General features: G+C 45.1%; 52 protein-coding genes, 1 tRNA gene and 1 pseudogene (1 of these 54 running past the window's edge). 19 read left to right on the top strand and 35 right to left on the bottom strand.

What is annotated here, in order from left to right; translation table 11 throughout:
* On the top strand, positions 1–1867 hold the 3' portion of the coding sequence (gene ovoA / locus ABV001_RS01160; protein ID WP_352421106.1) for a 5-histidylcysteine sulfoxide synthase. The gene continues 239 nt to the left of window position 1, outside the view; 1867 of the gene's 2106 nt are visible here — the last part of the coding sequence; the start codon falls outside the window, past its left edge; its stop codon occupies positions 1865–1867.
* Positions 1868–2144: 277 nt separating this feature from the next.
* On the opposite strand, the gene ABV001_RS01155 is transcribed toward ovoA, so the two are convergent.
* The gene (locus tag ABV001_RS01155) at positions 2145–3095 is read right to left on the bottom strand and encodes a diacylglycerol/lipid kinase family protein (protein ID WP_352421105.1); all 951 of its coding nucleotides are present in this window, start codon (positions 3093–3095) and stop codon (positions 2145–2147) included.
* 261 nt (positions 3096–3356) lie between these two features.
* Here ABV001_RS01155 and ABV001_RS01150 point away from each other — a divergent pair, with 261 nt between their 5' ends.
* Both ABV001_RS01150 and yihA read left to right on the top strand, forming a co-directional pair.
* Positions 3357–4814 carry a sodium:solute symporter gene (locus tag ABV001_RS01150; RefSeq protein ID WP_352421104.1) on the top strand — a complete coding sequence of 486 codons (1458 nt, stop codon included), beginning with the start codon at positions 3357–3359 and terminating at the stop codon, positions 4812–4814.
* A 245-nt stretch (positions 4815–5059) separates the two neighbouring features.
* Positions 5060–5656: a ribosome biogenesis GTP-binding protein YihA/YsxC gene (gene yihA, locus ABV001_RS01145; protein WP_352421103.1), complete on the top strand. Its 597-nt coding sequence runs from the start codon at positions 5060–5062 to the stop codon at positions 5654–5656.
* 19 nt (positions 5657–5675) lie between these two features.
* Here the strand turns inward: yihA and ABV001_RS01140 are convergent, their stop codons facing one another.
* The 5 genes from ABV001_RS01140 to ABV001_RS01120 all read right to left on the bottom strand — a co-directional run bounded on the left by ABV001_RS01140 (position 5676) and on the right by ABV001_RS01120 (position 10022).
* Entirely contained in the window at positions 5676–6188 is a 513-nt protein-coding gene (locus ABV001_RS01140) for a sensor histidine kinase (protein ID WP_352421102.1), read from the bottom strand.
* Positions 6166–6426, bottom strand: a complete 261-nt coding sequence (locus tag ABV001_RS01135) for a hypothetical protein (RefSeq protein WP_352421101.1) — start codon at positions 6424–6426, stop codon at positions 6166–6168. Before ABV001_RS01135 ends, ABV001_RS01140 begins: the two co-directional genes overlap by 23 nt.
* A 107-nt stretch (positions 6427–6533) precedes the next feature.
* Positions 6534–7193 carry a response regulator gene (locus ABV001_RS01130; RefSeq protein WP_352421100.1) on the bottom strand — a complete coding sequence of 220 codons (660 nt, stop codon included), beginning with the start codon at positions 7191–7193 and terminating at the stop codon, positions 6534–6536.
* A 7-nt stretch (positions 7194–7200) separates the two neighbouring features.
* Complete coding sequence (locus ABV001_RS01125; protein ID WP_352421099.1) at positions 7201–7968, bottom strand: LytR/AlgR family response regulator transcription factor; 768 nt, start codon at positions 7966–7968, stop codon at positions 7201–7203.
* Between the two features lie 14 nt (positions 7969–7982).
* Entirely contained in the window at positions 7983–10022 is a 2040-nt protein-coding gene (locus ABV001_RS01120; RefSeq protein WP_352421098.1) for a tetratricopeptide repeat-containing sensor histidine kinase, read from the bottom strand.
* A 344-nt stretch (positions 10023–10366) separates the two neighbouring features.
* Between ABV001_RS01120 and ABV001_RS01115 the strand changes: the two genes are divergently transcribed.
* On the top strand, positions 10367–12031 hold the full coding sequence (locus ABV001_RS01115) for a hybrid sensor histidine kinase/response regulator transcription factor (protein WP_352421097.1): 1665 nt from the start codon (positions 10367–10369) through the stop codon (positions 12029–12031).
* A 27-nt stretch (positions 12032–12058) separates the two neighbouring features.
* On the opposite strand, the gene atpG is transcribed toward ABV001_RS01115, so the two are convergent.
* The 24 genes and pseudogenes from atpG to ABV001_RS00995 form a co-directional block, all read right to left on the bottom strand.
* Positions 12059–12979 (bottom strand): ATP synthase F1 subunit gamma, encoded by a 921-nt coding sequence (atpG, locus tag ABV001_RS01110; RefSeq protein WP_352421096.1) that lies wholly within the window; start codon positions 12977–12979, stop codon positions 12059–12061.
* 4 nt (positions 12980–12983) lie between these two features.
* On the bottom strand, positions 12984–14573 hold the full coding sequence (gene atpA / locus ABV001_RS01105; RefSeq protein WP_323423343.1) for a F0F1 ATP synthase subunit alpha: 1590 nt from the start codon (positions 14571–14573) through the stop codon (positions 12984–12986).
* Positions 14574–14775: 202 nt separating this feature from the next.
* The gene (locus tag ABV001_RS01100; RefSeq protein ID WP_352421095.1) at positions 14776–15321 is read right to left on the bottom strand and encodes a F0F1 ATP synthase subunit delta; all 546 of its coding nucleotides are present in this window, start codon (positions 15319–15321) and stop codon (positions 14776–14778) included.
* Positions 15322–15328: 7 nt separating this feature from the next.
* Entirely contained in the window at positions 15329–15829 is a 501-nt protein-coding gene (atpF, locus tag ABV001_RS01095) for a F0F1 ATP synthase subunit B (protein ID WP_323423341.1), read from the bottom strand.
* Positions 15830–15844: 15 nt separating this feature from the next.
* A complete protein-coding gene (gene atpE / locus ABV001_RS01090) occupies positions 15845–16114 on the bottom strand; it encodes an ATP synthase F0 subunit C (RefSeq protein ID WP_323423340.1) in 270 nt (89 codons plus the stop codon).
* A gap of 278 nt (positions 16115–16392) precedes the next feature.
* On the bottom strand, positions 16393–17820 hold the full coding sequence (locus ABV001_RS01085; RefSeq protein WP_352421094.1) for an NADH-quinone oxidoreductase subunit N: 1428 nt from the start codon (positions 17818–17820) through the stop codon (positions 16393–16395).
* Positions 17821–17879: 59 nt separating this feature from the next.
* Complete coding sequence (locus tag ABV001_RS01080; protein ID WP_352421093.1) at positions 17880–19343, bottom strand: complex I subunit 4 family protein; 1464 nt, start codon at positions 19341–19343, stop codon at positions 17880–17882.
* A 51-nt stretch (positions 19344–19394) separates the two neighbouring features.
* Positions 19395–21323, bottom strand: coding sequence for an NADH-quinone oxidoreductase subunit L (gene nuoL, locus ABV001_RS01075; protein WP_352421092.1), 1929 nt, complete (start codon positions 21321–21323; stop codon positions 19395–19397).
* Positions 21324–21328: 5 nt separating this feature from the next.
* The gene (nuoK, locus tag ABV001_RS01070) at positions 21329–21673 is read right to left on the bottom strand and encodes an NADH-quinone oxidoreductase subunit NuoK (RefSeq protein ID WP_294079000.1); all 345 of its coding nucleotides are present in this window, start codon (positions 21671–21673) and stop codon (positions 21329–21331) included.
* A 3-nt stretch (positions 21674–21676) separates the two neighbouring features.
* Entirely contained in the window at positions 21677–22222 is a 546-nt protein-coding gene (locus ABV001_RS01065) for an NADH-quinone oxidoreductase subunit J family protein (RefSeq protein WP_352421091.1), read from the bottom strand.
* Between the two features lie 151 nt (positions 22223–22373).
* Complete coding sequence (locus ABV001_RS01060; protein WP_323423335.1) at positions 22374–22856, bottom strand: 4Fe-4S binding protein; 483 nt, start codon at positions 22854–22856, stop codon at positions 22374–22376.
* 128 nt (positions 22857–22984) lie between these two features.
* Positions 22985–24109 (bottom strand): NADH-quinone oxidoreductase subunit NuoH, encoded by a 1125-nt coding sequence (gene nuoH, locus ABV001_RS01055; protein WP_352421090.1) that lies wholly within the window; start codon positions 24107–24109, stop codon positions 22985–22987.
* Positions 24110–24137: 28 nt separating this feature from the next.
* Positions 24138–25769: an NADH-quinone oxidoreductase subunit D gene (locus tag ABV001_RS01050; protein ID WP_323423333.1), complete on the bottom strand. Its 1632-nt coding sequence runs from the start codon at positions 25767–25769 to the stop codon at positions 24138–24140.
* 236 nt (positions 25770–26005) lie between these two features.
* Positions 26006–26551, bottom strand: a pseudogene (locus ABV001_RS01045) (NADH-quinone oxidoreductase subunit B); the annotation flags it as partial.
* A complete protein-coding gene (locus ABV001_RS01040; protein WP_323423332.1) occupies positions 26542–26895 on the bottom strand; it encodes an NADH-quinone oxidoreductase subunit A in 354 nt (117 codons plus the stop codon). The gene ABV001_RS01040 and the pseudogene ABV001_RS01045, both read right to left, overlap by 10 nt.
* 195 nt (positions 26896–27090) lie before the next feature.
* Complete coding sequence (locus tag ABV001_RS01035; protein WP_323423331.1) at positions 27091–27558, bottom strand: hypothetical protein; 468 nt, start codon at positions 27556–27558, stop codon at positions 27091–27093.
* Positions 27559–27637: 79 nt separating this feature from the next.
* On the bottom strand, positions 27638–28735 hold the full coding sequence (atpB, locus tag ABV001_RS01030) for a F0F1 ATP synthase subunit A (protein WP_323423705.1): 1098 nt from the start codon (positions 28733–28735) through the stop codon (positions 27638–27640).
* Positions 28735–29166 carry a hypothetical protein gene (locus ABV001_RS01025; RefSeq protein ID WP_323423330.1) on the bottom strand — a complete coding sequence of 144 codons (432 nt, stop codon included), beginning with the start codon at positions 29164–29166 and terminating at the stop codon, positions 28735–28737. The genes atpB and ABV001_RS01025 overlap by 1 nt, the downstream gene beginning before the upstream one ends.
* A complete protein-coding gene (locus ABV001_RS01020) occupies positions 29163–29411 on the bottom strand; it encodes a FoF1 ATP synthase subunit delta/epsilon (protein ID WP_352421089.1) in 249 nt (82 codons plus the stop codon). Before ABV001_RS01020 ends, ABV001_RS01025 begins: the two co-directional genes overlap by 4 nt.
* An 81-nt stretch (positions 29412–29492) precedes the next feature.
* Positions 29493–31004: a F0F1 ATP synthase subunit beta gene (gene atpD / locus ABV001_RS01015; RefSeq protein ID WP_352421088.1), complete on the bottom strand. Its 1512-nt coding sequence runs from the start codon at positions 31002–31004 to the stop codon at positions 29493–29495.
* Between the two features lie 106 nt (positions 31005–31110).
* Positions 31111–31183: transfer RNA gene (locus tag ABV001_RS01010), tRNA-Thr, on the bottom strand.
* A 34-nt stretch (positions 31184–31217) separates the two neighbouring features.
* Positions 31218–34148, bottom strand: a complete 2931-nt coding sequence (secDF, locus tag ABV001_RS01005; protein WP_352421087.1) for a protein translocase subunit SecDF — start codon at positions 34146–34148, stop codon at positions 31218–31220.
* 216 nt (positions 34149–34364) lie between these two features.
* Positions 34365–36452: a M3 family metallopeptidase gene (locus ABV001_RS01000; RefSeq protein ID WP_352421086.1), complete on the bottom strand. Its 2088-nt coding sequence runs from the start codon at positions 36450–36452 to the stop codon at positions 34365–34367.
* Positions 36453–36650: 198 nt separating this feature from the next.
* Positions 36651–38525, bottom strand: a complete 1875-nt coding sequence (locus ABV001_RS00995; protein WP_352421085.1) for an SLC13 family permease — start codon at positions 38523–38525, stop codon at positions 36651–36653.
* 178 nt (positions 38526–38703) lie between these two features.
* Between ABV001_RS00995 and ABV001_RS00990 the strand changes: the two genes are divergently transcribed.
* The 5 genes from ABV001_RS00990 (at position 38704) to ABV001_RS00970 (ending at position 43083) form a co-directional block, all read left to right on the top strand.
* Positions 38704–39648, top strand: a complete 945-nt coding sequence (locus ABV001_RS00990) for an SPFH domain-containing protein (RefSeq protein ID WP_352421084.1) — start codon at positions 38704–38706, stop codon at positions 39646–39648.
* Between the two features lie 81 nt (positions 39649–39729).
* Positions 39730–39891 carry a type II toxin-antitoxin system antitoxin gene (locus ABV001_RS00985; RefSeq protein ID WP_323423323.1) on the top strand — a complete coding sequence of 54 codons (162 nt, stop codon included), beginning with the start codon at positions 39730–39732 and terminating at the stop codon, positions 39889–39891.
* Between the two features lie 230 nt (positions 39892–40121).
* Positions 40122–40352, top strand: a complete 231-nt coding sequence (locus ABV001_RS00980) for a hypothetical protein (protein WP_352421083.1) — start codon at positions 40122–40124, stop codon at positions 40350–40352.
* A gap of 314 nt (positions 40353–40666) precedes the next feature.
* Positions 40667–41035 carry a BlaI/MecI/CopY family transcriptional regulator gene (locus ABV001_RS00975; protein WP_323423321.1) on the top strand — a complete coding sequence of 123 codons (369 nt, stop codon included), beginning with the start codon at positions 40667–40669 and terminating at the stop codon, positions 41033–41035.
* Positions 41036–41040: 5 nt separating this feature from the next.
* A complete protein-coding gene (locus ABV001_RS00970; protein ID WP_352421082.1) occupies positions 41041–43083 on the top strand; it encodes a carboxypeptidase-like regulatory domain-containing protein in 2043 nt (680 codons plus the stop codon).
* Positions 43084–43315: 232 nt separating this feature from the next.
* Here ABV001_RS00970 and ABV001_RS00965 read toward each other — a convergent pair whose 3' ends face one another.
* The 3 genes from ABV001_RS00965 to ABV001_RS00955 form a co-directional block, all read right to left on the bottom strand.
* Positions 43316–44098, bottom strand: a complete 783-nt coding sequence (locus ABV001_RS00965; protein WP_352421081.1) for an MBL fold metallo-hydrolase — start codon at positions 44096–44098, stop codon at positions 43316–43318.
* A 169-nt stretch (positions 44099–44267) separates the two neighbouring features.
* Positions 44268–44858: a hypothetical protein gene (locus ABV001_RS00960; protein WP_352421080.1), complete on the bottom strand. Its 591-nt coding sequence runs from the start codon at positions 44856–44858 to the stop codon at positions 44268–44270.
* Positions 44828–45313, bottom strand: a complete 486-nt coding sequence (locus ABV001_RS00955) for a GFO_1088 family ECF-type sigma factor (protein WP_352421079.1) — start codon at positions 45311–45313, stop codon at positions 44828–44830. Before ABV001_RS00955 ends, ABV001_RS00960 begins: the two co-directional genes overlap by 31 nt.
* Before the next feature lie 190 nt (positions 45314–45503).
* Between ABV001_RS00955 and ABV001_RS00950 the strand changes: the two genes are divergently transcribed.
* The 3 genes from ABV001_RS00950 (at position 45504) to ABV001_RS00940 (ending at position 48795) form a co-directional block, all read left to right on the top strand.
* On the top strand, positions 45504–46064 hold the full coding sequence (locus ABV001_RS00950) for a DUF4924 family protein (RefSeq protein ID WP_352421141.1): 561 nt from the start codon (positions 45504–45506) through the stop codon (positions 46062–46064).
* Positions 46065–46164: 100 nt separating this feature from the next.
* Positions 46165–47121: a dTDP-4-dehydrorhamnose reductase gene (gene rfbD / locus ABV001_RS00945; RefSeq protein WP_352421078.1), complete on the top strand. Its 957-nt coding sequence runs from the start codon at positions 46165–46167 to the stop codon at positions 47119–47121.
* 99 nt (positions 47122–47220) lie between these two features.
* On the top strand, positions 47221–48795 hold the full coding sequence (locus ABV001_RS00940; protein ID WP_352421077.1) for a peptide chain release factor 3: 1575 nt from the start codon (positions 47221–47223) through the stop codon (positions 48793–48795).
* Here the strand turns inward: ABV001_RS00940 and ABV001_RS00935 are convergent.
* Positions 48792–49712 (bottom strand): mechanosensitive ion channel family protein, encoded by a 921-nt coding sequence (locus tag ABV001_RS00935; protein ID WP_352421076.1) that lies wholly within the window; start codon positions 49710–49712, stop codon positions 48792–48794. The two genes, ABV001_RS00940 and ABV001_RS00935, sit on opposite strands and share 4 nt — an antisense overlap.
* Before the next feature lie 88 nt (positions 49713–49800).
* On the opposite strand from ABV001_RS00935, the gene ABV001_RS00930 reads away from it, so the two are divergent.
* The 7 genes from ABV001_RS00930 (at position 49801) to ABV001_RS00900 (ending at position 57219) form a co-directional block, all read left to right on the top strand.
* Entirely contained in the window at positions 49801–50628 is an 828-nt protein-coding gene (locus ABV001_RS00930) for a tetratricopeptide repeat protein (RefSeq protein WP_352421075.1), read from the top strand.
* Positions 50629–50700: 72 nt separating this feature from the next.
* A complete protein-coding gene (ypfJ, locus tag ABV001_RS00925; RefSeq protein ID WP_352421074.1) occupies positions 50701–51567 on the top strand; it encodes a KPN_02809 family neutral zinc metallopeptidase in 867 nt (288 codons plus the stop codon).
* A gap of 42 nt (positions 51568–51609) precedes the next feature.
* On the top strand, positions 51610–53214 hold the full coding sequence (locus tag ABV001_RS00920) for a CotH kinase family protein (RefSeq protein ID WP_352421073.1): 1605 nt from the start codon (positions 51610–51612) through the stop codon (positions 53212–53214).
* A gap of 181 nt (positions 53215–53395) precedes the next feature.
* Positions 53396–55021, top strand: a complete 1626-nt coding sequence (locus tag ABV001_RS00915) for a PAS domain-containing protein (RefSeq protein ID WP_352421072.1) — start codon at positions 53396–53398, stop codon at positions 55019–55021.
* 15 nt (positions 55022–55036) lie between these two features.
* On the top strand, positions 55037–55393 hold the full coding sequence (locus ABV001_RS00910) for an FAD-dependent oxidoreductase (RefSeq protein WP_352421071.1): 357 nt from the start codon (positions 55037–55039) through the stop codon (positions 55391–55393).
* Positions 55281–55628 (top strand): FAD-dependent oxidoreductase, encoded by a 348-nt coding sequence (locus tag ABV001_RS00905; RefSeq protein ID WP_352421070.1) that lies wholly within the window; start codon positions 55281–55283, stop codon positions 55626–55628. Before ABV001_RS00910 ends, ABV001_RS00905 begins: the two co-directional genes overlap by 113 nt.
* Positions 55629–56037: 409 nt before the next feature.
* Positions 56038–57219, top strand: a complete 1182-nt coding sequence (locus tag ABV001_RS00900; protein ID WP_352421069.1) for a DUF418 domain-containing protein — start codon at positions 56038–56040, stop codon at positions 57217–57219.
* A gap of 94 nt (positions 57220–57313) precedes the next feature.
* On the opposite strand, the gene ABV001_RS00895 is transcribed toward ABV001_RS00900, so the two are convergent.
* Positions 57314–57671 (bottom strand): transposase (locus ABV001_RS00895; protein WP_352421068.1); only part of this gene is annotated, 358 nt, incomplete at its 5' end.

Here is a 57671-nt window from a genome sequence, read left to right as displayed (position 1 = left end):
CCGCCGTATCAATCCCCGGTTTGAATCGACCTTTGCCATTGGGGTGGATGAAATGAGTTGGGACGATCTGGATAACAATCATTACGACTGGCCACCGGTATCGGAGGTGCGTTCTTATCGTGACAAAGCGAAAGAATTGATCCTGAAAGTGATTGACAATACGCCGGTTGAAATGCCGATCGGTTGGGACAGCCCTTTCTGGATTGTGATGATGGGCATTGAACATGAACGGATCCATCTGGAGACTTCTTCGGTATTGATTCGCCAGTTGCCATTGGACCAGGTAGTGGAAGGCCTGTTCGGTGAAAGGTGCAGTGTAGTGGGGGAGGCGCCGGTAAATGAATTGCTGCCGGTGACCGGTGCTGCGGTGAAATTAGGAAAGCCCGCAGATTATCCTCTTTACGGCTGGGATAATGAATATGGCTCCTATGAAGAGGACGTAGCCGATTTCTCTGCTTCGAAATATCTGGTTTCCAACAAGGAATTTCTGGAGTTTATAGAAGAAAAAGGATATGAAACGGAAAGTTACTGGACAGAGGAGGGATGGAACTGGCGTAATTTCAAGCAGGCACAGATGCCGCTATTCTGGAGGAAAGATAAGGATGGCTACCGCCTGAGACTGGTGGCCGAAGAGATACCTATGCCCTGGAACTGGCCGGTGGAGGTGAACTATCTGGAAGCAAAAGCTTTTTGTAATTGGAAGAGCGCGAAGACGGGCCGTAACTTCAGGCTGCCCACCGAAGCGGAATGGTACCGGCTGCACGAGGTAGCCGGATTGAAGGAGGTGACGGAGTGGGAGCAAGCGCCGGGCAATATCAACCTGGAATATTTTACATCGCCATCTCCTGTGGATATGTTCAGGCAAGGTGATTTCTTTGATATCATCGGGAATGTGTGGCAATGGACGGAGACCCCTATCACGGGTTTTCCCGGCTTTAAAGTACATCCGATGTATGACGATTTCTCCACGCCGACCTTCGACGGGAAACATAATTTGATAAAGGGTGGTTCATGGATCTCGACCGGCAACGAGGCGACTATCCACTCGCGATATGCTTTCCGGCGCCATTTCTATCAACATGCCGGTTTCAGGTATGTGGAGTCGGATAATCCGCTGGTGATCCGGCAAGCGGATTATGAAACGGATGAGGAGGTGACGCTCTCCTGCGAGAATAGCTGGGGTGACCCCTGGGACAATAAGCCTGTTTTTACTATCCGGCTGGCAGAACTGGTGGATGACTTGTTGAAAGACAATACTGATGCACGTATCCTGGATCTGAATGCCGACACTGGACGACTTGCCTTTGAACTGGCCCGGAAATATAATGATGTGACGGCACTCGATTTTACTGCGCGTATGATAAGGATTCCCATTCAGTTGCAGGAGCAGGGGTATGTGCGCTATACGGCGAAAGACGAGGGTGAACTGGTGTTTTACCGTGATATTGTACTGGCTGATTTCGGATTGACGGAAGCGAAAGACAATATTTTGTTTATGCAGGCAGATGCAATGAATCTCAAGCCCAATTATTCGGGATACGACCTGATCATTATACCTGCACTATTGGAAGAATTAAGCGATCCGCTGTTGTTTCTGTCACATATTCATGAACGCCTGAACGATGGTGGTTGGCTGATCATTGCATCGGATTACCAGTGGAATATGGCAAAGACCCCGAGAGATAAATGGCCGGGTGGTTTTAAAAGGGATGGCGAACCGGTGACATCGCTCGATGGCATACAAGTAGTGTTGGCGCCACACTTCGAGCTTTTATCCGATCCACAGGAAATCCATAGGATAATCAAAAAATCGTCCCGCGTGACCGAAAACCATTGCTTGCAGGTTTCCATCTGGAAAAAGAAATAGGCTTTCGTGAGGTCGTATGTGCCACTGTCGTATGTGCCACTAAAGCTGAGACCTTTAGATATTTAGTGGGGACCCATAGCTCGTAATGAACGTTTTAGTTCATAAGAGCTACCATGGGGCACAAAATATCGCCAGTCGAAAGATTTCGTTGCTTATACCCCCCGGAAAGTGTGTTTTCTGAAAGTGTATTTATCGGTTCCCTTTCGGATCTTTCGTTGCTTATACCCCCCCCCCGAAAGTGTGTTTTCTAAAAGAGAGACTTAGCAAAAACAAGGATTTAATTGAACCAGCGGGTGAGAGAGTTGAAGATATTTTCGCTCTCTTTCCGTCTTTTTTCACGGAGGTCATTGTCCGGCACAAGGACTTTTAACCCTTTGTGAATGGTCTCCACCTTGATCTCATTGCCGGTATTCACCGGTTCGCCGTCCACATGCATCACACCGGCGCGGGATCGTTTGATCAGCAGGTTACGGGTAACCAGCGAAGTCATCTTACTGTTTTTATCGATGTTATTGGTAAAGAGTTGAAGGGTCGTCTGTGGTATCTCGATAGCATTCAGCGGTTTCAGGATGGAGACATTTATCATGCCGTCGTCCATGCAGGCGCCGGGAGCTATATGCGCGTCGTTGCCGTACTGCGAAGCGTTGGCACATGTGAGGATGAAAGCCCGTTCGGTAATAGTTTCGTTGTCGGAAGTAATCTCATACTCTTCTGAACGGAAATCCACCACACTCTCAAGGATATTACGTACATAACCCAGTGGCCCTCGTTTCTTGCCTTCGGCGAACCGGTCGCTGATAAAAGCGTCGAACCCGAAACCACAGGTGCAGAAAAAGATATGCCCATTGGCTATGCCATAGTCGATGGTGCGTGTATGTGCCCGAAGGATGATATCGATAGCTTTCTCCGGATCCATTGGTATGCCCAGTTCCCTGGCCAGTCCGTTACCCGATCCGAAAGGAATAATTCCCAGTGCGGTATCGGAGTGGATCAGCGCTTTGGCCACTTCATTCACCGTACCGTCACCACCGGCCACAAGCACATTTTTATACTTCTTTTCCGCTGCTTCCCGTGCTATCTCCGTAGCATGATCGGGGTAACCGGTGATGCGGATAAAAATATCATATTTCCGCTGATCGAATGCAGCGGCTACTTCTTCAGGAATGTTTTTCTTGGATTCCGTACCCGAAATAGGGTTGATAATAAGACATATTTTCTCTTTTGGCATTTTGTTGCTTGGAATTAGATGTTTGAACTCTTCATTCTTAATTCTTCACTCTTCACTCTTCACTCTTCATTCTTCATTCTTCATTCTTCACTCTTAATTCTTCACTCTTAATTCTTCACTCTTCATTCTTAATTCTTCATTCTTAATTCTTAATTCTTCACTTCTATGATTAACAATTAATACTTCATTTTGTTTTAACCCTTTTTATTTGCCCCTTACCGCTTAGTTTTTTACTTTTGTCCAAATTTCATAAACACATTTATGCAATCCACTTTTATCCTGATTGTAATTGTTGTCTATTTCGGCGTGTTGATGCTGATTTCTTATCTTACCAGCCGGAAAAGTTCGGGTAATGATACTTTCTTCCGTGCCAATAAATCCTCCAAATGGTATGTCGTAGCTGTAGCGATGGTCGGTACATCCATCTCGGGAGTGACTTTCGTCTCCGTACCGGGAATGGTGCGAAACCTCGATATGACCTATATGCAGATGGTATTCGGTTTTTTCTTTGGTTATCTGGTGATTGCCTATGTACTCTTGCCTCTTTATTATCGGCTGAACCTGACTACCATTTATGGTTACCTGGAGCAACGATATGGACCGAAATCCTATAAGACCGGTGCCTGGTTTTTCCTGATCTCTAAAATTGTGGGTGCGGCAGCACGTCTTTATCTGGTGGCTTTTATCCTGCAGACATTGGTATTCGACGCCTGGGGGGTACCTTTTGTAGTGACGGTGATAGGGATTATCCTGGTGATCTGGCTCTATAGTCATAAGAGCGGCATTAAAACGATCATCTGGACGGATTGGCTGCAGACTATCCTGTTTATCACTGCGCTTATACTGATTGTGTGGCAGGTAGCCATGCGCCTGAATCTGAATTTTGGAGGAGTTGTGACGACCATCGCCAATAGTTCCCACTCCCGCATTTTTGTATTTGACGATTGGGGGAGTACCCAGAATTTCTTCAAACAATTCTTTAGCGGGATGTTTATTACGATCGTAATGACGGGACTGGACCAGGATCAGATGCAGAAGAACCTGACGATCCGCACACTCAGGGACGCGCAAAAGAATGTGGTATCCTATGGCCTGGCGTTTGCTCCCATCAATTTTCTTTTCCTCTGCCTGGGGGTATTGCTCATTGTATTTGCGGAACAGAATGGTATTATGTTACCGGACGTATCCGACAATATCCTGCCCGTAATTGCCTGTGAATATCTGGGACAGACGGTACTGGCTATTTTTATTATGGGAATCGTTGCGGCAGCCTTTTCGAGCGCAGACTCCGCATTGACAGCACTTACCACTTCCTTCTGTGTGGATATACTGAATATGGAACCTGTCTCTCAGACAAAAGCACAGGAGCAGAGAGATATCCGTACCAGAAGAATGGTACATCTGGGGGTTAGCGCGGTATTTGTGCTGATTATCCTGCTGATTGAAGCAATCGGGTCGGACAGTATCATCACCGCGATCTATAAATTGGCCTCTTATACATACGGACCGTTATTGGGGCTGTATGTCTTTGGGTTATACAGTAAAGTGAAGCCTATGGATAAATGGGTTCCCTATGTGGCCATCGCCTCACCTGTACTTTGTTTTATCATAGAGATAGCGATGCAACAGCTATTCGGTTACCAGGTAGGATATGAATTGCTGCTGATGAATGGACTGTTTACCGGAATAGGGCTTTGGATCGTTCGCGTTATTCGATAGTTATTCGGCTTCGCCGTTATTCGCTTCGCTGTTATTCGCTTCGCCGTTATTCGCTTCGCTGTTATTCGGCTTCGCCGTTATTTGTGCTTCGCACGTAATACAACCGAATAACAACTGAATAACAACTGAATAACAACTGAATAACAACTGAATAACAACCGAATAACAACTGAATAACAACCGAATAACAACCGAATAACAATCGAATAACAACTGAATAACAACCGAATAACAACCGAATAACAATGAATATAAAAAAAGCAGAATTTGTGATAAGCAACAGCGACTACCGGAAATGTCCGCAGGACGGAAGGCCGGAGTATGCGTTCATCGGCCGGTCGAATGTAGGCAAGTCGTCGCTGATCAATATGCTGACCAACCGGAAGGGGTTGGCCATGACATCCTCCACTCCGGGGAAGACGATGCTTATCAACCATTTCCTGATTAATGACGAATGGTACCTGGTGGATTTGCCGGGCTACGGTTATGCGCGCCGGGGTAAGGAGGGGCGCGAGAAACTCCGCAAGATCATCGAGGATTATGTGCTGGAACGGGACTCGATGACGAACTTGTTTGTATTGGTGGATTCACGCCATGAGCCGCAGAAGATCGATCTGGAGTTTATGGAGTGGCTGGGTGAGAATGGCGTGCCATTCGCCATCGTCTTTACCAAAGCTGATAAACTGGGTTCCGGGCGACTGCAGTTGAATATCGACGCCTATAAAGAAAAGCTATTGGAAACCTGGGAGGAACTGCCGCCCGTCTTTGTCACTTCATCCGAGAAAAGACAGGGTAGGGAGGAGTTACTCAATTATATTGACAACATCAATACAATGTTATAAAACTTCGCTCTGCCGAATGCTAAGGATGAGGAAGGTCTGCAAGATGAAAAATGACAGATATCTTTGTCCCTTTTCCTGTTTCGGACGTAAGGGTCATTTCTCCGGGCAGGTTTTCAACACGTTCACGCATGGTCCTTAGTCCTATACCTCTTGTGGTAGCGGTTGTGTCGAATCCTTTCCCGTCATCTTCGATAGAAAAACGGAATGTATCACCGTTACTGTCAAATTGAAGAGAGATATCACCGGCACAAGCATGTTTTACGGCATTCGAGAGCCCCTCCTGTACGATACGGTATATATCCAGCGTCAGGGCGGCGGGCAAACTATCCCATATCTCCTGGTGCCGGATGTTGAGTGCTATATTTCCCGTAAAATATTCCTTTTGCCGTGAGACATAATCTTCCAGGATATCGCAAAAGGCGGCGTATTTGAATACGGGCGGCATCAACGCATGGGAAATATTTCTTACTTTGTTGTGAAGCGAGTGCAATGTTTCCCTGAAAGAGTCTTTATCGAAACCATCCTTTTCCATATATCGTAATCAATTTTGCTTTGTCATCTTCTTTTTTCGCCCATTCCAACAGGGCTTTTTTCATGGTTATTTGCTCTGTTGTAGACAGATGATAAGTGACCTGGATTAATTCGTATTTTTCCTCCATTGTCAATTTGTTGTCCGCAATTTGCTCCAGGAAACTATCTAAAGAAGGCTTCTCCTGCGGAAATACGGACATGGTAAGGAATAGAAACAGCAAAGCTGACAAGATTTTCATATGACTAAAATTATTTATTTTCAATGGTGTCATATGGAACTCGCATTTAGTCATGAACTTGGGTGTAATGATGTTCATGCTCGTTTCATATGATGATTTTATTTGTTTCAAATTGAAAATTTATCATTCACACTTCCGGTTTGTAAAGCCACCGATACCAGTTGCGCCACGTTGCGGACATCGAGTTTCACGAACAGGTTTTTTCGATGTGTTTCTATTGTGTTCTCGCTCAACGAAAGTGTTTCGGCCATCTCTCGTGAAGAGTATCCGTCCACGATATATTTGAGGATAAGTTTCTCCTGTACGGTAAGCGGTGTCATTTTCTTTGCCCGGCACAAATATTTCGAGACATATTGATTTTTTAAATGGCAAAAACGGGGACAAAGATAGCGGTCGCCCGACAAGACTGTGTTTACGGCTTGTACGATATGTTCGGATGCCGAACTTTTCAGGACGATGCCGTCCACCTCCATCTCCACCAGCCGGTTGACAGTCCACACCTCTTCATGCATGGTGGCCACGATAATGCGTGCATTAGGTTCAACCGCACGGATGGAAGTGATCAGTTCGAAGCCCGACATTCCCTTTAATTGTAAATCGATAATGTACAGGTCGTAATTCTTCCTTTTTATCTCATCACACACCTGTTGAGCATCCGAAAATCCAACAATTTCTCCGTAGGCAAACGCCGTTTCCAATACCCGGGTAAGGCCATCAAGGACCAACTCATGGTCATCGACCAATAAGATACTGCATTCTTTATTCATGCTCGTTTCATATCTGATAGAATTTTTCCTGTAAAGTCTTCATATAGTTTCGCGATACGCAGAGGTTTTCTTCCCCGTCGAACGGAGGGATCAGATGGCAAGTCATCCCCCTGATCGTGCAAAGATAATTCAGGTTGATGATTTGGCGCTGGCTGATCTGAACGAACGAAGAAGAAGCCTCCAGTATATCGTCCGCCTTTGTGTTTCTTTTTAACGATACCTGCTTCCCATCGCTCAAGGCGGCATTCCATTGCCGTCGCGCATTGATATAGGTAAAATAGCCGATCTGGTTGATGTGGAGTAACCGGTATCCCGTCACATCAGGCACCATAAAGATCTGGTTTGCCGGTAGTAATTCGGAGAATTTCCGGTCGAGAAACTTCATATCCTTTTCCCGGGCTGCATGTTCAAAAAAACGATGGATGATCAATGAGAATTCTTCATGTCCATAGGGCTTAAGCAGATAGTCGAAAGCAGATTCCCGTAAAGCGTCGAGCCAATATTTCTGATAGGACGTATAGAATACCACCTGCATGGGCCATGTGACGCGGTATTGTAAACTGTGCAGCAGTTCCACTCCGCTCATTTCGGGCAGTTCCACGTCGAGGAAAAGCAGGTCGGGGGTCTTTTCCAGTATCAGTCTGATCCCTTCTTCAGCCTTTTGGGCCTCTCCCACGAGCGTTAATTCGGGAAAGGCTGCCACCGATTGGCGCAGGTTCCCGATACAGACCGGTTCATCATCGACTACCGCTACGGTATACCTTTTGTGTATCATCTCATCTGACTGTTTTATTCAAACGTATAATTATCCGGTATGTAAACCGAGACCTTTGTTCCACCTAATCCCTCTTCGTCAGAACGAAGGATATGGAAGAGGATCTTTTCCTTGTTTTTGTGATTGAACAGGTCGATACTCTGGTATAATACTTTTAATCCGGTACCGGTACCCGCCGATGGGGCCTCTTTTCCCGGCACATAACCGGGACCGTTATCCTGGATGAGGATGAGGGTGCCATTCTCTTCGTTCTTCACCCGGACGGATAGTCTTTTTTCTCCCTCTTTTTGACGTAAAGCATGTTTTATGGCGTTTTCCACCGGTATCTGGATAATCATCGGAGGTATGAAAACGGCTGTGGTGTCGATACGTGGATCGATGTCCCATTCAAGCCGGAAGTCATCGCCAAGACTTTCCTGTTCCAGCCCGATATATGCCCGGGCGAATTCCAGTTCCTGTACAAGCGTCACATAAGTTTGCGCAGTCAGTTCAAGGCTCCTTCGCAACAACATCACCAGACCCTTCAGGTTGGAGTGGACGGTGTCGCCCGAGGAACTTATTTCCCTGTTGAGCACATTGAAAACGAAATGGGGAGAGATACGGTTGCGGATATTGGATAATTTGAGTTTGGTCATCTGGTCGTGAAAGATCATCGATTGCAGGTCTTTCTGCTTTTTCATCACCAGAGACACAATTACCGCCATAGCCACGACCAGCAGGCTGACCGATACCCATACAAAACTCCTCATCCGGAGCGACCTGATATTGGATGCCTGGGTCTGGATAAGTATTTCTTTTTTCATAAGGGTGGTATCCTGGTCATAGCGCATGTCTATCTCGGCGATGCGCATCATGGTTCGTTCCGAACGGATCGAATCATCCATATCCCTGTTTTTCAGCAGATAGGAATAGGCTTGTTTGAAGTCGCCCGTGCGGGCAAAATAATCCTGGATGTACTTGTTGCGGATACCCGTAAGGTTTGGCTCTATCCCTGTGGCGTCGCCGCTGTTTTGCAGGTAATGCCCCGCCAGTTGCGGATCATTGTCTTTCAAAGCCATACCGGCCCTGATCGTCCCGATATGGTAAAGGAAGGTTTGTTCGTTGATGTCGCAGAAATAGGCGTACGCCTTATCCAGATAATAGCGTGCCGAATCGGGCTTATCCAGATGAAAATAAATTTCACCCAGGTTCACATTGATCAGATTTTCGGAAAACCGGTATCCGCCGGGGGTGACCAATGCTTTCCCCTTTTTGAACCAGGGCAGGGCATGCCCGTATTCTTCCTTAAAAAAGTAATAGTTTCCACGGGTATTGCAGTAAAAAAACTGCTCGTTCAGCGTTCGCCTTTCGTATTGATTTTCCGCCAGCCGGAAATAATGGTCGGAGAGGTCAAAGTCCCGTAATTCCATATAGAGTTGTCCCAACCCCGTGTAGATAGGGAACCCGGTTTGATCCGTCATTCCCAAAGAATCGCTGATGGATAGTGCTTTTCGATAATAGAATGCACTATTGGCGAAATCTCCTTTTCTCATGTACATATCGGCAATATTGATACAAACGTCGGGTGCTTTTTTCCGCTCGTGCGTCAATTCATAGCATTGTAAGGCCTGCATGAAATAATAAAGCGCTGAATCTTGATTTCTGGCAAGGCCGTAACAGTTGCCTATGGCGTTATAGGATAGTGCCATAAGGAGATGGGTTTGTTCCGAGGGTTCTTGTTGTGCCGCATAAGCCAGTACCCGCTCCGCTGTCATTTGTGCCGAGTCGGGTTGATCCGCTACGGTGTAGGTCAACCCATAAGTACTGAGCGCCTTATAATAATCCATGCTGTCGGTTGCTTCTTTCATGGCTTTTCGCAGCAACCGGCGCGAATGGGGTAGGTTACTGTAAAGTGAGTCCACAGCTTCTGATATGATCGCCCCCATCTTTTCATCCCCGTTCCCTATAACCGGCGCAACTTTTTCCTTGCACGAAAGAACGGCAAAGACGATAAAAATATAAACAATTCTCTCCATAAACGGGGTATTCATTTTATTCCAACGCGCTCGTTCCATTGAGAAATATTTGTTTTTTTTAATGAAGTTGTGTGAAAATCTTCTATTTGCAAATTTACGTCATTTTATTTGAAAAACAACACAGGGGGATAAAAAATATACCGGTTAATCATCTATTTTGCAGGATAGGCTTGTTGAATTGCAAGATAGTCATTTCCAGTATTTTATTCTATTGCTTGGTAGTTTGATTCTCTCTACTTTTGTAGCGTTAAGAATAAAGAAGATCAAAAATCACGGGAACCCGTGAGAAAAAATAACCAGCAAGCGCCGACCTTTGCCGCGTAACAGACGACCATTTATTGGCAATGAACATATAGAGACACATAATTTCACTAATTGGACAAATGGAAAATCCCGGAATAAATACAGGCACTTATCTCGGAGCAGTTCTGTTTTTGCTTGCTTTATTGACATTGTTTTTTTCCATCTATGAACGGATAAAGAATAACCGTATGCTGCAACAGGAAGAACAATACCGTTGCGATATTTTTGCCAAAGTCACCCATGAGATACGCACACCCCTCACAGTAATCCTTGGCCTGAGCAGACAACTCAGTGAACAGAAGCACCTGTCTAACGGGAATCTCTCTACTTACCTTGCTGTAATTGAACGGCAAGGGAAAGGCCTCTCCGAACTGGTCAACCAACTCTTCGATATTGCCAGCCTGCAGGCATCGGACAAAACCGAGGAATGGAAAACCGGTAATGTAGTCCCTTTTGTGGAGATGATGGTCGAAACATTCCGGATACGTGCGGGACAAAGAGGGATAGAGCTTTTCTTTTTCAGCAGGGAAGCGGATATCCAGACCGACTTCGTTCCCGGCTGGCTCAACAAGATACTCCACAATCTCCTGACCAATGCCATACAATACAGTGAAGAGGGTACCCGTATCAACCTTATCATGGAAAGGGATAGGAGGGATGGCAAAAAGGTGGTCATCAAAGTGGCTGACCAGGGGAAAGGAATTGACCGGGAAATGCTAAACGATATTTTTGGCCTGTTTTATAAGGGGAAACAAGATAGTGGGGAAATTCCTTCCGGAAGCGGGATAGGCCTGACACTTGTCAAACAGCTGACGGAAGCCATGGGAGGGACAGTCCATGTGGAAAGCGAGCCCGGGAAAGGATCTACCTTCATCATTGAACTGCCTGTCAGGAGAAATGAAAAGCAGCTCCATGCCCACTGGATGCCCGAAAAGCAAATGCCACATCCGGCCGTAACAGGTCTTTCGTACGATCCGCGCACCACTATTTTACTGGCAGAAGACAATAAGGATATCGCCTTATATATCCGCACACTTTTCCATCCTGACCAATATAATATCATACATGCCTGCAACGGAGAGAAAGCGTGGGAAATGGCCGGTAAGCAAATGCCCGACCTTGTGATTACCGACCTGGTTATGCCGAAAAAGAGTGGGATTGAACTATGCAGGGAGATAAAGAACTCCCCGCTTCTTGACCATATTCCAGTGGTCATTATTTCTGCGAAGAACAGCGATTCCGATCTGCTTGAAGGGTTAAAAAGCGGCGCCGACAGTTATATCCGTAAACCATTTTATCCGGAGGAACTGCAATTGCGGGTGGAAAATTTATTGGAAAACAGACGATTGCTGAAGAAGAAATATGGCAGGGCGCTGGTGAAAGAAGAAAAGGTGGAACGGGGAGAAGACGGCAATATGAATGTTGATTTCCTGCAGCATGTAACCGACATCATCCACCGTGAAATGAAAAATCCTGATTTCACTCCAGGGCAATTGGCCCGGGAACTGGCCGTAAGCATATCGCAACTGAACAAGAAACTGAATGCCATTGCCGGACATCCTTCTTCTGCCTATATCTTACAGGTAAAACTCAGCCATGCCAAGAAGATTTTTAATACTCAAAACAAGACCATCGGTGAGGTAGCTTCCGAATGTGGTATTTACGATGTCAATTATTTCTCGCGGGTATTTAAAAAGTATACCGGCATTACCCCTACCCAATTCAAACGGCTGCCGCAAGTCTGACCTCCAATTCCAATTCTATCCGGTTTATTATCCTCCTGCACTGTCAAATGATCCACCGATCAGGTCGAGGAGTTCGTTGGTGATGGATTGTTGGCGCAGTTTATTATATTCCAGCGTAAGGGCTTCGGTGAGGTCGTCGGCATTGTCGGTCGCGATCCGCATGGCCGACATGCGGGCGGCATGCTCCGAGGTGACCGAATCGAGGTGGGCAGTAAAGAGCTTTATTTTCAGTATTTTGGGGAGGAGTTGTATGAGGATGGTTTTCCTGTCGGGTTCTACGATATAGTGGGTATCCGGATTGCTGCCGCCGGCCGTTTTACCTGCTCCCGGTTCCCCGGAGGGTGTTTTCCCGTCGTGAGTCGTGTCCGGCCCGATAGGAAGGAACGGTTCGTTGACCACCACCTGCGACCCTTTGCTGCGGAAATGGTGATAGATAAGTTCCACACGGTCGATTTCCCCTTTCAGGTACATCCCCATCAACTCTTCAGCTATCTGTTGCGCATTCTGATAGGATGGGTTTCCACTGATCTCACTGTAGTCTCCTTGCGGTTTAAACCTCATGGTACGCACTGCTTTTGCCACTTTCTCCCCGATAGGGTAAAGGAGGATATTTTCTTTTCCCAACGGCAAATAGTTTCCTACTACTTTTCTCAGCCTTTCAGTAATATCATCGTTGAACCTGCCGGCCAACCCGGTATTGGAGGAAAAAGCCACGATGGCGACCCGTTTCACGGTGCGCGTTTGCAGGAAGGGGGAGTCGATACTCTCTTCCCGGTCTGCAAGCAACTGTAGTATCCGGTACAAATTCTGCTCATAAGGATAGAGGTTCTGGATGAGTCGTTGCGTTTTCATCAAACGGGCAGAAGAGATCATCATCATGGCCGATGTGATCTTTTGCGTGGATCGTACCGACTGTATCCTGGTTTTTATCTCTTTCAGTTGTGCCATCGTCTCAGGAATTGATTATTTTTGTTATATCAGCCGCTACTTCTTCAATAATTTTACCGATCCCGTCATTTATCTGGCCCTCTTTCAGTGGATCGAGCACATCGTGTCGATGGCTTGTCTCGAGCATCCCGAGAAACTCTTTTTCGAATTTTGCCACTTTCCCGAGAGCGATACCTTTGAGAAGCCCGTGGGTACCGCAGTAGAGAATAGCTATCTGCTGCTCTACGGTCATGGGGCTGTGTACAGGCTGTACAAGCAGTTGTTCGTTCTTTTGTCCCTTATCGATGGTCATGGCCGTCACGGCATCCATATCACCACCGAATTTGGAGAAGGCTGCCAGTTCCTGGTATTGGGCCTGGTCGATCTTCAGCGTACCGGCCACTTTTTTCATCGACTTGATCTGTGCGTTACCTCCCACGCGGGAGACGGAGATACCTACGTTGATAGCGGGACGGATTCCTTTGTTATAAAGGTCGGCTTCCAGGAATATCTGCCCGTCGGTGATGGAGATGACGTTGGTCGGGATATAAGCCGATACGTCGCCCGCCTGCGTTTCGATAATGGGCAAGGCTGTGAGGGAACCACCTCCTTTGATTTTTCCTTCGAGGCTGGGAGGAAGATCATTCATCCGTTCTGCCACGTCTTGTTGGACAATGATGTTTGCCGCTCTTTCCAACAGCCGGGAGTGGAGGTAGAAAATATCACCGGGATAGGCTTCCCGTCCCGACGGGCGACGCAGGATCAGCGACACTTCACGGTAAGCCACTGCCTGCTTGGAAAGGTCGTCATAAATGACCAGGGCGTGTCTGCCTGTGTCGCGGAAATACTCACCGATAGCCGCACCGGCAAAGGGTGCAATATACCGCATGGCGGCAGGGTCTGATCCGCTGGTAGAGACCACTACGGTATAATCCATGGCTCCCCCGTCGGTAAGCGTTTTGACGATAGAGGCTACTGAAGAGCCTTTTTGTCCTACCGCCACATAGATGCAGTAGACCGGGTCGCCATTTTCAAAATTCTTCCGTTGGTTGAGAATAGTGTCGATGGCGATGCTGGTCTTCCCGGTCTGCCGGTCACCGATGATCAGCTCACGTTGGCCGCGTCCGATGGGGATCATGGCATCTACCGCCTTCAACCCGGTCTGTAGTGGGGTATTGACAGGTTGACGGTAAACTACGCCGGGCGCTTTTCTCTCCAGAGGCATCTCCAGCAACTCACCACTCAACGGGCCTTTACCATCGAGGGGGTCGCCGCCAGGAGAGACCACACGACCGAGCATACCCTCTCCTGCAAAGATCGAAGCTACCCGCCCGGTACGTTTTACCGTAAATCCCTCTTTGATCTCACTGGAACTACCCAACAGTATGGCTCCCACATTGTCTTCTTCCAGGTTCATTACGATGGCCCGCATGCCGTTATCGAACTCCAACAATTCGTTCGCTTCGGCATTGCGTAGACCGAAAATACGTACGACACCATCACTCACAGTGATGACCGTACCTGTTTCATCATATTGAATGCCGGTATCGAGACCTTCGAGTTGCATCCGCAGTACTTCGGAGACTTCGCTTATCTTGATGTTATGATTGGACATTTTTTAAGTTAAGAATTAAGAATGAAAAATTAAGAATTAAAAATTAAGAATTAAGAATGAAGAATGAAGAATGAAGAGTTTTCTTAGAAACGAGGGCAGAAACAAACTTGTTTTTGTCTGTTGAGCAAAGAAAACATCTGAGTTTACTCGAATATGCCGAGTGACGACAGAAAATGGACGTAGTCAACTAAGGATTGGGAATTCACAGTTGTTCTTTCTGGAATTTATTCCTTATACGGGCCAATTCACCCGATATGCTTGCGTCCCATCTGAAGTCATCCAGGGTCAGTATGAAACCTCCAATGATTCCTGGATCGGCAACCGATTCTATTTCGATATCCGCTTTTACCATTTTTTGGATCCGGCTAATCAATTGTTGCTCCGTTTCTTCGTCAATGGCTACTGCGGTAACTAATTTCCCCCGTTGGATATTGAATTTCTCTCTGTAGAGATCGATAAAACGAAGGACGATGTATTGTAAGTTCTCTTCCCTTTCATTCCGGAGGATAAGATCGGTCATCCTGGAAAGCGATGATGGCATACTACCGCCGCAGGCCGTCACAAGAATTTTCTTCTTATCGCCCGCCGGTACCGAAGGGTTCATCATTGCACGACGTAATGTGGGCATTTTCATGAACATCTCCGAAAGCAGTTTCATCCTGTCATATACCTCATCCTGTTGATCCAGGCTGACGGCATATTGCAGCAGGGAGTCGGCATAACGTGAAGAAATGAGTCCGATATCCATAGGCTGTTTATGATTTTGAGATATCTATTTCATTCAACAGGCGGTCGATCATCTTCTTCTGTTCCTGCTCAGTTCCCAACTTTTCCCTTAATATCCTTTCGGCAAGGGTCAGCGATAGTGAAGCAGCTTCATTCCGGATTGAACGGAGAGCCTCTTCTTTTTCTGCACCAATTTGCCGGCGGGCGGAAGCGATCACCTTCTCCGATTCCAGGCGGGCATCTTCGCGTGCCTTTTCTATCATCGCTTCCCGTCTCTGTGCAGCTTCCTTGAGGATCTCCGCCTGTTCTTTGCGGGCTTGTGCCAATATGGCTTCACCGGTCTCCTTTATGCCGGCCAGCTCCTCGTGCGCTTTCTTGGCAGCGAGGAGCGATTCTTCGATATAATCTTTCCGCTTTTCAACCGACTTGAGGATGGCGGGAAATCCGAATTTTGCCAGCAAGAACACCGTAATACCGAAAGAAATCAGCATCCAGAAAAGAAGACCGGGTTCTGGCGTAAGTAATGACATATCTTATTACATTGATTAGAGAATAAAGCCACAGACAACTACTGCAAACAAGGCAACCCCTTCTATAAGTGCCGCTGCAATGATCATGTTCATCCTGATATCGGAGGCTGATTCGGGTTGACGGGAGATGCCTTCCATGGCAGATCCCCCGATCTTACCGATTCCAATCCCCGCACTAATGGCTGCAAGACCTATCCCTATGGCCGCACCAAATGATCCTAACCCGTCGGCGCTTACCTGTAATATTGTACCGACTGTCTGTAATAAAACTGTAAGTAATACCATAACATTTATTTTTGATTTGTTGTGAAATCTATAATAGAAAAGCGATTCTCATCCTTTGCTTTAACTATGCAAAGATAAGATTTTATATAATACCTGTGTCTAAAAATTACTCAAACGGCTATTTTGTATACCGAACTAAAGTTAAAACCCGATGAAGGTTTGAATAAGCTAATTATTCAGGACTTCCATTATTGTAAGAGAAGTATCATCATCAGGTTTCAATTCCAAAACCTTAGAGGCATATTCTTTTGCTTTCTTTTTATCCTCAAAACACCTTTTTATTGTATCATTGCAAAACTGAATAAATCTATTTTTTCCATGAAGATACTGAAAATACCTACCAACAAAATCCCTGCAGTACAGAATATAAGACTTGCCTTATTATAACTATCCGTCCGCAGTGAAGGGATAGGATGTTCATTCTTGTCGATAAACATGGCTTTTACCACCAGCAGATAATAATAGAGTGAAATGATGGTGTTGATCACAGCGATCAGTACCAGGATATAAAATCCCTGCTCCATGGCTGCGGCAAAAATAAAGAATTTGCTGAAAAAACCGGCGAAGGGTGGAATGCCGCCGAGGGAGAACATCGACAACATCATCACGAAGCTCAATAGGGGATTGGTGGTGTATAACCCTTTGTAATCGGGAATGTTGATCTTGCCGGTACGATTTTCGATAATGGCAATCACTCCGAAAGCGGCCAGGTTGGAAAAGAGGTACACGAATATATAATAGACGAGGGTGGTCATGCCGAATGCCGTTCCCCCGACAATCCCCAATACTATATATCCTGCCTGGGAGATGGAGGAAAATGCGAGGAACCGTTTTATGTTTTTCTGCCGGATGGCAAACAGGTTGGCCAGGGTAATACTTACAATGATCAGCCCGTAGAGGATGCCCTGCCATTGCGTGACGAGGTTGCCGAATACTTTGTAAAGTAACAATGCCAGGGCAAAAACAGCAGCTCCTTTCGATACTACCGACAGGTAGGATGTAACGTTCGTGGGGGCCCCTTCATATACATCGGGTGTCCACATATGGAACGGTACAAGCGATATCTTAAAGAATATTCCCGCAATAAAGAAAACGAATGCCATGATCTGAAGCGCGTTGGCGCCAATCAATGCCGGCATATCGGCAAAGTAAAGCGTACCCGTAGTACCATAAAGATATGAGATTCCGAACAGCATGATCCCGGATGAAAAGGTTGCCAGCAAGATATATTTGGCGCCTGCCTCGGCCGATTTCTTACTCTGTTTCTCCATGGCTGCCAATGTTCCCATGGGGATGGAAGCCATCTCCAAACCTATATAGAACAGGAGGAAATGACCGCTCGAGATCATGAAATAAAATCCCAGGAGGGTGATCAGGGTAAGGAAATAATATTCTCCCTTTTTGTTGTTCATCCGCTCACTGTTGAACGCCTCCGCCTGCAGGAATACAATGAGCGTGGCGATATTGAGGATGGTTTTGACAACCCCTGCCATGGGAACATAGGTGTACATGCCGCCGAATGCGGTGCCGGCTTCGTGTGGCCATATGTGCAGGAGGGTATGTATGGCCAACAGGGCAATAGCTACGGGTTGAAAATATTTCATCCCTCTCTTGTTCGCCATCAAATCATATACTAACAGGATAAGAATGACTACCAATAGCGATACTTCGCTACGCATAAATAAAAAATTACTGAAATTTTCCATTTCCTTTATATCTGTTTAATTCGAGTTGTATATATATCGAATTGATTGATGAACTTGTGTTATTTTATCAATGCCAAACTTTGATTCAACATATCGGACAATCCCAAAGGGAACATGCCGATATAGGCAATTCCTGAGATCAATATCACTACTGCCAGTTTCTCATACCAGACAGCATCAGTCAATGCAGCATGCTGTCCGTTTTGGATCGGTCCGTAGAGGAACTTACCGACCATCCGGAGGATATAGACCGCAGTGATAACGATGGATGATATGGCTATGATGGTGAGTACTCTTCTGAAAAGATCGGCATGCTCAAATGAACCGATGAAAATTGTCATCTCCGATACGAAACCGCTAAGCCCCGGAAGCCCCAGTGAGGCCAACCCTGCGATCACAAAAGCCACTCCCAGGAAGGGTATTACTTTCATCAGGCCTCCCATTTCGGTAATCATGCGGGTATGGGTGCGTTGATAGATGGTACCGATCAGGGCGAAGAAAAGGGCTGTCATCAAGCCGTGCGAAAGCATTTGCAGCACGGCTCCCGTCATGGCGGTACGTGTGAGCATCAGGATGGCGAACAACACCAGGTTGCAATGGCTCACCGATGAATAGGCATTGATATATTTCAGGTCGCGTTGGTGGATTGCCGACAACGCGCCGTAGAAGACACCCGTAGCCGTAAGCACAAGGAATAGGGGAGCCAATATTTCAGCGGCCTCCGGCATCAGGTAAATCGATACACGGAAGCATCCGTATCCTCCCAGTTTCATCAATACGCCGGCGTGAAGCATCGACACGGCCGTAGGGGCCGAAGCATGACCGTCGGGTGACCAGGTATGAAACGGGAAAAGGGCGCCCAGCACACCAAAGCCGATAAAAGTAAGGGTGAAGAAGAAGAGTTGTTTATCCAATGGAATGTGGATGTTGGCAATATCGAGGATGTTCATGCTTACCGCTCCCGCACTGAAGTAGATTCCGAGGATTCCCACCAACAGTAAAGAGGATGCACCCATCAACATCAGTGTTAGCTTCATGGCGGAGTACTCCTTTTTTCCGCTGCCCCAGATACCGATCAAGAGGTACATGGGGATGAGTGCTACTTCATAAAACATAAATAGGGTGAACAGGTCGGTGGTGATGAAGAATCCGAATACTCCTAAGGAGAGCAGGCAGAACCACAGGAAAAACTCTTTGGTGAGGGGTTGGATATTCCACGAAATGAAGGTGCCGGTGAGAACAATCACTGAAGAGAGGCAGAGCATTGCTACCGAAACGCCGTCCACACCCAATGAAAAGCCTATGTTCAGCGGCTTATACCACATGTGGGTGGAGGTGAAGAGCATGGTGCCGGAAGCAATGCTGTTTTCAGTGGCATAACGGATTACCAGATAGACGGATGCTGCCACCAGTGCGATGCTGCCGGTTACCATTATAGCCAGCACCTGCTTGCGGTTCGCTGCTGCGAACAAGGAAAGCAACATAACCAGTGGGATCAGGATGAATATTGTTAAGAAGTTCATATGAGTTGATGTGATAATCCCGATAAATCGGGACAGGTAGTGATAATGGAATTAATGGGTGAATATAATTGTCAGGAATGTGATCAGCAGCGTGGCGAAGAGGAATACCCAGGCATACCACTGTACGTTTCCTGACTGGAATCCTTTGACGGCCTCGGAAGTACGGAGGGTAATCCATCCCAGGCCGTTTATGGCGCCGTCGATCACATGACGGTCGAACCAGGCGAAAGGACGGGAGATGCCGTTGAAGATAATCTTCCTGGTAATAAATTGATACACTTCATCTATATAAAACCTGTGATAGGCGGCTTTATACAACCCTTCTACTCTGACTGCAAGCCGTGCCGGCTGGTCATTTTCTTTCCGGTAAAGGAGGGTTGCCAGTCCTATTGCCGCCAATGCCACCACTACACTGATGATGGCGATGGTGGTATCCAGATGGATCGTATATTGGGTATGGTCGGCCGTAACGAATTTTCCGAAAGGTATAAATCCTCCCACAAGAGTGAGCAGTGCCAGGAACATCAGCGGGAAAGTCATCGACCGTGGGCTTTCATGAGGAATAGGATTTTTGTGTGTCTCATATTCTTTGCCCCAAAAAATACGGTAATAGAGGCGAAACATATAAAAGGCCGTCAACCCAGCCGTGATGGTCATCCAAACGCCCATTCCCGTGCCGAAACCATAGGCGGCAGTCATGATCTCGTCCTTGCTTACAAATCCCGAAAAAGGAGGGATTCCCGCTATAGCCAGACAGGCAATCAGGAAGGTGATATGGGTGATGGGCATATATTTCCTCAATCCGCCCATATCTGCCATCTCGTTGCTGTGTACTGCATGGATGATCGATCCGGCACCAAGGAACAGCAATGATTTGAACATGGCATGAGTGAACAGGTGGAACATTGAAGCCATATATCCCAATCCACCGTGCTCGTGTTCTGCCAGTTGCATCGAGGTGGAAACGCCAAGGGCGACCATCATAAATCCTATCTGGGAGATGGTGGAAAAGGCGAGCACCCGCTTGATATCGGTCTGTACAATAGCGATCACCGCGGCAAACATGGCGGTGAAAGCACCTACATAAGCAATGCCCTGCAGGACTTCGGGGGTGAAACCGATATAAATGGGGAACATCCGCGCTACCAGATATACGCCGGCTACCACCATCGTGGCGGCGTGGATCAATGCCGATACGGGAGTAGGTCCTTCCATCGCGTCGGGCAGCCAGATATGAAGGGGGAACATGGCCGACTTTCCGGCAGCGCCGATAAAGATCAATGCCATTGCCCAAGTGAGGGCCGATGCACCGATAAAGGTAGATCCCATCGCCCCGCTGAGGATGCTGCCGTCACCGGTCAGAAGCATTCCGAAGTCGAAGGTCTGGCTGAAGTAGGAGAGCACCAGTATTCCGATAAGGAAAAAGAAATCGGCGAACCGGGTAACGATGAATGCTTTCTTGGAAGCTGCTACCGCCGCCGGTTTGGTATAATAAAAGCCAATCAGGAGGTAAGAAGAAACGCCAACCAACTCCCAGAAGATATACATCTGGAAGATGTTGGTCGCCAGTACCAAACCGAGCATTGAGAAGGTGAAAAGCGACAGGAATGCATAATAACGCTGAAATCCCTTTTCTCCTTTCATATAACCCATGCTATAGATATGTACCATCAGCGATACGGTAGAAATAACCACCAGCATCAACACCGAAATGGGATCGATCAGGATACCCAGGTCGATATGCAGCTTTTCTCCTACCTGCAGCCATGTGAGGTTATAAGGAGTAAGCGTTTGCCATATGCCGTTTACATTTTGGGTAGTAAAGTAGGCATAGGCGGTATAATAAGATAATAGGGTGACCGCTGCAAGGGATAGGGTCCCCACCGTTCCGGCCAGAGCCGGTTTTAATTTTGTGGTCGATAAACCGATAACCAGAAATGAGCACAAAGGCAACAGCAAAATGAGTAGTGTATAGTCCATATCCATTAATTTTTCATTTGTTGTATATTATCGACCTCGGTATTGCCGAATTTCCGGTACACGTTGATCACAATGGCGATGGCTACTGCTGTTTCACAGGCTGAAATGGCAATGACGAACAACGCGTAGAACAGACCTTCCATCCGGTCGGGGAACAGGTAGCGGTTGAATGCGGCAAAATTGATGTCGACCGAGTTCAGGATCAACTCGATGGAAATCAGGATCAGGATCAGGTTCTTACGAGTGAAGAAACCGTAAATCCCGGCAAAGAACATAATCAGGCTTACGATCAGGTATGCCGTTAAGGGGATCGGCGCTCCCCCGGATGTATTTACTATTAATTCTCCCATATTTTATTGATGATCTAAATCTTTATTGTCGTTTGTTTCGATATTCTTTTCTTTTCTCGCGATCATGATGGCGCCGATGATACATGCCAGCAATAGCAAGCTGATGGCTTCAAAGGGCAGCAGGAACTGGTATTTTCCGGTACCCATCATTGCATGACCTATATCCTGCATATTCATTTCGCTTACTTTCAGGTAATTGTAGGTGCGGGTAACATTCCGAAGAATGATGTATCCGCATAAAACCAATCCCCCGGAGGAGAGCAACATCGATAATATTAATTTCAAGTTTGTTCTCCGCTCCATGATCTTACCCGGTTTGTGGGTAAGGAATATTGCCATAATAAACAATACCATGATACCTCCGGCGTACACGGTAACCTGTACAGCAAAAAGGAAATGGTAGTTGAGCATCAGGAATAATCCGGCTGTTGCCAAGAGAACGAACAGCAGATATATCGCCGAACGGATGATCCGTTTGCTTGTGACGGCCAGTACCGAAAACAGTGCTATCGCAATGGCCAAAATCGAAAATATAATTTGTTGTGTCATAGTTGCTATAAATTAATTAAGAATTAAGAATTAAGAATTAAGAATTAAGAATTAAGAATTAAGAATTAAAATCCCTAACCACCTAGGCACTTAATCACTTAGGTACTCATTCTTCACTCTTCACTCTTCACTCTTCATTATTCACTCTTCATTATTCATTCTTCACTTTCTTGTCTCTTAATTTTGATCCCGGTTTATTCAGTTGGTGGACCAACTTGTTCCTGTCGAATACCGCTCCCTCGAAGTCATTGTTGAAGATGATGGCATCGGAGGGACAAGTGATGACGCAGAGGTTACAGTAGGTGCAACTCCCGTAATCCCAGATATGCTTATCCAGTATTTTTTTCTTTTTACCCTCTTCCGTCGCAATAGAAGCAGATATCACCTTGATGGTGCCGTTGGGACAATTCATCATGCAAATACCACAGGCGGTACAGGCATGTTCATTGTTTTCGTCGTGCGGCATGATCAGTTCAGATCGCCAACGGTCGGAGATGACCAGCGTTTCCCTGTTTTCGGGATATTCCATAGTCACTTTTTTTGTCCAGAACTCTTTCCAGGTAACACCCATCCCTTTCAGAAGCGACCTGAGTGCCGTGAAAATACCGGAAATATATTTTGAAAATGATTGCATTCTTTTTAAATTAAAAATTAATTAAGAATTAAGAATTAAGAATTAAGAATTAAAATCCCTAACCACCTAGCCACTTAATCACTTAGGCACTCATTCTTCACTCTTCACTCTTCATTATTCACTCTTCATTATCCATTACCGAAAAGGTTGGGAAACAGGTCGGTCAGCGTCCATCCGGCCAGTACTGTCAATACCATTATAAGAATGTTCACCAGGTTAATGGGAAGCAGGTATTTCCATTCCAGATTGAGCAACAGATCGATGCGCAACCGCGGAAACGACCAGCGTACCCATAGGCTGACAAACACCAATATGGCCGTTTTCACAATAAACCACACATACGAAGGGATGTACCACATGATCTGATTGAAAGTGTCCATCCCTTTTATCTGGATAGGCATCCATCCGCCCAGAAAGACGGTAGTGGCCACAGCAGCGATAATAAACATATTGAGGTATTCGGCGAGATAATAAAAACCGAATTGCATACCTGAATATTCGGTATGGTATCCTGCGGTGAGCTCGCCTTCGGCTTCGGGCAGGTCGAACGGCCCACGGTTTGTCTCTGCATGCCCTGAAATCAGGTAGATCACAAAAGCGACTATGGCCGGTATGTGCCCGTTGAAAATATTCCAGGCATAACGCTGGTTCTCGACTATCTCCGACAACTGCATCGTACCGGTCATTACCACGATGGTCATCAGTGCGAAGGCGGCCGAGAGCTCATAGCTGATGAACTGGGCACCACTTCTCATGGCTCCGATCATCGAGTATTTATTGTTACTCGACCAACCGGCCAGAAGTACGCCGATGATGCCCAGCGAAGAAACGGCTAACACGTAGACGATTCCAATGTTAAAATCGACCGCTTGTAAGCCCTGTCCGAACGGTATGGCACCAAAGGCCATTACCGAAGCGCATATTACAAAGAAAGGGGCAGCATAAAACAGGAACCTGTCCACCCTGTTGATATGGATAATCTCTTTGATCAATATTTTGATCATATCGGCTATACTCTGGATAAAACCATATTTACCCACGCGGTTGGGACCTAATCGCGCCTGAAAAAAAGCGGTTACTTTTCGTTCTGCATAAATCAGGATTAAGGCAATTACCGCATAGGCAGCCAATACTGCAATAAGGATCAGTAAGCCTTCAATCAATGATGCCCAAAACGGCGGCAGATTACCCCTGAGGAATAAATCGAGTTGCAAGAGCAATCCGCTCAGTTCTAATGGCTGTTTGTAGTTCATACGATTACAACGATTAATTTTTTGCTACTTATCGGTCTATATCGGGTATCACATAATCCATGGATCCGCCGATGCCGATGAAGTCGGAGAGTAGTTCATCCTTACAGATCAATGGCATTACTGAAACGGCAGACAGGGAGGGAGACCGGAATTTCAGCCTGTAAGGGTATTTATCGCCTTTGCTCTCAATGAAAACTCCAAATTCACCCTTGCCGGTTTCCACACTCTGGAAATACTGTCCTTCGGGTAGTCGCAACACCGGTTTTACCGTGGCAAGTATCTTGCCTTCAGGAATATTGTCGATCAATTGTTCAATGATTTGTAATGATATTTCTATTTCTTCCAGGCGATTCATATAACGTGCATAGGAGTCGCCTTCGGTACGGATCACTTCCTTGAATTCTATCTGATTGTAGAGGGAGTAGGGTTTGTATTTGCGCACGTCGCACGACCATCCCGATCCCCGACCGGCAGGGCCCGTCACACCATAACTGACGGCGTCTGCCAAGCTCAGGTTGCCTACGCCGATCATACGTCTGAGTACGATGGGGTTATGTGAAAAGAAATCGTCGTATTCTTTCAACTTGTCACGCATATAGGGGATAAATGCTTTTACATCTTTCCGGAAATCGTTATAGATATCAAACATGACTCCTCCTATCACGTCCTGGTTGATAATCAGCCGTCCACCGCAGGTTTTGTCGAAGATGTCGAGGATATGTTCCCGTTCCCGCATTCCATAGATAAAAGCGGTGGTAGCCCCCAGATCGTTACAGTGTGCGGCGAATGCCAGCAGGTGGGAACTGATACGATTCAGTTCATCCATAATCACACGGATATATTCCGCCCGTGGCGGCACTTCAATTCCGGCTGCTTTTTCTACACACAGGCAGAGTGCATGGCGGTTGATATTGGCCGAGAGGTAATCCAGCCGGTCGGTAAAATGCAGTATCTGTGGATAGGTGAGGCTTTCACATAGTTTTTCGATACCCCGGTGGATATATCCGCTCTTGACATCGATTTTCTTGACGACTTCCCCGTTGAGTGCGGTCCTGAAATGCATTACCCCGTGAGTGGAAGGATGCTGGGGACCTATATTGATGATATAATCATCATCTTCAAATATTTTGGTGGTACTCTCTACCAAATTCCCGTTGGCATCTTCCATGATCCGGGGAGCAATGTCAGTGATTTCTTTATTGACCACAGTGATGGGGTTCAGTCCCGGGCTGCCGTCATAATCCTTTCTGAGAGGAAATCCTTTCCAGTTGTCGGATAACAGGAAGCGGCGCATATCGGGGTTGTTAATGAACCGGATGCCGAGTAGGGCATAAGCTTCACGTTCATTGAGGTGAGCCGTTTCGTATATGTCGGTCACCGAATAGAGGAGGGGATTGTCCCGATTTTCGGTTGCTGTGATGACCACAATTTCCTTGTCCGGGTTGTCGGAAGAGGAGAGCAGATAGATTACGCCCAGCTTATCTCCCCAATCCATTCCTATAAGGGCGACAAGGTAGTCGAAAGACAGCTCCTTGTGGTCATGGAGGGCCTTGAGCAGCGGGTGTGCCTGTGCGGGTACGACCGTGACGGTAAGTTTTTGTTTCTCTTCAATCACCGCGTCATCCACAACTTCCGATATAAATTGTTGAATATCTTTCATTTATTTTGAGTAAAGAATAAAGAGTAAAGAGTAAAGATTACTGGAACCAAGACTTTTAGAGCCAAGAACCAAGAACCCATACTAATTGGTAATTGGTAATTAGTAATTAGTAATTAGTAATTGGTAATTGGTAATTGATAATTCGTAATTATCTAAGTTCCCGGGTCAATAGTTTCTCCTGTTTCCGGGTCAGTCAGTGTGTCCGGATTGTAGGGCCGTACAATATGCCTTTGTTCGAAAAATTTCTCGACTTTCACTTTACGTTGTAATTGGAGTAAGCCGTAAAAAAGTGATTCGGGGCGTGGAGGGCAACCGGGTATGTATACATCTACCGGAATAATTTTATCCACTCCGCTGACAACATGGTAGGAATTCACAAAGGGGCCACCCGATATAGCGCATGCGCCCATTGCCACCACATATTTCGGTTCTGCCATCTGGTCGTATACCCGCCGTAAGAGTGGTGCCATTTTATTGACAATGGTACCGGCTACCACCATCAGGTCGGCTTGCCTTGGACTGTTACGTGTTACCTCCATTCCAAAACGGGCCAGGTCGTAATGTGCAGCAGCGGCTGCCATAAACTCAATACCACAGCAACTGGTGGCAAAGGCAAGGGGCCATAATGAGTTGGAGCGTCCCCAGTTGACTATCTCATCAAGCTTACCCAGTACCAACGGAGTACCGCCGGCCTTTAGCTGGTCGATATACGATTGCAGTGTGTCGTTATCCTTGAACTCTTCTGCAGGAAAGCCCTTGATTTTTATATCTTTTACGTCCATTTTAAAACACCTTTTTTCCAGGCGTAGGCCAGGCCTAATCCCAGTATTACGACAAAAATCAGGATATTGACCAATCCTGCCAGTCCGAGATCCCGTACTACGGTTGACCATGGAAAGAGGAAAATCGTTTCCACGTCGAACATCAGGAACAGAATGGCATACAGGTAATATCCCACCCTGAATTGCATCCAGGATGTGCCATGTGTGGGAAGTCCGCATTCATAGGGTTCCCCTTTCTGGAAATTGACGGATGTAGGTGAGAGGAGCCGGGCGACACTTATGCCGACCGCCACCAACACAATGCCCGCCAACAAAACCACCACGAAAAGTGATAAGTTATCCATTACAATAATTGTTTTGATGTGATAATAAGTGAAATTCGTTTATATGAGTTTATTACTCCGCAGCATAAATGGATTTGCATACGGGCAATAAATAAACCGAAAAATCAATAAATAATCCCGAGGATCAATAGTAATCCGGTGTCCGGTGTCCGGGTGAACTCCCTAACCGGCATAAGAGGATAGACGTATCAGGTATCAGTAAAAGTTATGATAGGGGTATATGAGTTTTGTAGCGGGAAGCCCTATCTCGATATTTCTAAAAAAAGCAGCATAAGAATGTACAAGATTATTGATCTTTTCTTCAATCACGAACAAATCGAAACAATGTCCGAGAAAGAGATATGAAAAGAAGATGAAAGTATGTCCGGCTTCCGGACAACTGGAAGGGGAGAACAGATGTTCCACCACGGAGTCGCGTACAAATTTGGGAAGTTCAACAACATTTTCGACTTTATTCACATAAACTTTCCTGTTGTGGAGGCGTTCTTGTTGCGTTATATTTGTCGTATGGTGAAAGCGGGCATCTTGTTTTTTATCGGAAAAAAAGGAAGGTATTGAGGTATAAAAAGTGTCGGTCGAATGATCATAGAACATAAACTGCCCTATAACCGACTGTAACGTGATGGAAATGCAAAATAAATAAAGAAGAAACTGTTTCATCATTTAACAATAACCTTATTCCAACCCTATTCCTGAATTCGCGTGCAAAGGTAATCAATAAATTTGATTAAACCTTCTCTTTTTATGCAGCCTGTCCGGTGGAAGTCACTTTTTTCTTTTCTGAATGAGGTTCTATACGTGCGAGGCCAATGAAAACGGCTGAAAGCAACGTGAAGACATAGGCCTGGATGTAAGCGATAAGAAGCTCTACCAGATCGATAAAAACGGTGAAGATAACAGACAGGACAGTCATCGAAGCATTGATCGCCACTCCCAGGCTTGCCGTGATAAAAATCAGCATTGTCAACCCTAATACGATGGAGTGCCCGGCCATCATATTGGCAAAAAGACGGATCATCAATGCAAACGGTTTGGTGAGTGTACCCACAATCTCTACTATCGGCATCAAAGGGATGGGCACCTTGAGCCAGGTGGGGACATCCGGCCAAAATATTTCCTTATAGTATTCTTTTGTCCCGGTTAAGTTGACGATTAAAAATGTCATAATTGCCAGGACGAAAGTGATGGCTATATTTCCGGTCACATTGGCTCCTCCCGGGAAGATAGGAATTAATCCCAGCAAGTTATTCGTAAAGATAAAGAAAAAAACGGTAAGCAGGTAAGGGGCATATCTTTGATAATCTTTCCCGATGGAAGGTTTTATGACGTCATCATTGATTGATAGCACGAGCATCTCAATCATTCCCGGGAAGCCTTTCCGGGGTTTCATCGGATCACGTTTCAGCAATCGTGCTACACCCATAATGATCAGAATCACCAGTAGGGAGGCGAAGAGCAGGGATGCGGCATTTTTAGTGAGCGAGAGATCGAGCGGACGGGAGATATTTCCATTGTCACCGACCTCTACTATTTTACCTTTATATTTACCGTCGGATGCAATCTCAAAACCTTTGTAAGAGTTTGTACCATGATGAAAATGAGCAGAGGAAAAAAGATGCCATCCGGTGGTTTTGCTATGCAATATTACCGGAAGAGGGATGGCGAGATGTCTCGTGCCGTCACTTACAATCTGCCATTCATATGAATCTGCCAAATGTTCGGTGATAAACTCTTTTGCATTCAGCTCTTCTTTTGCGTCTTCCTGATTCGCGGACCACGCCGGAGAAGCCATAAGAAAAAGAAGTACTGACAGGCCAGATATGTATAATACTCGTTTCATCATGATTCGATTTCCTTTTGGGCATTTTTTTGCTGTTTATCTTTATATTTAAAATAGAGCTCCATCCTGAGGTAAATATAGGTCTCCCAAATCAGGCTGATAAGATAGAAAACGATAAAGATAATGGCGAAATTACGAATATGCTGTTTGTCTAAGAACCAATATATAAGTAAAATTACGAATGAAAAAAACACTTTGATCATGCGCATAAGCATATAGAGGTTGACCATCTTCTTTGGCTCATTGATGGGAGTATGTCTGAACCGGGAAATAAAGATGACTCCCATCAAGTAGAAAAAGAGTGGGATCACAAAATAATAGTCGATCAGCAATTCCGGATATAACTCATGCAGAAGAAACCACAACCCGAATCCGGCGATGAGCAACATGACAGTATGCAAAATCAAAAAATATATCGTTAGTTTCTTCATTTTTTTAAGATTTCATCCAGGCAAACCGTCACTTTATTTTGATGCATCTCCATTAATCCGTCCGTTATTTCGATCTTCCGGGTCTCACCGTTTGCCGTAAAAGAGAGCGTTCCTTTGCTCAGCGATGAAATAATGGGGGCATGGTTGTTCAGTATCTGGAATGAACCCAAAACTCCCGGTAGAGTGACAGACTCAGCATCTCCTTTATAATAAACAGACTCAGGTGTAAGAATTTCCAGCGTCATATTTGTAAAATTACCAATTACTAATTACTATTTTTCACCTAGGCACTTAATCACTTAGGCACTTTTCCACTTTTCCACCTTTTACTTACTATCCTCCAGGAGTTTATCGCCTTTTTCAACGGCTTCTTCAATAGTCCCTACGTTCATAAAAGCCGATTCGGGATAATGATCGAGGGTTCCGTCAAGGATCATCTTGAACCCTTTGATAGTATCTTCAATAGATACCATTACACCGGGTTGTCCTGTATATTGCTCAGCCATAAAGAACGGTTGCGATAAGAAGCGTTGCACTTTACGGGCACGGTTCACTGTGAGGCGGTCTTCGTCTGAGAGTTCCTCCATCCCGAGGATGGAAATGATATCCTGCAATTCTTTATGGCGCTGTAGGATTTGTTTTACCCGCATGGCCGTGTGATAATGTTCTTCACCCACAATAGCCGGATCGAGGATACGCGATGATGATTCCAAGGGATCTACTGCAGGATAGATACCCAATGAGGCGATCTTGCGGTCGAGTACCGTGGTGGCATCGAGGTAACTGAACGTAGTGGCCGGCGCAGGGTCGGTGAGGTCGTCCGCCGGCACATATACCGCCTGGATAGAAGTGATAGACCCGTATTTGGTGGAGGCAATACGTTCTTGCAGTGTTCCCATTTCCGAAGCGAGTGTGGGTTGATAACCTACTGCGGAAGGCATACGCCCCAGCAAGGCTGATACTTCGGATCCTGCCTGTACGAACCGGAAGATATTGTCGATGAACAGCAAAGTATCACTTCCTTCACCGCCCGTATCTCGAAACGATTCGGCAACGGCCAATCCGGTGAGGGCTACGGATGCACGGGCACCGGGAGGTTCGTTCATCTGTCCGAAGACCAATGTGGTCTGGGATTTCTTGACCTCTTCGTAATCCACTTTGCTCAAATCCCATTTTCCCTCTTCCATTGCCTTTTTAAACTCGTCGCCATATTTGATAACACCGGATTCGATCATTTCCCGGAGCAGGTCGTTACCCTCACGGGTCCGTTCGCCTACACCCGCAAAGACAGAGTAACCGTTGTGTCCTTTGGCGATGTTATTGATCAATTCCATAATGACGACGGTTTTTCCTACACCGGCACCTCCGAATAGACCTATTTTTCCACCTTTGAGGTAAGGTTGTAGCAAATCGATCACTTTGATTCCCGTAAAAAGGATCTCTTCTGAAGTGACGAGGTCTTCGAATTTAGGAGCCGGGCGATGGATGGGATACTGGTTCTCCCGACTAAGCTTTGACAATCCATCGATTGAGGCTCCCACCACATTGAGTAACCTTCCTTTTATCTGTTCCCCTATGGGAACGCTGATGGGGCGTCCTAATGCTTCCACTTCAAGACCTCGGCTGAGTCCGTCGGTACTTTCCATAGCCACGGTGCGAACAATATTTTCACCGATATGATGTTGTACTTCCAGGAAGACATTCTGTCCATCCAATCGTTTCACAAGAAGAGCATCATCTATAGCAGGGAGTTTTGCTTCCTGCGATCCGGAAAGTTCGAAACGCACATCTACTACCGGCCCTATGATTTGAGAAATGTGTCCGTTTAATGTTGACATAATTATTTGGATATGGTTCTATATTCAATGTACGGTCATAGGCAAAGGTACAAAATAAAACGATTACGCAAATAATTTTAATTTTATTTGCATAATCGCTAAAAAGAGCCACAAGCGAGACTTGAACTCGCGACCGACGCGTTACGAATGCGTTACTCTACCAACTGAGCTATTGTGGCTTGCTGACGGGTAGCTAAATCGCCACCCGTTTTCTTATTTCTTTTTGTCCTGCTGGTTTTCCATCATCTTATAGGCAACCGGTGCGGCTACGAACAAACTGGTCACCGTTCCTACTACCACACCGATAAGCATGGCAAAGACGAAACTTCTCACCGCATCACCACCAAATATAAGAATACAGATGATCACAAGGATAGTACTTAATCCGGTGTTGATGGTACGTGCCAATGTGGCGTTCATAGAATCGTTGAAGAGATCCCGTAATCCACGTTTCGGATAAAGCTGCCTGTATTCACGCACACGGTCGAATACCACCACCTTGTCGTTGATGGAGTAACCCACAATGGTTAGGATCGCTGCCACGAATGTCTGGTCCATTTCCATGGAGAAGGGCATCACTTTCCAAAGTAAAGAGTACAATCCCACCACGGCAAACGCGTCTACGGAAAGTGCAGCCACTGTGCCGAGCGAGAATCCCCAGTTGCGGAAACGCGACAGGATATAGATACCCATGCAGATCAGTGCTATGAAAAGTGCCAGGAATGCATTCCTGATCATATCCTCAGCGATGCTTGGCCCCACTTTCTGTGAACTCTGTATATGGTCGTCGATGGTTTTTCCGGGCGTCATGAATTCTTTCAACCCTTGTCCCAGCAGTTCCCTCAGTTGCTCTTCCACTCCGGAACCTTCTTCTTCGATCATATAGTTGGTGGAGATACGTACCTGGTTGCTCGAACCGATGGTGATAGCCCGAACCGACTCGTTGAGGTAGGGGTTCAACGCATTTTCTATATCACCTACACGAACGGGTTGATCGAAACGGACAATATAGTTACGTCCACCCGTGAAATCGATCCCTGAATTCAATCCAAGTGTAAAGAGTGAAATCACACTGACAACCACGAAAATGCCGATGGCAATAATCACGTTCTTGCTGTTCTTGATGAAGTCGAAATTGTACTCCCTGAAAATAGCCCTGGAGAATCCTGTATTGAAAGTGAGATTCAACCATTTGTCCTTACCTAAGCGGTTTTCGTATACCAGACGGGTAATGAATACGGCAGTAAGGAATGAAACGGCAATACCTATAATAAGTGTAACCGCAAATCCCCTGATGGCACCTACACCAAAAATGGCGAGGATGATCCCTGTGATGATCGTTGTGAGGTTAGAGTCGAAGATAGCAGAAAAGGCATTCTTATATCCATCTTCCAATGCCCGTTTGATCGTTTTCCCTGCTGCCAGTTCTTCTTTGATACGCTCATTGATAAGTACGTTGGCATCGACCGCCATGGCGAGCGACAGGATCATACCGGCAATACCGGGAAGGGTGAGCACGGCCTGGAATGCAGCGAGGGCTCCCAAGGTGAAGAAGAAGTTGAGAAGCAAGGCTCCGTTGATCACCATGCCCGGGATGACGCCATAGAGCATACAAGTGAAAATAAAGAGCACCACCAATGCAATCAGAAAAGATACAAATCCGTCGCGGATGGCTTCCTGTCCGAGAGACGGACCTACCACGTCTTCCTGTACGATGCGGACACCGGCTTGCATCTTACCTGACTTAAGCACGTTCTCCAGGTCCTGGGCTTCCTGTGGTGTGAAATTACCGGTGATTTGGGAGCGTCCTCCGTCAATTCGTCCATTGACGGTAGGTGCTGAATACACATAACCATCCAGTACGATGGCGATGGATTTACCAATTTCTGCGCCGGTGATGGTTGCCCAGCGGCTGGCACCTGAGGAGTTCATCGTCATACTCACTTCCCATGCCGATCCTCTTTGTCCCTGGTCGGCTTTGGCATTTGTTATTACGTCACCATCCAATGCCGGTCCCCGCTTACTGCCGTCACCTTTGAGGGCGAACAACTGGAAGTAAGTCTCACGGTTGTCTATAGCTTTGAACCCCCATTTAAACTTAACGTCGGCAGGGAATATGTCTTTGTATCTGTTCAATAGAAAATTCACTTCGGCGGTATCGAGTTTCGATACGGATCCCACGACCGGTCCCCCGGCTCCGCCCATGGCAAAGTAGGGCTCATTGAAGTACTCTATAAAGCTTTTGTTTATGACGATTTTTTCTCTTTCCTCTTCAAATAGGGGTAACGGAAGTGAATTGCCTTGATCAACAGAATCTTCAGTTATAGTCCCTTCAACGTCTGTGGCTGTGGTATCGGTAGTCGCCTGACTTGATCTTTGTGCCATCGCATATTCACTCGAACGGGCATTCATTTCGTTGAAATAGTTTCCCAGTTCACTTACATTGTAAGTCTTCCAGAATTCGAGATTGGCACTTCCCTGTAAAAGGTTACGCACACGTTCCGGTTCTGTAATCCCGGGGAGCTCCACCAAAATGCGTTCTGCCCGATCCAGTTTCTGTATATTGGGAGCAACTACTCCAAAACGGTCGATACGGGTAGCCAATACGTTGAACGAGTTATTGGCCACACTGGTCAGTTCGTTGCGCAATATGGTGATTACCTCATCGTTGCTGGCAGTGGGACGTACCCTGTCGCCCATGGTAATGCTATAGATATTGGCCAGCCTTCCATCGGGCGCTATCCGTTCGTAATTTTGCCTGAATAGTGAGATAAAGTCGGATGAACTACCACGCCGGTTTTGAGCAACGGACTCTCTCAATGCCTGATTGAATTGAGGGTCATCGGTATTAGCCAATGAGGCGATTACCTGTGCTGCGTCGATTTCGAGGGTAACGTTCATACCCCCTTTCAGGTCGAGTCCCAGTCCGATTTCCTTACTACGAACCTGCTTCAGCGTATAATTCAGGTATACTTTCTCGGTGGAAAGGGAATCAAGATACTGATTTTTCAGGGCTAAGTCTCCATTGGCGTATTGATCCGCTTTTTTGTTGTATTGTCTCCCCACTACAGTAAAAGAGAGATAAAACAAACTGATAAGCGTCAGGATAATACTGAAAACTTGAATGAATCCTTTGTTTTGCATTTCAATATTACTTTTTATTTTACTATTTATTTTTTCTATTTGTGTTACTGACCCCCGTAAGTGCGTAAAAATAAAGGCATGATGGATGCCTTCTTGTTTTGAGCGTGCAAATATACGTTATTTTTATCTTTTTAAGAACAATATCACCGGATAATTTTTGTGGAAAATTATCCGGTGATAAAAAAGGCAGGAAAACAGAGGGTACCCTGCCATACTTTATTCTATAAATCCTCTGTTTTTTAACAGGTATACCGGATCGGGTTCTGCCCCGCGGAATCTTTTATAGAGTTCCATCGGATCGTCGGAATTACCTTTTGATAAAACATTATCCCTGAATTTCGCGGCTGTGGCCTTATCGAAAATACCATTCTCTATAAAAGCCTGGAAAGCGTCGGCGTCCAACACCTCCGCCCAAAGATATGCATAATATCCGGCAGAGTACCCGCCACTGAAGATATGTGAGAAATAGGTGCTACGGTAACGGGGAATAATTTCATCGATCAACCCTATTTTTTTCATTGAATTCTTTTCGAATTCACGTACGTCGAAGGTTTTCACCGCAGTTTGAGTATGATAATCCATGTCGAGCAGCGCTGCCGCGACAAATTCGGTAGTGATAAAACCCATGTTGAATTTGGATGCTGCGTCGATTTTGGCAATCAACTCATCGGGGATCACTTCTCCCGTTTGATAATGTTTGGCATATAGTTTCAATACTTCGGGATGGAAAGCCCAGTGTTCCATTACTTGCGACGGAAGTTCCACGAAGTCGCGTGAAACGCTTGTGCCGGCTACACTGGCGTAAGTAACGTTCGACATCATACCGTGCAAGGCGTGGCCGAATTCATGGAAGAGGGTTTCCACTTCATCGAGGCTGAGCAATGCAGGCGTGTTTCCGGTGGGACGTGTAAAATTACCCACATTATGAATAAGGGGACGGATATTTTCTCCGTTGAGTACCCGTTGTCCGCGGAAGCTGGTCATCCAGGCACCGGCGTTCTTGCCCGCACGCGGGAAATAATCGGTATAGAATACTGCTAAATGGGAACCATCGGCATCAAGCACTTCATAAGCCTCCACTTCGGGATGATATACAGACACGTTTTCCAGTTTCCTGAAATTGATTCCGTATAACCGGTTGGCTACTTCGAACACTCCTTCGCGCACGTTCTCCATTTTAAAGTAAGGCTTGATTTCTTCCTCGTTGAGTGCGTATTTTTGCTGGCGGAGTTTTTCGGTATAATACCACCAGTCCCACGATGCCAGTTTGAAGTTGCCTCCTTCGGCATCGATCAGTTTTTGCAATTCCACGGCTTCTTTTTTCGCCTGGGGCAATGCGTACGCCCACACATCGTTGAGTAGTTTGTAGACGTTCCCGGGATTCTTGGCCATACTCTCTTCGAGCACAAAATCGGCATGCGTCTTGTAGCCCAGCATTTGAGCTTTTTCGATCCGCAGGTTTACGATATCGTTGATGATCTGTTTATTGTCATTCGCGTTGTCGTTGTCGCCGCGCATATACATTGCCTTGTAGAGCTTTTCACGCAGGTCGCGCTTTTCTGAATATTGCAGGAAAGGTAGCCAGCTTGGTTTTTGCAGGCCGAATACCCATTTTCCTTCTTCACCCGCACTTTTAGCCGCTTCCGCCGCCGCAGTAATAACACCTTCGGGGAGGCCTGCGAGATCGTCCTCGTTATCGATCACCAGCTTGAAACCGTTGGTTTCACTCAGCAGGTTATTGCCGAAACTGAGGGTAAGACCTGATAGTTTTTTGTTGATTGCACGTAGTCTTTCCTTCTGGGTCTCGTCCAACATGATCCCTGAACGTACAAAGTTTTTGTAGTAATTGTCCAGTACCCGGTATTGTTCGGTGTTGAGATTCATGCCGGTGGTGTCGTCGTGCAACGTTTTGATGCGATTGAACAGTTTTTCGTTCAGATTGATATTATCACGGTGCTCCGACAAAAGAGGGGAGAGTTCTACTGCCAATGCCTGAAGGGAATCATTGCTCTCGGCACTTCTCAAGGCACTGAACACACGGGATACACGGGTGAGCAGGCTTCCGCTATTTTCCATAGCCACAATAGTGTTCTCGAAGGTGGGGCCTTCGGGATTATTGGCAATGGATTCAATTTCCTCAGCCTCTTCTTCCATCCCTTTGAGGAAAGCCGGCCGGTAATCTTCAAAAGATATCCGATCGAAGGGGGGCATACCGAAGGGAGTATCGAATTCGGTATAAAAAATAGCGCCGGGTTCACCTCCGGTTTTACCGGTATGGGTGTTGTTGCAGGCAAATAACGTCATAACTGTTAATGAAATAAAAAGGAATTTTCTCATTCGACTTCTAATTAAATATGATTTAAACATTGGGGAAAACTATGATCGGTTTCATATAAATAAGTGCAAAGTTATGATTTTTACTTAAATATCTAAAATTATCCATTGATTGTTTGTATTTTACCTGTTCTTGCATATTGCAGGCCGATGATTCTTCTGAAAGTCCTAAAATGGGAATAAGAGAGGCAAAATAAAGATCATGATAATGCCTACTATAAGCTGTAACGGCATCCCCACTTTTAAATAATCTATAAATTTGTATCGACCTGCTGACATTACCAACGCGTTGGGTGGTGTCGCAAACGGACTGGCAAAGCACATGCTGGCCGCCACCGTCACGGCAAACAAAAACGGGTAGGGGCTGACGCCTATCGTTATGGCGGATTGCAGGGCAATGGGTGCGAACAATACGGCGGTCGCGGTATTGCTTATGAACATGGTCAATATGGACGTGGCAAGATAGATGCCGGCTAATACTACTACCGGGCCGAATTGACTTAACCCGTTTACGATTGCGTCGGCAACCAGAGTGGAGGCGCCGGTTTTTTCCATGGCGATTGCCAGGGGGAACATACCTGCAAACAGGAATGTGCTTTCCCAGTTGATGCTTTTATAGGCCGACTCCACGTTGCGAAAACATCCTAATATAATCATCAATAGTGCTGCTATCATGGTGGCAATCACGGTAGGTACTATATTGAACACCATCGCCACGATCATCAATACCATAATGGCCGCGGCAACGGGCGCTTTATGGTCTCGTGGGATTTTCAACGCATTTTCCATGGGTTGCCCCGCCACTACCCATTCCGTTGTTTCCTGGTTCAGCTTTTCGATATCGGACCATTTCCCCTGCACAAGCAGCACGTCTCCGGAGAGCATCCTTTCATCTTTTATATCTTGCAGGATATATCCGCTTTTGCGTTGTATCCCCAGTATATTTACATTATAGAGCTGACGGAAATTGGATTCCTTTACCCGTTTATTGATCAGTTTTGAGGTAGACATCAACACAACCTCGGCAATGCCAATTTCAGAAAACTCCAATCCGCCAGCCTTAGAGTTGGACATGCCGTTGTCTGTACCTTCCAGTTTGTGCGTATCGATTAATTTCAAACCGTTCTTGTTGATAAGTTCCGCCACATCATTGAAATTCCCGAATACATACAATATATCGTTTTCCCTGAAAGTACTCGAGGGTCCCGCCATCGTCATATCCACAGTTCTATGAAAACGGTTCCGTGAGTTGATCCTTCGTATTTCAAGTATGCTTACATTATAGGTCCGGGTGATATTTAATTCCTGAAGCGTTTTATTGATAAAGGGAGATCCTTTTTCTATCTGCACCCTGTAGAGATTCTCTGCCAATTGGTACTCTGATGCCAGTTGATTCAGCGATTTATTTTTCTTTATAGCCGATTTTTCTTTATCCCTTCCCGTGACCAATAACTTGCTGAGTGGCCATAGTAACAGGATACCGAGAGTCAGCGTAATTAAGCCGACAGGCAAGAATGAGAAGAAAGAGAGTCCCTCAAACCCACCACTGACCAATGCATCGTTGATGATCAGGTTGGGAGGGGTACTGATTAATGTGAGCAGTCCCAGGCTACTGGCAAACGCCATCGGCATCAGAAACCGGCGTGAGTCTGTTTCGGCTTCTGCTGCCAGACTCATCACGATAGGCAGCATCAGTGCAACTGTTCCCGTATTGCTTACAAATCCGCCGATCCCGCCGGTTACCAACATCACCAGTATAAAAAGCTTGAATTGGTTGCCCCCTGCCAAGGCAAGGATTTTTGTACTGATCATTTTAGCAAGCCCTGTTTGAAAGATACCTCCACCGACAATGAACAGGCAAACGATCATGACAACCACGGAATTGGAGAATCCCGATAATCCCTCTTCGGGGGTGAGTATGCCTGATAATACCAGTAAAACGAGTGAGGATAGGGCAACAATATCCGATCGTATTTTGCCCCACACAAAGAAAGTGACTGTGAGAAGGATAATTCCGAAAACAATGAGAATATTTATATCCATAATACGTATTGAGTGTAGTTAAATGATAACCTGCCTGTCACAAACCTGCTTGTCATAACGAGTACAAAGGTAATCATTTATTGAAAGGTGGGAAAAAATAGGGAAAAGTTTTGAAAATCAAAAAAACAGTTCATATATTTGTGATATCAAAATAATATCATTTTAAATTTATTGATGTATGGAAACAAAAGAATTCAAGTTTAAGGGTTTCAGAATGAACGGTTTCATGATGCTTTTTGTGATGTTAATCCTGTTGGCAGGAATTGTGTGGCTTTTCTCCCCAGGGGAGATTTGGGGTGTCATTACCGGCATTATTCTGTCGATTGTATGGATTATCATGTTTCTCGGATATACCAAACTGGAGCCCAATGAGGCCGTAGTGATGATCTTCTTCGGAAAATACAAAGGAGTATTGAAAGAGAACGGATTCTTTTGGGTGAATCCCTTTATGACAAAGAAAAAATTGTCTATGCGCGCCAGAAACCTGAACGTGGATCCTATCAAGGTAAATGACAAAGTGGGAAATCCGGTATTGATAGGTTTGGTATTGGTTTGGAAATTGAAAGATACTTACAAGGCGATGTTTGAAATAGACGCACAGACGATGGCGGCATCCAGGCCAGGGAAAGACGGGGCTGTTTCCTATACGGTAAGTAAACAGATGGATGCCTTTGAGAATTTCGTGGCCGTACAAAGTGATGCTGCGTTGCGTCAGGTTGCCGGTCAATATGCATATGACAATAATGTGGTTTCGGATACCGAACTCACATTGCGGTCGGGTGGGGAAGAAATCAATGATGATCTGTTGAAAGAATTGAATATCCGTTTGGAAATGGCCGGAATAGAAGTGGTAGAGGCACGCATCAATTATCTGGCGTATGCACCCGAAATTGCAGCCGTGATGCTTCGCCGCCAGCAGGCAGAGGCCATTATATCTGCCCGGGAGAAGATTGTGGAAGGTGCGGTAACAATGGTAAAGATGGCGTTGGAAAGGATAGAGGATGAAAGTATTGTAGAACTCGACAGCGATAAAAAGGCGGCTATGGTGAGTAACCTTCTCGTGGTACTTTGTGCCGACGAATCGGCTCAACCGGTACTGAATACGGGGACGTTGTACCAGTGAGAGTGGAAAGGTGCCTGAGTGCCTAAGTGAACAGGTGGTTAGGTACTGGTGTGTAATTTGATAAGATGGAGCGAATGAAAGATGGCTAAAAAAGAGAAAACGACCAGGAACTTTGCATTGCGGTTGGATGCCGACACCATGGATGCAATAGAGAAATGGGCTGCCGATGAATTTCGCAGTGTGAACGGTCAAATTCAATGGATTTTGGATCAGGCGCTCAAAAAGAACGGGCGGTTGAAATGAGACAGATTTGTTTTGTTATTAAATTTTTATTTTCACAATAAATCTCTTCTCTTTGTTTGAACAGAAATGAAAAAGGTTGAGTTTACATCTTACCTGGATTTCCAAAAATTGAACCGGTTGAGAGTTCGATAGGTTGTTGATAATGGGATATTGTTAGATGTAGTTTATCAATATGAAACATTTTTACAGGGAAAATGGTTGGCGATTGTCCGATATGAACAGAAAAAATAATGACACGAAAAGAGATAATTGAACGCAGTATAAGCTTGACTTTTGATTTTGTACATCATATTATCGATAATGAACCTGAAATCAATGAATTACCGAGTGATTTTGATATTGAGTTTATTGATAAAGATTTTCCGAGAGTTGAAATGAAAATTGAAGGGATTGATGCTTTGTCGGAACCTGAAGTTCCCCCAAAATATATTACTATCAAAAGAACATTTTCGTTAAGCTAATTAGACAAAATAACTGGTTCCAGTTTTCATAAAAAACGATTTGATGTAATCAAAAAGGCTGAAAACAGTGAGTAGTGTTTTGTATAAATAATTAAACCGATTGATTTTCAGTCGGTTTTTCTTTTAGTCGAAATTTTAACAATTTAAAATATTTTATTTAACTAAATATATTCGTCATAGAACGAAAGGTTTTAGTTATATTTGTATTGTGATTGATTTTTATCAAGTTTTGTTCTTCGAATCGGGATGAAACGTTTGAAAATCGGAGATCACACAACATTTAAAGTGAAGTATAACAATTTAATAATCAAAATATGAAAGAGTTAACACCCAGGGAAGAAGAAGTAATGCGATTTTTTTGGAATGAAGGACCGCTGTTTGTAAAGCAGTTGGTGGAGAGGTATCCCGATCCGAAACCACATTTCAATACCTTGTCTACTTATGCACGTATGCTGGAAGAGAAAGGTTTTCTGTCGCATGAAGCATTCGGTGCTACCTATCGTTATTTCGCGATTATCAGTGAGGAGGAATATCGCAACCGTACATTGAGGAGTGTGGTGAAGAAGTATTTCGATAATTCCTATCTGAGTGTGGTCTCATCGCTTATCAAAGAGCAGGATATTTCTGTGGAAGAAATCCGGAAACTATTGGATGAAGTGGAAAGGTCGGATCCTAAAAAATGACTATTATGGAACTTTTTCTTTATTGGTTGCTCCGGGCAACCATCTTAACGGTATTATTTTATGGCTTATACAAGTGGTTTTTTGCCAATAATACCTTCCACAGTGTCAACCGTTTTTCGTTGATATGCATATTATTGTTGATAACAGTGCTTCCCCTTTTCCGTTTTAATCTTATTCCTGAGAAGCAACCGGAACCTATTACCGAATCTTTTTGGACGGATTTTTCTTCCATTCCCGTTACCGGGTTTGTGGAAACGCAACCGCGGATAGAAATTCCATGGATCCAGATACTGATGATCTTGTTTGTTATGGGATTTCTATTCACATTTGCCCGTTATCTGATCGGCTTGGCCCAGATTATAATTATCATCCGTAAAGCAGAAAAACAAACCCTGGCTGATCATACCGTCTTATGTATAACCGATAAGAATATTTCGCCATTCAGTTGGATGAACTATATCGTGCTTTCCCGGAAGGAGTTGTCAGCGGATAATCAAGCCGTAATCCGTCATGAAAGGGCACACATTCATTTCCGGCATTCGGTGGATATGATCTTTTTCGATGTTTTTACCTCTGTTTTCTGGTTCAATCCTTTTTCCTGGTTATTGCGACAGGAAGTTCAGTCTGTTCATGAGTATCAAGCGGACCAACAGGTGCTTAATTACGGAATCGATTCCCAACAATACCAACTTTTATTAATCCGCAAAAGCGTAGGCGATTATAAATTTGCTTTGGCAAACAATTTTCATCAACGCGACCTGCACAAACGAATTACTATGATGAAGAAAAACAAAACAGACCGTAGAGTGGGGTGGAATTACACAATGATGCTTCCCGTATTGTTTATGGCCCTGATTGCACTTTCAGTGCCGAAGTTGAATGCGAAAGCAGTAGAAAAAGAGAATAATGACACAGACTTAGTGGAGGAAAAAATTACTGTTTCAGGGCAAGTTGTGGATGAAAGCGGTAAGCCTATTCCAATGGTTGCAATTATTAACAAGGAAAACAGTTCAGGAACTATAAGTGATAATAATGGACAATTTGTACTCAATACCGAAAAAGGAGCTACCTATTCTTTTGTGATGGTCGATTACAAAGAGCGAAAAGTTACCTTGACAAAATCCCAGTCCGATCTGAACGTGATACTCGAAAAAGGAGAGGAAGAGAGTGATGAACTCATTACAGTCAGGATAAAAGGCCGGGATGATGTGGATGAAGTAGTCGATAATCAGTCGACAGTCATGGTGTCGGGAAGTGTAAAAGACAAACAAGGCGTGATTATAGGAGGGCTGGTTACGATCAAAGGTACAGAAAAAGGAACAGTGACCGATTTGGATGGAAATTTTCGTATTAAAGCAAATATAGGTGATATACTTCAATTTTCGATGATCAATTACAAAACTGTGGAGTATCCTGTAGAAAAAGAGGAGAACAATCTTATTGTTGTTTTAGTGCCTGAAGAGACTACCAGTGGGGATAATAAATCAGGACAGGATAAATTGAAAGTGATTGGAATAGATCAGATGGAAAGTTCTCAAAATGGTAAGGGAAAGGTGACTCTACGTTCAGTGGGTGGTAAGCAGCCACTTTATATTGTAGATGGAAAGACTATCTCCGATACAGAGATGCAAAAAATAAATGCCGACAATATTGAATCCATCTCTGTCTTAAAAGACAAGGCCGCTATCGAGATTTATGGAGATAAAGGAAAAGATGGTGTGATTTTGATTGAGACGAAAAAGGAAAATAAGGATAATGATGTTGTAGTAGTCGGTTACGGATCAATGGATTCTCTCCGGGGTAATATGAATCGCATAGTAATAAGTTCACATGATAAGAACTCTCAGGATTTAGATCCATTCAATGGACATTCACCCTTAATTGTTGTTGATGGAGAAAAAATGCCGAAAGATTTTAAAGTGAATTCCATTGATCCCAATGACATTAAATCAATCTCGGTGTTGAAGGATAATAGTGGTACGCAAATGTATGGGGACGAAGGAAAAAACGGAGTGGTCATTATTACGAAAAAGCCAATTATCCCATAATAGCTGAAAGATACAACATAAAAGGTAAAGAAAGACTTATTCAGGTTTTTACAAAGAAGTGAAAAATTACAATCATGAACCCATTTCAAATGTCAAAACCCATAAGCGGCCTGCCGCATCTCCTTTGTCGATGCCAACGGATGTGGCGGGTTCAGGTAGCGTTCTAAAAATTTCCGTTGGTAAATTGGCATGTATTCCGCTATGGGGAAGTAGCATATATACAATACAAAAGTTATAAACCGGCCGAAACGGTATAGGCATCGTGATAAAAGATAAGCGTGCGCTTATCTTTTTTTGCTTTGTCCATAAAGCGTTTCTTTTCTTCCATGGCAACGGCCACACTATTGTCATAGCCCGAAAGCCAGCTTAATGAGAGGTTGAGTGATGTGGGTACCACATCACCCGGAAAAGCGTAATTTCCTTCTTCCGTATCGAAAAGCACGGCGATCTGTCCCGGAGTATGTCCGTCATAGAGTTCCAGCCGAACCTGTTCATCGAGTTGCCTGTCCTCCAACACGAACTGTAATTGTCCCGCATCATACACCGGTTCAATATTGTCGGCGAAAAAAGATCCCTTTTCAAAAAGCGAGGGAGTGCGGTAATTTTTCCATTGGGCAAGGCTCAAGTGATAAGTGGCGTTGGGGTAGGTGGGTACTGCCTTTTTATCGCTGTTGAATACTGTACAGCCGCCACAATGGTCAAAATGGAGATGAGTGATAATCACGTCGGTCACCTCTTCCGGCGTATATCCGATTTTTCGGATTTCCCCGGCAATATCTTTCTGGTCGAACGGCTGAAAGAATTTCAAGCGGGAGTTGTGCTTGTCGCCTATTCCCGCATCCACCAGGATACGTCTTGTGTCTGTCTCGATAAAGAGGCAGCGCAGCGCCATCACGCACATATTCTTTTCATCGACCTTGTATTTTGCGGACCAGTATTTTTTGGGTACGGTGCCAAACATCACGCCGCCGTCACCATGGAAATATCCCGATTCAATGATATGGAACTTGATCATACACTATAAATGTTTATGCAAAATTACCTCTTTTTGCGGTATTGTGCACTGAAATCGCCAGATTTCGTTCAACACTCATAGATAAAAACAGGATCATTGCTTTTTTTAAAAGATATGATCCCGCCTGTTAATGAAGCATTTTTTGTTTTGGATGCGTGCTTATTCTGCATCAGAAGTAAAATTGGACTCCAATAGTGGCCTGGTTGGCTTCCGGTCCTTTGTTATTTCTGAAGAGGTTGCACGGAGAATAGGAGGCGAAGAATCCCAGGTCGTCCACTCCTCCCTGGAGCAGTAGATCCAGGGTAACGGGTCGGATATTCAGTTCTCCGGGCAGTTTAGTCTTCACTTTTTTCCCATTTTCGTTGTTCGCCCAAACTTTGGATGATGACGCGGTCTTTACTTTGGCAACCACACCTGCATTCACAAAGAAATGAGAGCGACGTCCCAAATCCCAGTTGGTTTCAATGAGGAATGGAAAGGTGAGATAAGTATAGTGCAGACGGGTGTCCCTATATTCATTGCCGGGCTCGGTGGTGGTGACGACCGATTTGTAATCCACTACCTCGATGGCTTTGTTCTTTTGCCAGTGGATGGCGTTGAATTGAATGCCCATACCGGTAATTCCGGTGAAATTGCTGTTCCCTATACGCCATGAACCTTCAATAAGATTCAAATTATATTGCAATGAGCGGCTCAGGTTGACGATAGATGCCAATTCGCCGTCGAAATCTAGTCCGTTGGGGAGATTAGCGAATCCCACACCGAACCCTGCCCAGTGCGAACGGCTTCGGCCGCCATACCTGTAATTTCCGTAATTTCATCCGTCTCATATCCTTCGATATCCTTCATTTGTAAAATGCGCTGTTGTAATGGCGGTAGCATTTCAATGATTTTACGAATGGCATCACGTTCTTCTTTTTCTTCGAGCAGCGAATCGGGTAGTTGCTCTCCCGTTTCTTTGCCGGCCAATTCCAGTTCGTCGGAGAATGCCTTCCGACTCCGGATTTTGTCAATACTCAGGTTCTTGACCATTGTCGTGCTGTATGCTTTCATATTTTCGTATTGATCGATCCGGTCACGGAAATGCCAGATCTTCAGGCATACATCCTGCACCACATCCTCCGCATCCTGGGTATTTCCTGTAATGCGGCGGGCAACTGCGAGTAATGAAGGACGCAGTGCGACGACTATTTTCTTGTATTCAACAATGTCCATACTCAATTAATTTGACGAAGAAAGCTATCAAAACGTATCATGGAAAAGTGATTTTTTTGCAATTAATTGCAACCAAAATGAGTTGATAACGATCTGAAGAAATAAGTCGTTATTGGAAGATGAGAGAAAATATGACGACTCGATGATGCAAAACTTGATCATTCGTTGTATTTTTGCACAAAATTACGTTATGTTGATAGCCCGGCAAAAGAAACAAGAGAATATTGCGGAATATCTGTTGTATATGTGGCAACTGGAAGATATTTTGCGCTCGTATGAGTTGGACATCGACAAGGTACAGCAGTCGCTGGTCGATCCGGTGTATCATACGGAAGAAGAAAGGAAAGAGGCCCGAGACTGGTATGAAGGGCTCATCCTGATGATGAAATCGGAGGGTGTACAAGAAAAAGGACATCTGCAAATCAACAAGAACCTGATCATGGATCTTACTGATTTACACCTGCGGTTATTGAAAGAACCTAAGGAATCGGCATATATCGGTGTCTATTATAATACCTTGCCTCATATTGTAGTTTTAAGGGCAAAGTCGGATAGTAAAGATGTTTCTGAACTGGAAACCTGCTTTACGGCTTTGTACGGGTATTGGTTGCTAAGATTGCAGAAACGGGAAATCTCCGGTGAAACCCAGGCTGCTGTCGCACAAATTACCGGCCTGCTGCGACTTCTTTCGGAGAAATATAAGGAGGTTGATGATGATCCCGATAAATCGGGACTGGTAGTGATGATTTAATGATTCCGATAAATCGGGACGAGTAGTGATGATTAATGTGCCAATGAGACTAATAAAAAATTGGTAATTAGTCATTGGTAATTAGTAATTAAAAAAAAGCATGCCCATATTTACAGGAGTGACCAAACATCTGGGGGGGATTGACAAGGATACCCCTAAACAGCAATTTTTTTACGGACTGGTACAGAAAAATGTACTGGTAACCGGTGCAAATGGCCAGTTGGGGAATGAGTTGAAGAACCTGACAGCCCGTTTGAACCTGCCGTTTCAATTCTTTTTCACGGATAGCGATACGCTGGATGTGACCGACAGGGATCAAGTGACCGGTTTTGTCAGGGATTATCATATCCTCTATATTATCAACTGCGCTGCCTATACAGCTGTGGATAAGTCCGAAACAGATGTGGAGACAGCTTATGCCGTCAATGAAAAGGCGGTAGAGAATATAGCGATCGTAGCAAGGCAGGAGGGAGTAAAAGTAATTCATATATCGACTGATTTCGTATTTGACGGCCGGTCAGAAATTCCTTATACCGAGGAGATGGAACCACATCCGCTTTCTGTTTACGGCCAGTCGAAACTGAAAGGTGAGGAAGCCCTGCAAGCGGCCGGTGGAGAATGGCTCATCATACGTACTTCATGGTTGTATTCGGAATATGGCAACAATTTTGTGAAGACGATGATCCGGCTGATGAATGAACGTGATAGATTGACTATCGTGGATGATCAGCGGGGAGCACCCACCTATGCGGCTGATCTGGCGGAGATGATCGTTCATATCCTGCAATATACGGAAGAGACAGAATGGAAAACAGGTATTTATCATTTTTCGAACAAGGGGGAAACTACCTGGTTCGGTTTTGCAGAAGAGATTAAAAGACAGGCGGGCATCGATCGGTGTGAACTGGCGCCCGTCAAGACGGAGGAATATGGCGCACCTGCTCCCCGCCCGGCATATAGCGTGATGAACCTATCGAAAATATGTGCAGCTTTTCATGTGGAGATCCCGGATTGGAAAGAGACTTTAAAACGGTGTATTGATAGATTGAGGAGTTGAGAAGTGGAGAAGTTAAGAAGTTAAGAAGTTGGGAAGTTGAGAAGTGGAGAAATCTTGAATTTCCAAAGTCTTGGCTCTTGGTTCTAGAATTATTAGAAGATGACATTAAAAGAAGAGATACAACGCCGGCGCACGTTCGCCGTGATCAGTCACCCCGACGCGGGAAAAACCACATTGACGGAAAAATTGCTGCTTTTTGGAGGAGCCATTCATGTGGCAGGAGCAGTGAAATCGAATAAAATAAAAAAGACGGCCACATCCGACTGGATGGAGATCGAGAAACAACGCGGTATTTCTGTTGCCACTTCGGTGATGGGATTTGAATATAGTCATCACAAGATTAATATTCTGGATACCCCCGGCCACCAGGATTTTGCGGAAGACACTTACCGGACACTTACGGCAGTGGATAGTGTAATCGTGGTGGTGGATGTTGCAAAAGGGGTGGAAGCCCAGACACGTAAACTGATGGAGGTCTGCCGTATGCGGCATACGCCGGTGATGATCTTTGTCAATAAACTTGACCGGGAAGGGAGGGATCCGTTTGACATCCTTGATGAACTGGAAGAAGAACTGAAAGTCGGTGTCCGCCCGTTGAGCTGGCCGATTGATATGGGAGAACGCTTTAGGGGGGTATATAACCTGTACAGGAACAGCCTGGATCTTTATCAGCCCAGTAAACAGATGGTGACGGAATCGTTGCGGCTCGATATCCAATCGCCGGAACTGGAAAAGCATATCGGTGAACGCTTGTCGAAGAAGTTGAGGGATGATGTGGAACTCATTACCGAGGTCTATCCGGCATTCGACCGGGATGAATACCTTGCCGGAAAACTGGCGCCTGTCTTCTTCGGTTCCGCATTGAATAATTTTGGTGTGAAAGAACTGTTGGATTGTTTTGTGGATGTTGCCCCCTCACCCCGTAAAGTACAGGCCGAAGAACGGGAAGTGGATCCGTACGAAGAGAGTTTTTCCGGCTTTGTATTCAAGATACATGCCAATATGGATCCGAACCATCGTTCATGTATCGCCTTTGTGAAAGTATGCTCGGGAAAATTTGAACGGAATGTAAACTATAAGCATGTCCGTTTTAACCGGATGATGAAATTCTCGTCGCCTACCGCTTTTATGGCGCAGAAGAAAGAAATCATGGATGAGGCGTATGCCGGTGATATAGTGGGGTTGCCCGATAACGGCAACTTCAAGATCGGTGATACGCTTACAGCGGGCGAAGAACTGCATTTCAAAGGATTGCCGAGTTTTTCTCCCGAGATGTTCAAATACATAGAGAATGCCGATCCGATGAAATCGAAACAACTCCAGAAAGGGATTGAACAACTGATGGATGAAGGAGTCGCGCAACTTTTTACCAACCAGTTTAACGGACGGAAAATCATCGGGACGGTGGGACAACTCCAGTTCGAAGTGATACAGTATCGCTTGCTCCACGAATACGGGGCACAATGCCGCTGGGAACCTATCAGTTTATATAAGGCCTGCTGGATTGAGAGCGATGATGCCGCGCAACTGGCGGATTTCAAGAAACGGAAATACCAGTATATGGCGCACGACAAAGAGGGTAGGGATGTATTCCTGGCTGAATCGAACTATATCTTAATGATGGCTCAACAGGATTTTCAACATATCCGTTTTCATTTCAGCTCCGAATATTAAGATTCTTCCAGCGGTTTTTCCAGAGTGACCGACATACGTTGTGTGGAGCTGATCATCCCTCTCTCATAGAGTTGTTTGTAAACGGCTTCACTCAAATCGTGATTCACCTCTCCCTCGTCCCCTTTCTTTGTCCATACCCGGAAAACAAATTCGAGGGTAGTGGGATTGATCTTCGACATCCTTGCAAAAGGTGCCGGTTGTTTCAATACCTTGGGATGCTTTGCTGCAGCCTGTAGTAACAACTCTTTTACCTCTTCCACGTTACAGCCATAATCTACGTTGACGATAATCTCGGTGCGAAGTAGGCCGTTAAGGCTGTTATTATTGATGATACTGCCGGTCGACAGTGGTCCGTTGGGTATATAAATTGTCTTGTTATCACCGGTCCTTAAGACAGTATGCATAATGCCGATCTGCTCCACGGTTCCTTCCAGATTCTGCGCCTTGATGGTGTCGCCGCTCCTGAAAGGTTTGCTCAACAGGATCATCACACCGCCGGCAAAATTGGCGAGGTTGTCCTTCATGGCAAGACCTATTGCCAATCCCACCGTACCGATTATAGCGGCAATGGACACGGTCTTTACCCCCACGGAATTGATGATAATCATGAATAACACAATAAAAAGGAACGTCTGCAGTACGCTGCTGATAAAACCCTTCAGCGTATTGTCGAGCGAACTCTTTCGCATGACCTTTGCCACGAAATTATCAATCTTCGTAATCAAGAAACGTCCAATGATAAACAGTATGATGGCTATTAATATGTTTACTATCAAGTCGATCCCCCAGGCGAGGAAACTATCCAGGATATCATTGTATTTACCCTCTTTGATCAGCTGACCGAAAGAAGGATCATCAATAGATCGTGGTACGAAAATGCTGTCGGAAGGAGTCGATATTTGAAGCAATGTCATCATTTTGGTTTTTATACAGTGTAACATCGCAAAAGTACAAAAAAACAGTTATTTTTGTGATGGATTTTTTGTTATTATCATAATGTACAGAATGAAAATTATTATTACGGCTATATTGTTTTTTCTTGTTTACGGGCTCTCTGCCCAGTCACTGGATTATATGGGATGGGTAGACCGTTCAGCCAACCATATAGAACAAAACCGGCTCGATAGTGCCGCTGTGGCCCTGCAAAAGGCGATGGCGCTGGAGCCGGCCAATGAAAATAACCCCGTCTTGCTGCTTAACCTCGGAATATTGCAGCGTCAAATGAGGCTTTATGATGATGCCTATATTTCATTCACCGCTTCTCTGGGGAATAGTCCTTTGTCTGAGTTGGTGCTGCATAACCGGGCTTCCCTTTTGTGCGAGATGGAGCGTTTTGATGAAGCAATGGAGGATTATAACACCCTTATCCGCAATTATCCGGAGGATGTAGAAGCTTATTACCGGAGAGGATTGCTTTTTCTTGAAAAGAATGAGAGATCCAAAGCCGAGGCCGATTTCAAAACTTCGGACATGATAGATCCGGATAATAGGTACACGAAACTGAGCAAGGCGCTGCTTTATAAGTTGGATGATAATTGGGAGGCTGCCGAAAAGATGTATACCGGACTGATACAATCCTCTTCGCCTGTCGATCCCAGTTTCTATATGAACCGGGCGGAATGCTATGTGAATACCGACCAGGTATTCAAAGCATCGGCCGACTTGCGGGCTGTGGAAGGGTCACAGAAAGGAAATCCTTATTTTTATATTCTCCGGGGACGTGTCCGCCTGGGCCAATTTGACAAGATAGCTGCCCGTGCCGATTTCCGTAAAGCCAAAGATTTGGGTTATGAGGTTGAAATAGTGAATGATTGGCTGAAAAAAACGGAATAATGGGGGACTGGGAAACCGGAAGACCGGAAGAGAGAAGTAATCAAGTGAAATAAAGAAACCAAAACTTGTTTTATGAAGTGGATTAATAGGAACGATAGCCAGGCCAACTATGAAGATCGTAGAGGTAAAGGTAGAAGGAATGCCGCCGTCGGTGGAGTAGGAGCGATTATTGTTGCCGTGATTGCTTTGCTGCTGGGACAAAATCCTTTCCAGGCCATAGACATGGTGAGCAGTATAGCGCCGGGTGGAGACTCTGAGGTTGTGGATCCATCCAGGGCGAATGAGAACGAAGACCTGAAGGTGCTCACACTTGGAGTCTTTAACAGTGCCAACGACGTATGGGCAGAGATTTTCAGGTCACAACTCAATAAGCAATATGTACGTCCTACTTTGGTTACTTTCACCGACGCAACGGTAACCGAATGTGGTGGGGCAACAGCGGCGGTAGGCCCTTTCTACTGTCCCGCCGACCAGAAAATGTATATCGACCTCAATTTTTTTCATCAATTGAAATCCGATTTCGGGGCTGAAGGAGATCTGGCTATGTCTTATGTGACGGCCCATGAGGTGGGGCATCATGTGCAGAAGTTGTTGGGTATTATTGATCAGGTGAATCAATACCGGGGACGGATCAGTGAAGCGGAATACAATAAGATGAATGTAAAGTTGGAATTGCAAGCTGATTTCCTGGCAGGAGTCTGGGTGTACCATGCCCAACGTATGAATATGATCCGGCTCGAACCGGGTGATCTGGAATCGGTGATCAGCGCCACTACCGCGGTAGGTGATGATACCATTCAGAAACGTTCGAGAGGGTATACCGTTCCCGATTCTTTTACTCATGGCACTGCGGCACAACGTACTTACTGGTTCAGAAAAGGGATGCAGAGCGGCGATATCAGCCAGGGGGATACTTTTAACGACCCCGGTTTAGGATAGTCGCATGGATATAATTTATAATCACAGCTAATATTAATAGAGATGAAAGAATTAAAAAAAGAGCAGACAAGGTATAGTATAACTTATCCTGCGGGTGTAATGCTCATATATTTCCTGTTATTCTCATTTTTTCTCTCTTGCTCGGATGATCCGGCCGTTAAGGAAGAGTTGTCTTCGGTGGCTGAATTTGAGTCATTTACTTTCCAATCTATATCTAATAAAGATATAATCGTAACATCACCGGGTAGGATATCAGATACAAATATCAATATATCTATCCCAAACGGTGTGTCGCCGGAAAGTTTAGTAGCTACATTTACTTACTCGGGAGCATCGGTGAAAATAGGAGATGTAGAGCAGGTCAGTGGGATCACAGGAAATAATTTCAGCAAGGTTGTTGTTTACACTATTACCGCCGAAGACGGGACAAAAGTTAATTATACTGTTGTAGCAAAAGAACTTCCCCATATCCCGAAAGTATATGTCAATACATGGGATGCGCCTATTCTGGATAAAGATACTTACGTTAAATCAGAAGTTCGGATCGAGGATGTTCAATATGCTACAGATACCGATCTACCGGCCGGTATAAGGGGGCGTGGAAATTCAACATGGGGAATGCCTAAGAAGCCTTATCGGATAAAGCTGGATAATAAGACATCCCTTTTAGGTTTGAGCAACGATAAAGATTGGGCTTTGCTTGCCAACTATTTTGATAAGACTTTAGTGAGAAATGTCACTGCTTTTGAAATAGCGAAGATTGCGGAAATGGACTGGACTCCCGCATCCATCAGTGTTGATTTTTATATGAACGGAACATACCAGGGAGTCTACTCATTAACCGAACATGTAAAGGTCTCGAAGGAAAGGCTCGATATGGAACTGGTGACACCTTCCGATAATTCGGGTGAAGCGCTGACCGGGGATTATCTTCTTGAACTGGACTTTCATTTTGATGAACCGTATAAATTCAAAACTGATTTGAAGCAATTACCAATCATGTTCAAAGATCCCGATGAACCGACCGATGCGCAATTCAATTTTGTAACGGATTACTTCAATAGGGCCGAAAGTGCTTTATATTCTACAAATTTCAAGGATCCGGTGAATGGCTACCGTAAATATATTGACGTGGAGTCGCTCATTAATTATTATATAGTGCAGGAGCTAGCCAAGAATGTGGACGGCAATATGCGGGGAAGTTGTTATATGGCCCTTCGCCGTAACGGGAAGATCGAGATGCCGTTGGTGTGGGATTTTGATCTCGCTTTTGGAAATGCTGATTACATAATAGATGAGGGAGCTGATAGTCCCGGGCCGGAGGGTTGGTTTATCAAAACCTGCTCGCCCTGGTTCGATCGTCTTTTTGAAGATCCTTATTTTGTGTCGGAGTTAAAAAAACGGTGGAATGAACTAAAGCCGGAACTGGACGGGATTCCCGATTTTATTCGCGAACATGTTCTTGCCATACAGGATTCACAAGCCAGAAATTTCAGTCCGAAACCCAATGGTGCCGGATGGGATATTAATCAGGTAGATTGGAACACACAGAGAAGAGGTTTGTCATATATATCAGAACTGGACTTCTTTCTCAATTTCGTGGAAAAACGCCTCCAATGGCTGGATACAAATATAAACAGACTGTGATATACCCATAAAGAGGGATATTTCATCTGAAAAATAGCTATTTATTGCGATTGCGGACACACTCCCGATCCTGTAACTTTGTGACAGAAGTACAATCCGGATGATGCTCAAGAGTACCTTTTGTATCATCCAATTATCACAGCGTAAAATAGAAGTCTTCTTCTTCAAAAATTTTTTTATTATGGATGAAAAAATGGGCAACACAACATTTGAGAGTTTAGACCGTGACAAACTCCAACGAATGCTTCATATCAAGCAACAGTACGAAAAAGGAGACCTGTCGGCTGATGAAGCGAAGAGCCGGATGAAAAATGAAGTAGGGCGAATCTCACCCGAAGAATTTGCCGCCGCCGAGCAGTTGCTTAAGGACGAGGATCCCGACGAATGCCGCAACGAGAATGTCCGTACCATGTTGGATATATTCGAAGGATTGATCCAACCCGATGAACCGGGATTACCATACGGCCATCCTATAGAAGCCTACTTGCGGGAAAATAAAAAGATGAAAGAATTGCTCCGAAAAGGAGATGAGTTACTACAAAAGCCATTTATCCTGAATCCCTGGTTGGAATTGATGGAGCAGGTCATCCAATACAAAGTACATTTTAGCCGCAAACAGAACCAGCTATATTCTGCATTGGAGAGACAGGGATTCGACCGTCCTTCCACCACGATGTGGGTGTACGACGACGAGATACGTGACGAGATGAACACAGCACTTGAGATTTTACGGAACGGCAATGTAAATCCCGAATTCTTTTTCGATGCATATACACGAATGACTGTCGACTTGAGAGACCTGATGGAGAAAGAGGAGATGATCCTCTATCCGACTTCTTTGAAACTGATTCCGGATGATGAATTTGAAGAGATGAAGTCTGGCGACAGGGAAATCGGGTTCTTCCTGATCGATATGCCCGGCCTTGATCACCGCTCATCTGCCAAAGAGGGGGAATCGGAAGAAACAGGGCAAGCCGGTCTGATGGACGATCTGGCCTTGTTACTTGCCAAATATGGAAAAAATATAGAGACGGCACCGAAGGATAGCGTACTCGATGTGGCAGAAGGCAAACTTACTCTGGATCAGATCAATCTTATTTTCAGGCATATGCCCGTGGATCTCTCCTATGTGGATGAAAACGATTTGGTGAAGTTCTACACCGATACGGAGCACCGGGTCTTTCCCCGCAGTAGTGGGGTAATCGGCAGGGAGGTGCGTAATTGCCATCCGCCAAAAAGTTTGCATGCCGTGGAAGAGATTATTGAGAAATTCCGTAGTGGCGAGCAGAGTAAAGCGGAGTTCTGGATCAATAAGCCGGATCTTTTTATCTATATCGTCTATGTGGCCGTAAGGGATAAAGACGGTACTTTCAGGGGCGTATTGGAGATGATGCAGGATTGCACCCATATCCGCCGGCTTGAAGGGGAGCGGAGATTGCTTACATGGGAAGAAGAACAGCATCGGCAGAACGGAGGCGAAGAGGCTTCATACCAAAGTGCCCGGGATCCCCAATATTTCCAAGACCCGGAAACCGAAAGTGGAGACGTAAGCGATAACGACCTAACCGGTGAGGATAGTGAAGGTGAGATAACTATTTCTGCCGAAACCAAACTAAAAGTATTGATCCAGCGCTATCCCCGGTTAAAGGACGACTTACCTGCTATAAATTCCCGATTTTCCATGTTGAAGAGCCCCATGGCAAGAGTGGTACTACCCATCGCAACCATCAAAATGATGAGTGAACAATCAGGTATGCCTCCGCAGGAACTAATCGACAAGCTAAAAGAACTGATTGCAACTTATTGATGCCTTCGAGGTATCATGGGAGTTTCATACCATGTCGGGCGTGAAGCAAACTCGGTGTATGATGAATCTCTCAATGGTGTACAGACGGTGCAAACGCACAATCATGAATTCACCAATAACAGGAACTGGCCCACCCAGATCTATGTGCGCGAAGCAAGGAGAATGTCGGGAGAATATGTGATGACCGAGAATGATTGCCGAAGGCTCACAATCGCAAAAGATCCTGTAGGCTTGGGATCATACCAGATGGATTCCCATAATGTGCAACGATATATTACCAAAATGGGATGCGTTCAAAATGAAGGCAATATCGAAGTGTCCACCAAGGAGCCTTATGCAATATCTTACCGGTCGATCATTCCCAAAAAATGAATGTGACAACCTTTTGGTCACATATGCAATCTCTTCGTCACATATAGCTTTTGGATCGATAAGGATGGAACCGGTCTTTATGATAATGGGACAATCCGCTGCCACCGCCGCATCTATCGCGATAGACCAAAATACCGGATTACATGACGTGGATTATGCTGTTTTGCGGGAGAGGTTACTTTCTGATAATCAAAAGCTCGATGTTGATACCGGCAAGTACCCTCCATTCCGATAAGTGAACCTCTATCGCAGCGGCGCCGTAATAATAGCGAACCTGAATTGGATAATGCCTGTATCGTAGTCAGGGAGTGATATTGGCATGCGGTTCTAATAGATTTGGGCAGATCCCAGCGACTACGACCGTAGCTACAATTTCAAGCAGATCGCTGAAAAGGTAGAAGATGTGACTGTGTGGGAAATACCATGCCATATTTTCAATGCCATAATTGATTACTTCTTTGTGCATGCCTGTTTTCCAAAAAATAGTACCAGGCTTTGTTCGATTCTCCAGATTAATTTATAACTTTACACACTTCTAAAAGAAAACGTGTATAAAACACGGGTGGGATATATGATATGTGAGAGAAGTGGATAACGACTTTTGTCACATATTGACAATGGAAACAGTAATAAACAAGTAATGGATGGAGCAACGTATCGATAAAAATCCTCGTATTGAAGTCGTGGACGCCTTACGAGGTTTTGCCGTGATGGCTATCCTGTTAGTTCATAGCGTGGAACACTTTATTTTTCCTGTCTATCCCACTAACTCCCCAAGTTGGCTACAAGCTTTGGATAAGGGTACGATAAACGTAGTGTTTACCCTTTTTGCAGGAAAAGCGTATGCTATCTTTGCCCTCCTGTTCGGGTTTACATTTTACATTCAAAGTGATAATCAGAAAAAGCAAGGAAAGGACTTCGGTTATCGTTTCCTCTGGCGTTTGTTTTTATTGGCGCTGTTCGCGACATTAAACGCTGCCTTTTTCCCTGCAGGAGATGTATTATTGTTGTTTGTCGTAGTCGGAATTGTGCTGTTCCTTACCCGGAACTGGAGCAACAAGTTCATTCTCATTGCTGCTGTTATTTTTTTGTTACAGCCTGTTGAATGGTATCATTACATCGCGAGCCTGATAAATCCGGCACATCAGCTTCCCGATTTGAAAGTAGGAGAGATGTATGCCACGGTGGCGGATTATACGAAAAACGGAAGCTTCTGGGATTTCATCCGGGGAAATGTCATCTTGGGACAAAAAGCCAGCTTATTATGGGCGGTCAATGCAGGACGTTTTGTCCAGACAGCCGGGCTCTTCCTCTTGGGTTCTTATTTCGGCAGAAAACATCTTTTTATCTCTAACGAGAAGAACGCTGTTTTTTGGATAAGGATACTCGTCATTTCGGCCATATCTTTCGCTCCTTTGTATACCTTGAAAGAACTGATCATGAAAAATGATGCCATTATACAACAATCTGTCGGAACAGTATTCGACATGTGGCAGAAACTGGCTTTTACATTGACCCTGATCGCTTCGTTCATGCTGATTTATCATTATGGTAGATTCAGGTTCAGTAAAGCTTTTGACGACTTACGCTACTATGGTAGGATGAGCCTTACCAATTATGTATCTCAGTCGGTTATAGGAGCGATCATTTACTTTCCCATCGGCCTGCACCTTGCTCCCTATTGCGGATATGCCATTAGTTTATTCATCGGGATTGTCGTGTTTCTGTTACAACTGCAATTTTCCAGATGGTGGTTGAGCAAGCATAAACAAGGTCCATTAGAGCATCTCTGGCACAAATGGACCTGGATAGGAACGGGGAAATGACCGGAGTTATAGATATTCGTTTCCATAAGAACTATGTGCGATGAGGTTCACAGGTGCGATTTAAAACGCTAAACTCTAAGAACCTGTTTTGAATTTATTTCCTAATTTTTCTAAGCATGATCTGGCAAAATGTTATTTGCAGCATGTATTTTGACCGCATCGGCAATCCAAGTGTGTCTACAATAATATGCTCCTTCCTGCCTTTGACTCTTTTACCCCCGTCAATGCCATATTCACTGCTGTCTATATGATGGGAAGTACTCACACTCCTGGAGTCTATCAGGCCGACACTTGGGCTGGTTTGTTTGCCAGAGGCCTTGCGGACCGTGTCCCGAAGATGGTGCATCATCTGCTCAAATACCCCCTCCAATTTCCATTTACGGAAATAAAAGTACACGCTTTGCCAAGGGCCGAATTCCCTGGGAAGCATTCGCCACTGGCAACCTGTCTTG

The organism is Proteiniphilum sp., assembly GCF_040307845.1.
Lineage (GTDB): Bacteria > Bacteroidota > Bacteroidia > Bacteroidales > Dysgonomonadaceae > Proteiniphilum.
The sequence above is the reverse complement of the archived record's forward strand: the minus strand, read 5'-3'. Positions and strand labels throughout refer to the sequence as shown.

Bases quoted from the DNA above. Each gene is read 5' to 3' on its own strand.
- ABV001_RS00905 (WP_352421070.1), top strand. From the start codon at position 55,281: ATGTGCAACGATATATTACCAAAATGGGATGCGTTCAAAATGAAGGCA.
- ABV001_RS00950 (WP_352421141.1), top strand. From the start codon at position 45,504: ATGTTGATAGCCCGGCAAAAGAAACAAGAGAATATTGCGGAATATCTG.
- ABV001_RS01115 (WP_352421097.1), top strand. From the start codon at position 10,367: ATGGAAAATCCCGGAATAAATACAGGCACTTATCTCGGAGCAGTTCTG.
- ABV001_RS01065 (WP_352421091.1), bottom strand. From the start codon at position 22,222: ATGACACAACAAATTATATTTTCGATTTTGGCCATTGCGATAGCACTG.
- ABV001_RS01100 (WP_352421095.1), bottom strand. From the start codon at position 15,321: ATGGATATCGGACTCATTTCTTCACGTTATGCCGACTCCCTGCTGCAA.
- ABV001_RS00955 (WP_352421079.1), bottom strand. From the start codon at position 45,313: ATGGACATTGTTGAATACAAGAAAATAGTCGTCGCACTGCGTCCTTCA.
- ABV001_RS01155 (WP_352421105.1), bottom strand. From the start codon at position 3,095: ATGCCAAAAGAGAAAATATGTCTTATTATCAACCCTATTTCGGGTACG.
- nuoH (WP_352421090.1), bottom strand. From the start codon at position 24,109: ATGAACTACAAACAGCCATTAGAACTGAGCGGATTGCTCTTGCAACTC.
- ABV001_RS01050 (WP_323423333.1), bottom strand. From the start codon at position 25,769: ATGAAAGATATTCAACAATTTATATCGGAAGTTGTGGATGACGCGGTG.
- ABV001_RS00915 (WP_352421072.1), top strand. From the start codon at position 53,396: ATGGATGAAAAAATGGGCAACACAACATTTGAGAGTTTAGACCGTGAC.
- atpE (WP_323423340.1), bottom strand. From the start codon at position 16,114: ATGGTATTACTTACAGTTTTATTACAGACAGTCGGTACAATATTACAG.
- nuoK (WP_294079000.1), bottom strand. From the start codon at position 21,673: ATGGGAGAATTAATAGTAAATACATCCGGGGGAGCGCCGATCCCCTTA.
- ABV001_RS00970 (WP_352421082.1), top strand. From the start codon at position 41,041: ATGGAACTTTTTCTTTATTGGTTGCTCCGGGCAACCATCTTAACGGTA.
- atpB (WP_323423705.1), bottom strand. From the start codon at position 28,735: ATGAAACGAGTATTATACATATCTGGCCTGTCAGTACTTCTTTTTCTT.
- atpA (WP_323423343.1), bottom strand. From the start codon at position 14,573: ATGTCCAATCATAACATCAAGATAAGCGAAGTCTCCGAAGTACTGCGG.
- atpG (WP_352421096.1), bottom strand. From the start codon at position 12,979: ATGGCACAACTGAAAGAGATAAAAACCAGGATACAGTCGGTACGATCC.
- secDF (WP_352421087.1), bottom strand. From the start codon at position 34,148: ATGCAAAACAAAGGATTCATTCAAGTTTTCAGTATTATCCTGACGCTT.
- ABV001_RS01085 (WP_352421094.1), bottom strand. From the start codon at position 17,820: ATGGAAAATTTCAGTAATTTTTTATTTATGCGTAGCGAAGTATCGCTA.
- ypfJ (WP_352421074.1), top strand. From the start codon at position 50,701: ATGAAGTGGATTAATAGGAACGATAGCCAGGCCAACTATGAAGATCGT.
- atpF (WP_323423341.1), bottom strand. From the start codon at position 15,829: ATGTCATTACTTACGCCAGAACCCGGTCTTCTTTTCTGGATGCTGATT.
- ABV001_RS01000 (WP_352421086.1), bottom strand. From the start codon at position 36,452: ATGACGTTATTTGCCTGCAACAACACCCATACCGGTAAAACCGGAGGT.
- ABV001_RS01060 (WP_323423335.1), bottom strand. From the start codon at position 22,856: ATGCAATCATTTTCAAAATATATTTCCGGTATTTTCACGGCACTCAGG.
- ABV001_RS01150 (WP_352421104.1), top strand. From the start codon at position 3,357: ATGCAATCCACTTTTATCCTGATTGTAATTGTTGTCTATTTCGGCGTG.
- ABV001_RS01120 (WP_352421098.1), bottom strand. From the start codon at position 10,022: ATGGAACGAGCGCGTTGGAATAAAATGAATACCCCGTTTATGGAGAGA.
- ABV001_RS01135 (WP_352421101.1), bottom strand. From the start codon at position 6,426: ATGAAAATCTTGTCAGCTTTGCTGTTTCTATTCCTTACCATGTCCGTA.
- ABV001_RS00940 (WP_352421077.1), top strand. From the start codon at position 47,221: ATGACATTAAAAGAAGAGATACAACGCCGGCGCACGTTCGCCGTGATC.
- nuoL (WP_352421092.1), bottom strand. From the start codon at position 21,323: ATGGACTATACACTACTCATTTTGCTGTTGCCTTTGTGCTCATTTCTG.
- ABV001_RS00985 (WP_323423323.1), top strand. From the start codon at position 39,730: ATGGCTAAAAAAGAGAAAACGACCAGGAACTTTGCATTGCGGTTGGAT.
- ABV001_RS01025 (WP_323423330.1), bottom strand. From the start codon at position 29,166: ATGAAGAAACTAACGATATATTTTTTGATTTTGCATACTGTCATGTTG.
- ABV001_RS00910 (WP_352421071.1), top strand. From the start codon at position 55,037: ATGGGAGTTTCATACCATGTCGGGCGTGAAGCAAACTCGGTGTATGAT.
- ABV001_RS01140 (WP_352421102.1), bottom strand. From the start codon at position 6,188: ATGGAAAAGGATGGTTTCGATAAAGACTCTTTCAGGGAAACATTGCAC.
- ABV001_RS01040 (WP_323423332.1), bottom strand. From the start codon at position 26,895: ATGGATAACTTATCACTTTTCGTGGTGGTTTTGTTGGCGGGCATTGTG.
- ABV001_RS00900 (WP_352421069.1), top strand. From the start codon at position 56,038: ATGGAGCAACGTATCGATAAAAATCCTCGTATTGAAGTCGTGGACGCC.
- yihA (WP_352421103.1), top strand. From the start codon at position 5,060: ATGAATATAAAAAAAGCAGAATTTGTGATAAGCAACAGCGACTACCGG.
- atpD (WP_352421088.1), bottom strand. From the start codon at position 31,004: ATGTCAACATTAAACGGACACATTTCTCAAATCATAGGGCCGGTAGTA.
- ABV001_RS01125 (WP_352421099.1), bottom strand. From the start codon at position 7,968: ATGATACACAAAAGGTATACCGTAGCGGTAGTCGATGATGAACCGGTC.
- ABV001_RS01080 (WP_352421093.1), bottom strand. From the start codon at position 19,343: ATGAACTTCTTAACAATATTCATCCTGATCCCACTGGTTATGTTGCTT.
- ABV001_RS00975 (WP_323423321.1), top strand. From the start codon at position 40,667: ATGAAAGAGTTAACACCCAGGGAAGAAGAAGTAATGCGATTTTTTTGG.
- ABV001_RS01130 (WP_352421100.1), bottom strand. From the start codon at position 7,193: ATGAATAAAGAATGCAGTATCTTATTGGTCGATGACCATGAGTTGGTC.
- ABV001_RS00935 (WP_352421076.1), bottom strand. From the start codon at position 49,712: ATGATGACATTGCTTCAAATATCGACTCCTTCCGACAGCATTTTCGTA.
- ABV001_RS00990 (WP_352421084.1), top strand. From the start codon at position 38,704: ATGGAAACAAAAGAATTCAAGTTTAAGGGTTTCAGAATGAACGGTTTC.
- ABV001_RS00980 (WP_352421083.1), top strand. From the start codon at position 40,122: ATGACACGAAAAGAGATAATTGAACGCAGTATAAGCTTGACTTTTGAT.
- ABV001_RS01035 (WP_323423331.1), bottom strand. From the start codon at position 27,558: ATGATGAAACAGTTTCTTCTTTATTTATTTTGCATTTCCATCACGTTA.
- ABV001_RS00995 (WP_352421085.1), bottom strand. From the start codon at position 38,525: ATGGATATAAATATTCTCATTGTTTTCGGAATTATCCTTCTCACAGTC.
- ABV001_RS00920 (WP_352421073.1), top strand. From the start codon at position 51,610: ATGAAAGAATTAAAAAAAGAGCAGACAAGGTATAGTATAACTTATCCT.
- rfbD (WP_352421078.1), top strand. From the start codon at position 46,165: ATGCCCATATTTACAGGAGTGACCAAACATCTGGGGGGGATTGACAAG.
- ABV001_RS00930 (WP_352421075.1), top strand. From the start codon at position 49,801: ATGAAAATTATTATTACGGCTATATTGTTTTTTCTTGTTTACGGGCTC.
- ABV001_RS00965 (WP_352421081.1), bottom strand. From the start codon at position 44,098: ATGATCAAGTTCCATATCATTGAATCGGGATATTTCCATGGTGACGGC.
- ABV001_RS01020 (WP_352421089.1), bottom strand. From the start codon at position 29,411: ATGACGCTGGAAATTCTTACACCTGAGTCTGTTTATTATAAAGGAGAT.